Source organism: Nitrincola lacisaponensis, from assembly GCF_000691225.1.
GTDB lineage: Bacteria > Pseudomonadota > Gammaproteobacteria > Pseudomonadales > Balneatricaceae > Nitrincola > Nitrincola lacisaponensis.
Genome location: NZ_JMSZ01000006.1, coordinates 1 through 46,243 on the forward strand (window position 1 = coordinate 1; position 46,243 = coordinate 46,243).

The 46,243-nt window shown below is 51.2% G+C and carries 38 protein-coding genes, 1 tRNA gene and 1 pseudogene; 19 read left to right on the forward strand and 21 right to left on the reverse strand.

The features are described 5' to 3' along the window. On the forward strand, nucleotides 1-1,537 hold a 1,537-nt coding region (locus tag ADINL_RS00795; protein WP_193364952.1), incomplete at its 5' end, for an insulinase family protein. A gap of 36 nt (nucleotides 1,538-1,573) precedes the next feature. On the opposite strand, the gene ADINL_RS00800 is transcribed toward ADINL_RS00795, so the two are convergent. Beyond that, nucleotides 1,574-1,990, reverse strand: a complete 417-nt coding sequence (locus ADINL_RS00800) for a YccF domain-containing protein (RefSeq protein WP_036542665.1) — start codon at nucleotides 1,988-1,990, stop codon at nucleotides 1,574-1,576. Nucleotides 1,991-2,140: 150 nt separating this feature from the next. Here ADINL_RS00800 and ADINL_RS00805 point away from each other — a divergent pair, with 150 nt between their 5' ends. From ADINL_RS00805 to ADINL_RS00820, 4 genes are read left to right on the forward strand one after another with little or no spacing between them, the layout of a single operon-like run. Then, complete coding sequence (locus ADINL_RS00805; RefSeq protein ID WP_036542668.1) at nucleotides 2,141-2,563, forward strand: VOC family protein; 423 nt, start codon at nucleotides 2,141-2,143, stop codon at nucleotides 2,561-2,563. Between the two features lie 24 nt (nucleotides 2,564-2,587). Then, nucleotides 2,588-3,709, forward strand: coding sequence for a hypothetical protein (locus tag ADINL_RS00810; RefSeq protein WP_036542671.1), 1,122 nt, complete (start codon nucleotides 2,588-2,590; stop codon nucleotides 3,707-3,709). Continuing rightward, nucleotides 3,706-4,287 carry an HAD family hydrolase gene (locus ADINL_RS00815; protein ID WP_036542674.1) on the forward strand — a complete coding sequence of 194 codons (582 nt, stop codon included), beginning with the start codon at nucleotides 3,706-3,708 and terminating at the stop codon, nucleotides 4,285-4,287. Before ADINL_RS00810 ends, ADINL_RS00815 begins: the two co-directional genes overlap by 4 nt. A 50-nt stretch (nucleotides 4,288-4,337) precedes the next feature. Then, nucleotides 4,338-4,679, forward strand: coding sequence for an FKBP-type peptidyl-prolyl cis-trans isomerase (locus ADINL_RS00820; protein ID WP_036542677.1), 342 nt, complete (start codon nucleotides 4,338-4,340; stop codon nucleotides 4,677-4,679). A gap of 36 nt (nucleotides 4,680-4,715) precedes the next feature. Here the strand turns inward: ADINL_RS00820 and trxC are convergent, their stop codons facing one another. Both trxC and ppiC read right to left on the reverse strand, forming a co-directional pair. After that, a complete protein-coding gene (trxC, locus tag ADINL_RS00825) occupies nucleotides 4,716-5,147 on the reverse strand; it encodes a thioredoxin TrxC (RefSeq protein WP_036542680.1) in 432 nt (143 codons plus the stop codon). 80 nt (nucleotides 5,148-5,227) lie between these two features. After that, a complete protein-coding gene (gene ppiC / locus ADINL_RS00830) occupies nucleotides 5,228-5,506 on the reverse strand; it encodes a peptidylprolyl isomerase PpiC (protein ID WP_036542683.1) in 279 nt (92 codons plus the stop codon). Nucleotides 5,507-5,585: 79 nt separating this feature from the next. Here ppiC and ADINL_RS00835 point away from each other — a divergent pair. Further along, nucleotides 5,586-6,233 (forward strand): annotated as a pseudogene (locus tag ADINL_RS00835) (plasmid pRiA4b ORF-3 family protein). Between the two features lie 481 nt (nucleotides 6,234-6,714). Here the strand turns inward: ADINL_RS00835 and ADINL_RS00840 are convergent. The 3 genes from ADINL_RS00840 to ADINL_RS00850 form a co-directional block, all read right to left on the reverse strand. Then, a complete protein-coding gene (locus tag ADINL_RS00840) occupies nucleotides 6,715-7,101 on the reverse strand; it encodes a type II toxin-antitoxin system VapC family toxin (RefSeq protein WP_036542688.1) in 387 nt (128 codons plus the stop codon). 1 nt (nucleotide 7,102) lies between these two features. Further along, the gene (locus tag ADINL_RS00845) at nucleotides 7,103-7,342 is read right to left on the reverse strand and encodes a type II toxin-antitoxin system Phd/YefM family antitoxin (protein WP_036542691.1); all 240 of its coding nucleotides are present in this window, start codon (nucleotides 7,340-7,342) and stop codon (nucleotides 7,103-7,105) included. 367 nt (nucleotides 7,343-7,709) lie between these two features. After that, a tRNA-Ser gene (locus ADINL_RS00850) sits at nucleotides 7,710-7,797 on the reverse strand. A gap of 113 nt (nucleotides 7,798-7,910) precedes the next feature. Here ADINL_RS00850 and ADINL_RS00855 point away from each other — a divergent pair. Together ADINL_RS00855 and ADINL_RS00860 are read left to right on the forward strand one after the other, a co-directional pair. Further along, a complete protein-coding gene (locus ADINL_RS00855) occupies nucleotides 7,911-8,255 on the forward strand; it encodes a metalloregulator ArsR/SmtB family transcription factor (RefSeq protein ID WP_036542694.1) in 345 nt (114 codons plus the stop codon). Between the two features lie 38 nt (nucleotides 8,256-8,293). After that, nucleotides 8,294-9,283 (forward strand): calcium/sodium antiporter, encoded by a 990-nt coding sequence (locus tag ADINL_RS00860; RefSeq protein WP_036542698.1) that lies wholly within the window; start codon nucleotides 8,294-8,296, stop codon nucleotides 9,281-9,283. Here ADINL_RS00860 and ADINL_RS15770 read toward each other — a convergent pair whose 3' ends face one another. The 9 genes from ADINL_RS15770 to ADINL_RS00905 form a co-directional block, all read right to left on the reverse strand. Beyond that, on the reverse strand, nucleotides 9,284-12,124 hold the full coding sequence (locus ADINL_RS15770; protein ID WP_051632432.1) for a bifunctional diguanylate cyclase/phosphodiesterase: 2,841 nt from the start codon (nucleotides 12,122-12,124) through the stop codon (nucleotides 9,284-9,286). 233 nt (nucleotides 12,125-12,357) lie between these two features. Then, entirely contained in the window at nucleotides 12,358-14,094 is a 1,737-nt protein-coding gene (locus tag ADINL_RS00870; protein ID WP_051632433.1) for a putative bifunctional diguanylate cyclase/phosphodiesterase, read from the reverse strand. 2 nt (nucleotides 14,095-14,096) lie between these two features. Then, nucleotides 14,097-15,314, reverse strand: a complete 1,218-nt coding sequence (locus ADINL_RS00875) for an EAL and HDOD domain-containing protein (protein WP_161667715.1) — start codon at nucleotides 15,312-15,314, stop codon at nucleotides 14,097-14,099. Between the two features lie 11 nt (nucleotides 15,315-15,325). After that, nucleotides 15,326-17,860, reverse strand: a complete 2,535-nt coding sequence (locus ADINL_RS00880) for a response regulator (protein WP_051632435.1) — start codon at nucleotides 17,858-17,860, stop codon at nucleotides 15,326-15,328. A gap of 7 nt (nucleotides 17,861-17,867) precedes the next feature. Next, nucleotides 17,868-19,022, reverse strand: a complete 1,155-nt coding sequence (locus ADINL_RS00885) for an FIST signal transduction protein (RefSeq protein ID WP_051632442.1) — start codon at nucleotides 19,020-19,022, stop codon at nucleotides 17,868-17,870. A gap of 5 nt (nucleotides 19,023-19,027) precedes the next feature. After that, nucleotides 19,028-21,121: a putative bifunctional diguanylate cyclase/phosphodiesterase gene (locus ADINL_RS00890; RefSeq protein WP_051632436.1), complete on the reverse strand. Its 2,094-nt coding sequence runs from the start codon at nucleotides 21,119-21,121 to the stop codon at nucleotides 19,028-19,030. Next, on the reverse strand, nucleotides 21,118-23,853 hold the full coding sequence (locus tag ADINL_RS15775) for an ATP-binding protein (RefSeq protein WP_051632437.1): 2,736 nt from the start codon (nucleotides 23,851-23,853) through the stop codon (nucleotides 21,118-21,120). The genes ADINL_RS00890 and ADINL_RS15775 overlap by 4 nt, the downstream gene beginning before the upstream one ends. Further along, nucleotides 23,846-24,628 (reverse strand): response regulator, encoded by a 783-nt coding sequence (locus ADINL_RS00900; protein ID WP_036542702.1) that lies wholly within the window; start codon nucleotides 24,626-24,628, stop codon nucleotides 23,846-23,848. Before ADINL_RS00900 ends, ADINL_RS15775 begins: the two co-directional genes overlap by 8 nt. Next, nucleotides 24,621-26,282, reverse strand: a complete 1,662-nt coding sequence (locus tag ADINL_RS00905; protein WP_036542705.1) for a diguanylate cyclase — start codon at nucleotides 26,280-26,282, stop codon at nucleotides 24,621-24,623. Before ADINL_RS00905 ends, ADINL_RS00900 begins: the two co-directional genes overlap by 8 nt. Nucleotides 26,283-26,432: 150 nt before the next feature. Between ADINL_RS00905 and luxS the strand changes: the two genes are divergently transcribed. Beyond that, nucleotides 26,433-26,954 (forward strand): S-ribosylhomocysteine lyase, encoded by a 522-nt coding sequence (luxS, locus tag ADINL_RS00910; protein WP_036542709.1) that lies wholly within the window; start codon nucleotides 26,433-26,435, stop codon nucleotides 26,952-26,954. 134 nt (nucleotides 26,955-27,088) lie between these two features. On the opposite strand, the gene ADINL_RS00915 is transcribed toward luxS, so the two are convergent. After that, nucleotides 27,089-27,568: a GNAT family N-acetyltransferase gene (locus ADINL_RS00915; protein ID WP_036542712.1), complete on the reverse strand. Its 480-nt coding sequence runs from the start codon at nucleotides 27,566-27,568 to the stop codon at nucleotides 27,089-27,091. Between the two features lie 83 nt (nucleotides 27,569-27,651). Between ADINL_RS00915 and radD the strand changes: the two genes are divergently transcribed. From radD to ADINL_RS00930, 3 genes are all read left to right on the forward strand, one after another. Next, nucleotides 27,652-29,385: a DNA repair helicase RadD gene (gene radD, locus ADINL_RS00920; protein WP_036542714.1), complete on the forward strand. Its 1,734-nt coding sequence runs from the start codon at nucleotides 27,652-27,654 to the stop codon at nucleotides 29,383-29,385. Between the two features lie 178 nt (nucleotides 29,386-29,563). After that, on the forward strand, nucleotides 29,564-30,499 hold the full coding sequence (locus tag ADINL_RS00925) for a cytochrome-c peroxidase (RefSeq protein ID WP_036542716.1): 936 nt from the start codon (nucleotides 29,564-29,566) through the stop codon (nucleotides 30,497-30,499). After that, nucleotides 30,499-33,711: an EAL domain-containing protein gene (locus ADINL_RS00930; RefSeq protein WP_036542720.1), complete on the forward strand. Its 3,213-nt coding sequence runs from the start codon at nucleotides 30,499-30,501 to the stop codon at nucleotides 33,709-33,711. The genes ADINL_RS00925 and ADINL_RS00930 overlap by 1 nt, the downstream gene beginning before the upstream one ends. Here the strand turns inward: ADINL_RS00930 and dauA are convergent. Beyond that, entirely contained in the window at nucleotides 33,665-35,419 is a 1,755-nt protein-coding gene (gene dauA / locus ADINL_RS00935; RefSeq protein WP_036542723.1) for a C4-dicarboxylic acid transporter DauA, read from the reverse strand. The two genes, ADINL_RS00930 and dauA, sit on opposite strands and share 47 nt — an antisense overlap. A 228-nt stretch (nucleotides 35,420-35,647) precedes the next feature. On the opposite strand from dauA, the gene ADINL_RS00940 reads away from it, so the two are divergent. The 4 genes from ADINL_RS00940 (at nucleotide 35,648) to ADINL_RS00955 (ending at nucleotide 40,306) form a co-directional block, all read left to right on the forward strand. Then, the gene (locus tag ADINL_RS00940) at nucleotides 35,648-35,848 is read left to right on the forward strand and encodes a DUF2788 domain-containing protein (protein WP_036542726.1); all 201 of its coding nucleotides are present in this window, start codon (nucleotides 35,648-35,650) and stop codon (nucleotides 35,846-35,848) included. Between the two features lie 104 nt (nucleotides 35,849-35,952). Beyond that, the gene (gene kdsA, locus ADINL_RS00945) at nucleotides 35,953-36,801 is read left to right on the forward strand and encodes a 3-deoxy-8-phosphooctulonate synthase (RefSeq protein ID WP_036542773.1); all 849 of its coding nucleotides are present in this window, start codon (nucleotides 35,953-35,955) and stop codon (nucleotides 36,799-36,801) included. Between the two features lie 14 nt (nucleotides 36,802-36,815). After that, a complete protein-coding gene (locus ADINL_RS15780) occupies nucleotides 36,816-38,858 on the forward strand; it encodes an SUMF1/EgtB/PvdO family nonheme iron enzyme (protein WP_051632438.1) in 2,043 nt (680 codons plus the stop codon). A gap of 32 nt (nucleotides 38,859-38,890) precedes the next feature. Next, entirely contained in the window at nucleotides 38,891-40,306 is a 1,416-nt protein-coding gene (locus ADINL_RS00955) for a DUF4139 domain-containing protein (RefSeq protein WP_036542728.1), read from the forward strand. A 7-nt stretch (nucleotides 40,307-40,313) separates the two neighbouring features. Here ADINL_RS00955 and ADINL_RS00960 read toward each other — a convergent pair whose 3' ends face one another. Together ADINL_RS00960 and trpS are read right to left on the reverse strand one after the other, a co-directional pair. Further along, nucleotides 40,314-40,712 (reverse strand): tetratricopeptide repeat protein, encoded by a 399-nt coding sequence (locus ADINL_RS00960; protein ID WP_051632439.1) that lies wholly within the window; start codon nucleotides 40,710-40,712, stop codon nucleotides 40,314-40,316. 4 nt (nucleotides 40,713-40,716) lie between these two features. Beyond that, nucleotides 40,717-41,994 (reverse strand): tryptophan--tRNA ligase, encoded by a 1,278-nt coding sequence (gene trpS / locus ADINL_RS00965; RefSeq protein ID WP_036542731.1) that lies wholly within the window; start codon nucleotides 41,992-41,994, stop codon nucleotides 40,717-40,719. Between the two features lie 142 nt (nucleotides 41,995-42,136). On the opposite strand from trpS, the gene ADINL_RS00970 reads away from it, so the two are divergent. Both ADINL_RS00970 and yaaA read left to right on the forward strand, forming a co-directional pair. Further along, nucleotides 42,137-42,370, forward strand: coding sequence for a DUF2789 domain-containing protein (locus tag ADINL_RS00970; RefSeq protein WP_036542734.1), 234 nt, complete (start codon nucleotides 42,137-42,139; stop codon nucleotides 42,368-42,370). Nucleotides 42,371-42,411: 41 nt separating this feature from the next. Then, nucleotides 42,412-43,188, forward strand: a complete 777-nt coding sequence (gene yaaA / locus ADINL_RS00975) for a peroxide stress protein YaaA (RefSeq protein WP_036542738.1) — start codon at nucleotides 42,412-42,414, stop codon at nucleotides 43,186-43,188. A 5-nt stretch (nucleotides 43,189-43,193) separates the two neighbouring features. Here yaaA and ADINL_RS00980 read toward each other — a convergent pair whose 3' ends face one another. Further along, the gene (locus ADINL_RS00980) at nucleotides 43,194-44,153 is read right to left on the reverse strand and encodes a siderophore ABC transporter substrate-binding protein (protein ID WP_051632440.1); all 960 of its coding nucleotides are present in this window, start codon (nucleotides 44,151-44,153) and stop codon (nucleotides 43,194-43,196) included. 212 nt (nucleotides 44,154-44,365) lie between these two features. After that, on the reverse strand, nucleotides 44,366-45,241 hold the full coding sequence (locus tag ADINL_RS00985) for a Tim44 domain-containing protein (protein WP_036542741.1): 876 nt from the start codon (nucleotides 45,239-45,241) through the stop codon (nucleotides 44,366-44,368). 403 nt (nucleotides 45,242-45,644) lie between these two features. Between ADINL_RS00985 and ADINL_RS00990 the strand changes: the two genes are divergently transcribed. Continuing rightward, the coding region (locus tag ADINL_RS00990; protein ID WP_036542744.1) for an insulinase family protein at nucleotides 45,645-46,243 on the forward strand (599 nt) is incomplete at its 3' end.

Consider the following 46,243-nt stretch of genomic DNA (forward strand, 5'->3'; position numbering starts at 1 on the left):
GCACTACCTGCTACAACTGCATCCGGACAACCTGTTGTTGACAATCCAGCATCCCGACGTGGAACCAGCGTTTACCGAGGCGCGTTACAACGCCGGCTATCGATTCGCCCCACTGGAAGCCGAACGCCTGGCATCCTGGCAGGATCCACAGCCCAATCCGGCGCTGGCAATCCGGGCGCTGAACCCCTTTATTCCAGACTCTCTGGAGCTGACGGAGCGTGTCGACACACCGTCCGAGCTACCCATAGCCTTGCTGGAAGAACCGGGCTTCACCCTCTGGTATCAACAGGATCAGCAATTCCAGCGTCCTCGGGCAGATCTCTATCTGGCCATCATGACTCATCTGGCACTGGCCAGCCCGGAGAATGCAGTCATGGTTGAACTTTACACCCGGATACTCAACGATCAGCTCAACAGTCTGCTGTATGATGCGTCGCTGGCGGGGCTGAATGTCTCTATCAGCTCGAATATGCGAGGAATTGGACTGCAAATCTCTGGCTATAATGACAAACAGTATGACATGTTAAAACAGGTAATTTCGGCGCTCAAATCACCCTCTCCTAGCCAAGCTCGCTTTGATCGAGCTGTTTTACAATTACATGAACAACTTATCAATCAACGTCAAAATGGCCCCCAGCAATTGGCAATGCAGCAGTTATTCACCGGACTCATGTCACGCTGGAGTACAGAAGACCGTCTCAACGCCCTGGCAGAGATCACTCCGGAGCAGTTGCAGCAGTTCCTCAATGAGCTGTTCATGGAAACTGAAGTGCGCATTCTGGCACATGGAAACCTGACACCTGACACCGCACTGAGTATGAGCGAGCAGATTCGATCCACGCTGCTGTCAGGCTCCAACCCGGTCACCGGGATTCGCGTGCCGGTCGTCGACTTGCCTCTGGACCAACGGCTGATCGACACCCTGAGCCTGGAGCACACAGATGCCACGCTGGTGCGTTATCTGCAAGGCAGCGATCGCAGTCTGGAACAGCGTGCTCGCGTAGCCCTGCTGAATGAAGTCATCTCTACGCCGTTTTATTCGCGTCTGCGCACTGAGAAGCAGTTGGGTTATATCGTCTTCGCTATTTACCTGCCAATGAGCGACGTACCCGGCATCGCCCTGATAGTCCAATCTCCGGTGGCCGATCCGCTGAAACTGGCGAATGAGTATGATCTGTTTATATCGCAAATGCTGACGGAACTGGAGTCTCTGACAGATGCACAACTGGAAGAGTTCAGGCAGGGACTGAAATCCCGCCTGTTGCAGCCGGACATGCGCCTGTCGGAGCGCTCTCAGCGTTATTGGCGTGAACTGGATCGTGACGGCAACTTTACCTCGCATCTGCAACTGGCAGAACAGGTGAGCCTGATTCAACGCGAAGACCTGATCGAACAATTGCAGTCCTTGCTGGAGCGTCAATATGACATTCGCAGTTTTGGCGGCTTGCTGCCAGACAGCGATGAGGTCATAGAAATCCCCGATTTCAGTGGCACCGAGACACTACAACTAAGACGCCAGGAAAACCTGTTTCACTGAATTCCCCAATAGATGTTTAGCCATCAACTACCTGGATTAGTTGATGGTTAAACGCTCCGACAACACCACTGTCTGCCCTACCGGAGCCAGGGCAATCAGCGCCAGCTTCAGATGCTGAATACCGAATGGAATCCCTATTATCGTGACGAAACAGGCCAGTGCAGACACTATATGCCCGATTGCCAGCCAGATCCCGGCAACAAAGAACCAAATCACATTCCCCAGCATACCAAGACAACCTGTCCCGATATCTTCATTGCCCGTCACAAAGCGACGATTGACGGCCTGTTTGCCAAAGGGCCAGAACGCAAAGCTACCGATCACAAAGCATGACCGGGCCCACGGAATACCCACAATTGTGATCAGCGCCAAAATCCCTGCCAACCACCAGGCCACGCCCATAATAAAACCACCCAACACAAACCAGATAATATTACCGAGTAACCGCAACATAAGCCCATTCCTGATAAAATCATGCGATAGTATGGCACTTTTTATGATGCGCAATCACCTTTTCTGGCTCTCGCGTCCCGGGATGACCTTTCGCATCGTCTAATAAAACCACTCAAGGTATCACTGATACTAAGTTGATGGAGGTAAGGCATGAGATATTTACATACCATGGTACGCGTGAAAGATCTGCAAGCCTCGATGGCCTTCTACCAGCAGCTGGGACTGGAAGAAATACGCCGCCATGACAGCGAGCAAGGCCGCTTCACTCTGATGTTCATGGCGCCTCCGGGTCAGCCGGAATGCCCGCTTGAACTGACCTATAATTGGGATGGTGATGATGGTTTGCCCTCGGATAGTCGACACTTTGGTCACGTCGCCTATGAAGTGGATGACATCTATGCGACCTGCGATCAGTTGCAAAAAGCCGGAATCATCATCAACCGCCCACCTCGTGACGGCCGCATGGCATTTGTGCGTTCACCCGACAACATTTCCATTGAACTGTTGCAAAAAGGCGAAGCACTTCCACCACAGGAACCATGGGCAAGTATGGGTAATACCGGCCATTGGTAAGTACCAAGCGGACAAGGAATACATATGGAATCCATGGAAGTCAAAGTAGCGACTCTGTCTATACTGGCGCTTTGTATCACAGCCTATCTGAATTTTGAGGCTGTCTGGGTTTGGTTATTCGTATTGCTGATTGTCATCCCGGTACTGGTCAGCCGCTTTCCCTTGACAGGCTATATTCTGGGTGCGGCACTCGTACTGTTTCCGGTTGTATTACTCAGCAAAGGGACATCAAGCTATGTTCTGCTATTCTCTCTCGGAGTCGCCATCTACGGCGGCTTCCTGATCAAAACCGCACGCTCGAAAGCAGATCCAGACAAGGTCACAGCCTCTGACATGCAAAAACACGCTGTGGCGTCATCGGATACACAACAGCAGATACCCTTACTCGATCAGATCAAACAGGCCCGACACGCAACAGGATTTCAACCCCTACAGAAAACACTTCTGCGACTTCTAAAACAGGGAGCAGACGGCCTGACACTTATCGCTACAGGGCTAGTGAGCCTGCCGACTTTTCTGGCTCTCTGGTATTTCGGGCTCAAGTGGCCACTGATACTCGGATTCATGACATTCGCACTCTACCTGTGGCGTATCACGCGTTATCCTGAAACCCTGTCCATCAAAACCCCCCGGGATATACGCTGGCATGGGCTGGTATTATGTATGTGCTGTTTAGTATGGGTATTGATAATAAGCCTTGTGCCTGTAGACAGTTTACTGGCAATCAATATGCATCTACCGGCCATGCTGGCAAGCCCTGCCTGGTTTGAATACGGTGATATGCTGAGTAATTACCTGAATCACATTATCTCACTGATCACAACCGCTGTTCTCCTGGTCATGTTATCCAGACTTCCGACGTTTCTGGCCATTCTGCTCTCAGGCTGGCTGCTGTTCCGTTTCTATCTGTCGCTCCCGGACGATCTCCAGGTTCGCGTTAACATTTTGCGCTGGCCTGTATGCTCATTTCTGTTAATTCTGATCATCATCTGGCCAAATTTGGAAACCCTGCATACACATCTGTTTGACTGGATGGCCAGCTATCAATCTGCAGCCACACGCCTGGTCGAACTCGCTATCATCGGTTTTCTGCCCTGGCGTATCTGGAAGATGGTGTTCAAATCACCTGCTGAGGTTCATTCGTGAAGCATATTAAAGGTATTATTTTTGACCTGGACGGCACCCTGGTCACGTCATCGCTCAACTTTGCCGCTATTCGAGATGAAATCGGCTGTCCGGAACATGAAGATGTACTGGCTTTCCTGGGATCATTACCTGAGGAGCAACAACAAGAAGCAACGGATGTCATTCATCGTCATGAACTGCTTGATGCTCACACCAGTGACTGGATGCCACGTGCACGCGCATTTATAGAAAGATGTGCTGCAGAAAAAATTGCCATGGCGATAGTGACACGCAACTCACTCTTTCCCACCCGCATTAAAGTTGAACGTAATGCCATTCCTATTCAACACATAGTGACCCGCGAAGCCTCCCGGCCCAAACCCGATCCTGCAGCCCTGCTGAATATAGCCGATCACTTTAACCTGCCAACGGACGCCATGTTGATGGTCGGTGACTATAAATACGACCTGCAGGCAGGCCGCAATGCCGGCATGCCAACCTGTCTGATCAACTTCGCCCGTCTACCCGATTATGCTCACTTGGCAGACTATGCCTTTGAACATTTTGGTTTGTTGCATCAGGCGATGTTTCAACACTGAAGCCTCTTTATAATAAAACAACATCAACCTGAATCATTCTGGGGTAACTCATGCAGTCTGAAGTAAAAATTGAAGACATCATTGAAGGCACCGGCAAAGCCGCTGAAAAAGGTGCATTGATCACAGCACACTATCGTGGTTGGCTTGAGGATGGTACGGAATTTGACTCATCCTACACACGTGATGAACCTTTCCAAACAGTACTCAGCCATAAGCGTGTGATTCAAGGCTGGGTAGTCGGGCTTGAAGGCATGAAAACAGGCGGTAAGCGTAAATTGTGGATACCCGCTGAGCTGGCCTATGGTGATCGCAAAGTTGGCAATCGCATTCCGCCTAACAGCAACCTGAGTTTTGAGATTGAGCTACTGGAAGTGCTAACCCGGGATGACTAACACTGAAGCTGCGCTGTTCAGCTAACAGAGATCGTATCAAATCGATTGAAGCACCCACTGCTTAAACTGCGCAGCAGGTAATGCACCTGACAACCTCGCTACTTCTTTACCTTGTTTGAAAACAATCAATGTCGGGATGCTGCGAATACCAAAGCGGGCAGCGAGGTCGGGGTGTGCTTCGGTATCGATTTTGCCCAGATGTACTCTCGGCTCCAGTGTTTTTGCCGCTTCAGAAAACACAGGTGCAAACTGTCGACAGGGTCCGCACCAGGGTGCCCAGAAATCCACGACTAAAGGAAGATCCGCGCTGCTATGGGCATCAAAGTTGGCTGAGGTCAACTCAATGGGCGACTGTGAAAACAGACCCTCTTTGCACGCTCCACACTTACCACCCTGAGTTAATTTTTCCGTAGGGACACGGTTTTTGCGATGACAATTCGGGCAAGTAACAATCAGTGTATCACTCATCGGGCTTCTCAATATTAGACAATCTTGTTATTCAACAATATAAGGACTGATTGCTGAAAAACAAGGGACTAGCTATCAGATCATTTGCGGTACAGAATTTTGATCAAATGATAACCAAACTGGGTTTTGACAGGGCCATGAACCTTATACAGCGGCTTGGTAAACACAACCTGATCGAAGGCCTTAACCATTTCCCCCTTACGAAACTCGCCTAAATCCCCTCCCCGTTTTCCAGATGGGCAAATAGAGTGTTTCTTGGCTAATAGCGAAAAATCTGCGCCTTTCGCCAATTTCTGCTTAAGATGCTCGGCTTCTTCTTCGGTTTTCACCAGGATATGTACTGCACTTGCTATCGCCATCGTGACACCTGTCGGATTGTTTGATCATTTAATCGGCTAGTATACCAGCAACCAGGATGACACTGAGCCTAACGTCCCGATGACCAGCAAAATACAGTCTCGCCAACTCTATCAACTTCACATTGAACTTGAGGGATCATCCCCCGCTATTTGGCGCAGACTGATGGTGCCAAGCAACATTACACTGGACCGCCTGCACCAGGTTATTCAAGTCGTAATGGGTTAGCAGAATACTCACCTTCATCTATTCCAAACCAAAGATAAGTGCAGCTTCACAGATCCGGAGGCATTGGAGCACGGCTTCGATAACTGGTTTGATGAAACTGGCGTATTACTCAGTGATGTATTACATGGCAGAGTAAAAACGCTCTCTTATAAGTATGACTTCGGTGATTCATGGGATCATCTGATTACCCTCGAAAAAACACTGCCACTGATTGGTAATCACGAAGTGGATGTACTTTGCCTCACAGGTGACCGTGCCTGTCCACCCGAAGACTGCGGTGGAATTTCTGGCTATGAAGACCTTCTCGATACTTTAGAAAACCCTGCAGATCCAGAATACTCAGAAACGCTGAACTGGTTAGGTGTGGAATCCTTTGATCCAGCAATATTTGATACTGAATCTTGCAATACTCGTCTGCAGATGCTGCTGCAATACAGTCCGCCGTTAATACACGATGAAATTTACGAACACTTTATCGAAGTCAAGACAGAACTCGATTAGCTACTATCCAGTCTACGCGGACAGGATCAATGGCTAGTTCAGGCTGTGATTGACCAATTTTTGGTAGACTCGCTCGAACAGGAAATGCCCCCCGCAGATCTAACTTATGGAAAGTTTGTGTGGGACGATAACATCCGCACTGAGGAAATGGGGCCAGTGCTTCCATGAACTCATGCAGACAGTCTCCACCCGATTCAACTGGGCCTACATCGATCACTATCCTGACTGATGAAGTACCTGAAAATGCGCGTGGATACTCATCAGTTGACGCCACCGTTATACATGCCATGTCCAATCGCTGGTCGATGTTGCTTGGCTTAACCGGAATCATCAGCTATACCGAAATCCAAAGCACTGAATCTTACAAAGATGAATACTTAATCCGGATCAGTACCTTAGGTCGTGAATATTTGTTCTGGAAAACTGAATAACGCTCGACTGCAGAGCTGATGCGGTCGTGCTCGTAGACTATCAGGGCAGATTATATATGCTGGATAGGTCCAGGATACTGCGCTACCAACGCATCTGCCGTCAGAAGCAAAAAACCTTCTGCTTCTGCCTGTGCCACAAGCAAGCGGTCAAAGGGGTCTTTGTGAATGGGTGGCAGGTGCGCAACACCCAGTGTATGTAATGCGGTGATGGCAAGCTCTTCATAACCATTATCGACGAGCCCCCGGCGCAGCAAGTGCGGATCTACATGAAAACCCTCTCGCTGTAGGCTGTTTTTAATCACCACCTCCCAAATACTGGCTACGCTGAAATAGAGCCGGTTTGCCGGATCATTGATCAAGTCTTTAGCCTGAGCGGATAGTTTTTCAGAGGCAGCCGCAGCCCAAAGCAGAATGTGTGTATCCAGCAGCAGGTTCACATCAACCTCCGAACATATCCGCAATTTCATCCTCACCCATACGATCAAAGTCATCCGGGATCGATAATTGCCCTGCCAGAAAACCGATACGTTTTTGCTGACCAGGTTCTGGACTATCAATCGCGGTGACGCGTACCAGCGGCTTACCTGCTTTGGCGATGATAAAACCCTCGCCTTGCTGAGCACGGGCAACAAGCTGTGACAAACGCGTTTTAGCTTCATGCATATTGACAGATTCCATAACAAACCTCGTATTAGTTTACTTGACTTAGTCTAGTCCGGTTTTAGTAAAAAGCCAACGTAATGCAACGCACTCAGACACGCCTTAAGCATCTCCGTGCGCATAATGCCGATGATAACCACCCCTCCTGCTTTGCTTCCGCATGTAGCTTGGTTTCTTACGAAAATCGAAGATCAGCACCAATGGCTGGAAACTGTTCTAGAAAGGACTTTGGAAAGGCATAACGGAAGTAATAAACACCCGTAGGCTTACGATAGGTATGAGCGATATGTGCTGGCATGACTGTCACCGTCAACTGGCACATTTACATGTACCTAACGATTATCAACAGCTTGATTTGACGCAAATCATTGAATTTAAATAGAAATGGCGGTCAGGGAGGGATTCGAACCCTCGATACGTTGCCGTATACACACTTTCCAGGCGTGCTCCTTCGACCACTCGGACACCTGACCGTTTTGTATTGAGGCGCGAATTTTAGCAGACTATTTGAAAAGCACAAGAGGCAAGCGCCTGAATATCCGTTATAATCTGCGTTTTAAGCCTTTACCAGCCGGATTATTGCGCGATGGAAGCTGTTGTTTTTTTCAAGTGCCTGAGTGATACCACTCGCTTACGGATCATTACACTGCTGCACCACAGGGGAGAACTCTGTGTCTGTGAGCTGATGACTGCACTGCAAGAGTCTCAACCCAAAATTTCTCGCCATTTGGCACAGTTACGTAATTGTGGCTTGCTGAAGGATCAACGGCGTGGCCAATGGGTTTATTATTCAATTAATCCTGAACTGCCACCCTGGACCGCCAATGCGCTAAGTGCTGCCTGCCATGCCTCTGATACACAACTCAAAGCCGATGTTGACAACCTGAACGGCCAGCAAGAAGATCTTTGCACACGAGTCACTGACGCTTAAGTGTTATTATCTAGCCGCTATTACCGGAGCCTGCTTTCATGCTAATTGCGTTTACTGCTGTTTTACTGGGCCTGATTCTGCTGGTCTGGAGTGCGGATCGTTTTATCGATGGCGCAGCCGCGACAGCCAAATATGCAGGGATGCCCCCCCTGTTAATCGGTATGGTGATTATCGGTTTCGGCACTTCGGCACCGGAGCTGTTTATATCTGCCCTCGCAGCCTCTCAGGGCAACCCTGGTCTGGCACTGGGTAATGGCTACGGTTCAAACATTGCCAATATAGGCCTGATTCTCGGTCTGACGGCGTTGCTCAGTCCAATCGTTGTGCATAAGTCTGTCTTGCGAAAAGAACTCCCGATTCTGGCGGGGATTACGCTGTTATCTGGCTTATTGTTGCTCAATGGTCAGATTTCACGTGTGGATGCGGGCATTATGCTGCTGGTCTTTGCACTGATTATGGGCTGGAGCATATACGAGGGTCTTAAAGGACGATCTGACCCCTTGATTGGCACTGCTGATGCAGAAGCAACGGATACAGCTCAGATGACGCTGAAACAAGCCATTATCTGGCTGGTGGTGGGTCTGATCTTGCTGATTATCAGCTCCCGTGCATTGGTATGGGGAGCCGTGGAGATTGCGACATCACTGGGTGTGAGTGATTTGATCATCGGACTGACAGTGGTTGCAATCGGCACCTCCCTGCCAGAACTGGCATCGGCCTTTGCTTCGATTCGCAAAGGCGAACACGATCTGGCACTAGGCAACGTCATAGGTTCCAACCTGTTTAACACCCTTGCGGTGATTGGCCTGGCAGGCATGATACATCCACTCCAGGTCGAGTCGGAATTATTATGGCGTGACTGGCCAGTGATGGCAGCTCTCACTCTGGCCCTGTTCGTGATGGGTTACGGTTTCCGTGGGCGCCTGGGACGGATTAATCGCTTTGAAGGTGCGCTTCTGTTAAGCGTATTCATCGGTTATACAGGTTATCTGCTGTACAGTCTAACCAGTGCTGCCAGCCTGGGTTGATCAGGCCACTTTGAGAATACGCAACTCCTGCTCGGGTACAGGTCGACCGAGCAGGTAGCCTTGCACACTGTCACAGCCATGCGCTTTCAGGAAAGCCTGTTGAGCTTCGGTCTCAACACCTTCGGCCAGCACTTCAATATTCAAACTTTTACCCAGTGCAATCACGGTAATAATGATCGCTTCATCTCGCGGGTTAGTGCCTATATCACGGGTAAAGCTGTAATCGATTTTCAGGCGATCCAGTGGCAGCTGCTTGAGCCGGTTCAGTGAAGAGTAGCCAATACCAAAATCATCTATTGCCAAACGATAGCCCGCGTGGCGTAACAGGTTGAGCTGTTCAATGGCATAATCCGGGTCCTGCATGATCAGGCTTTCGGTAATTTCAAGCTCGATCTGGCTGCGTGCAATGCCGAAACGGTCCAGAATCGAATTGATATGCTCAATAAAATCAGCTTCAAGCAGCTGTTTGGGTGAAATATTGATCGCAACAGGTGGCACCATATAGCCCTGTTCCTGCCAGATCAGTATCTGCTCACACGCCAGCTCTATCACTTGCCAGCCCAGTGGAATAATCAGATTGGTTTCTTCTGCCAGCGCAATAAACTCCCCGGGCGGCATCATGCCTTTCTCTGGATGCTGCCAGCGTACCAGCACCTCCAGTCCGCAAAGCTCTCCCGAACACAACGAGAATTGTGGCTGGAAGTGCAGTAATAACTGTCGCGCATGAATGGCAATACGCAGATCCTGTTCCAGTTGAAAAGACTGCACTGCCTCTTTGGTTAGCTGGCTACTGTAGAGTTCATAACAGTTTTTACCCTGCGCCTTGGCCTTATACATGGCTGTATCGGCATGTTTGATCAGCGTGTCCAGGTCGTGCCCCTGGTCCGGGTAATGACTGATACCGATACTGGCCGTCATTTGCAGCTTGTGCCCCTCAATCTGCAAGGGAATGGTACATAATGCCAAAAAGCGCTCGGCCTCTTCCATTGCCCGCTGCACACAGCCATTCACCAACAGAATAAACTCATCACCACCGGTTCTGAAGAGTTCACAGTCATCACTCAGGCGTCGGGACAGATTATTGGCCATACCCTTGAGTAACTGATCACCTATCTGGTGACCGAGACTGTCATTGATCATTTTAAACCGGTCAAGATCGATGAACAGCAGGCTGAAGCGCTCAGTATCAGGGGCCTGCAGATGTGCCATAACACGCTCCATCAGCATATAGCGGTTTGGCAGCCCCGTCAGTACATCGTGACGCGCCTGATGCGCCAGCGTCTGGGTTTGCTGATTCACCAGATCAGTCAGCAGGCGTTCCCGATCATGCATGCTCAACACCAGCAAGCTGCCCATACAGCCAACCAGAACCAGCAGCGCCTGCATCATCTGTGCATTACTGACCTGATTCATCGCCAGATACGTCGGTCCGGCTTTGGCTTGAACCTCCCAAACCTGCTGCGCAATGCTGACCTGAAAGTGCGCATCCATCACGCTGCGCTCAGTAACACCGGCTTGAGTCCGAAAAAACGCTTTATCCCGCCCGGCTTCAAAGAGTGCAAACTCAATATGACGGATACCAGACTGCGCCAGAGCAACTGAGAACATACGTTCAACAGTGAAGACCCCCACCATGAAACCCGTCAATTGGCGATTACCCATTAACGGATTGCCCTGGTCTGCCAGAACATACACCGGATGTAGAATCAACAACCCGGGCTCATCGGGTGCCTGTGTCAGATTCAGTATCTGTGTCGCAACAGGACGCCCCTGCTGCTGAGACTCAATGACCCAGCGACGGCGGTCTTCTATAGACAACAGATTAAACCCTAACGCGGCACGGTTGGATTCACGTGGCTCAACCAGTTGTACGGGTATTAATGGATCATCAGGATAGAGGGATTCACCATAAACGCGGTAGTCAGGTTCTTGTAGCAATACACGCGTCTGTGCTTCAAAAGCATCGAGCTGATCAGGTGAGACTACAGGATCCCATGAATACGCCAGGACAGATGGGTTAACCCGCTGTATTTCAGCGACCAGATCTCTGAACTGATCAGGATCAGCTTCAACCGGACCTGAAAACTCTTTACCCAAACGGGTCAGATCAGCCAGGTTCTGCTGCACTACCGCCTGGAACTGGGCATCCATCACTTTGACGTCCTGCTCAAAGCTGCGCCTGAGCTGCTGCTGTAAATGGCTCAAAAACAGCTGATTGATCATCAGCACTGCCACTATCACTAACGACAACTGCGCAATCAGTCGCAGATGGCGTTTAGGACGCTGCTTATCTCTCAGCTCAAAGACTGCCAGGAGAAGAGGTGTTACCAGGATTGCCCCGAAGCTGTCACCCATCCACCAGCTGAACCAGTCATTCAGATAACCGGCACTACCCTGACTGTCCGATAGCAGGTGTATTGACGTGGTTCCAATAGAGGCACTGAGCAGGCAGCTCATAAAGCCAGAGAAAAGGACGAACTTAATCAGCCCTCGGCCACTGTGTGGCCGTAAAGGATAAGCTTTATAGCGCTGGATCAAATAGCAGGCCAGCAACGCCTGTAAACTGGCGCCTAGCGCAATGGTCAACGCAGATGGCAGTGCGCTTAGCAGAGGAATTTGGTGTATTGAGTGAGGCAACCAGAGGTTAAACAGCAAGCTGCCAGCAAAAATGCCAGGCCACATGGACCTGCCAAAGCGCAGCAGCACAGCCAGTCCGATGCCTGTTGGAATCCACAAGGGCACTATCTGGTCATGTAATCCGGATTCAGCAACCAGCAGTCCGGTACCTGCGTAGGCAAATGCCAATAAAATCAACGCAGAAATATAAACTGAAACCCGCAAGTAAAGTCCTCGAATACCGGGATAGCTGAAGCCATAAGCTACCCTAAAAACGGCCTGAATGCTAACTGACTTATGCAGGAATTAACAGAATTATTTTGTACAAAAAATAAACAAAGCGTTTTACTCGGATTTTAATGACATAAAAATTCTTTCAAAGAAATTACAAAAAATATCTACATATCAAAACTATAGCCATATTATAAAGCGACAGACCGAATATAATGCTGTAATAATTATTGACCACTTGCGTTTGAACTTGACAACAGACAGATCAATTCCTGAAGATCCATTGGTCGATAATAGAGATAACCCTGAACTGTGTCACAGCCCATTTCCATCAGACGATCCCGTTGTTCGATGGTTTCAACACCTTCAGCGACCAAATGCAGGTTTAAATTCTCGGCCAAACTGATGATTGTTTGCACAATACTGGCTGAAACCTCATCTTCGGTCATATCCACAACAAAAGAGCGATCAATTTTCAGTGTTGAAAGGGGCAGTTTTCTCAAGTAAGACAAACTGGAATAGCCTGTACCAAAATCATCGAGGGCAACACCAAAGCCTTGCTCGCGCAAACGTTGCAGTACATCGATCACGACTTTTTCACGATGAATCAGACTGGTCTCAGTGACTTCAAACTCAAACATACTGGGCTGCAAACCATAGCGCTCGAGGGTATCCGCCAAAAACTCAGCCACACCCAGACGTTCCAGCTCCTGAACGGAGAGATTGATCGCTACACTTGGCAGTGTGATACCTGCTTGTAACAGTTCACTGACCTGTCGACAGGCTTCATTGACCACCCAGGCACCCAGCTCAACCATCAACCCGGATCGCTCGGCAAGGGGAATGAAAATTGCCGGTGAAATAGGTCCCAACACAGGATGGCTCCAGCGTACCAACACCTCTGCACCGCAGATAGCTTGCGTGGCTAAGGTCACCTTTGGCTGAAAGTGCAGACTTAAGCCATCTCCTGCCAGTGCTTCGCGTAGCGCCTGTTCCAGCGCCAGACGATCACGCGCCTGATTACTCATGCTGTGATTGTAAAAACAGAAGGTATTCCGACCCGCAGACTTGGCTTCTTCCAACGCGGCCTTAGCACAGCGTAGTAGCTCATGCTGACTGTCAGCATCTTCAGGAAACAGCGCCACGCCCAAAGAGGGGCTCATAAACAGCGTTTCACCCGACAGGCTGAAACTCTTTTGCAATGCGGCTTTTAAATTAAACAGGATCTGTGCCAAATGGGTACTATCATCACTCAGCGGGATAATCAGACCAAACTCATCTGCACTGATTCTGACCAGACAGTCTTTTGCTGACACCAATGGTTTCAACCGGCTAGCAGCCAGTTGAATCAAACGATCGCCGGCCGCATGTCCCAGGCTGTCATTGATCAGTTGAATTTCACCCAGATCAATTTTAATGAGCGCAAAAGGGATAACGGTTTGGGCTTCACTTAAGTGATAGTCCAGCCAATCCAGCAACTGCCGACGATTACCCAGCCCTGTCAGTGGATCGTGCGTCGCCAGGTATTCTATTTCAGCGTCCCGTGCACGCAACTCGGACAGGTCATGGAATACCGCCACATAGTATTCCACGGTGCCGTCAGGGCCTTTCAGTGCATTGATGGACAGCCATTGCAGATATGCACCACCATCTTTACGGCGGTTCCAGATCTCGCCTTGCCAGCTTCCGCTGGTTTCAATCTGTTCCCACATTCTGCGGTAGAAGGTTTCATCATGATGATTGGAACGCAGTAAACGCGGTGTTTTGCCCAGCGCTTCATCTGCGGTATAGCCAGTGATTTCAGTAAATGCCCGATTTACTTCCAGAATATGACCATAGGGACCCGTAACAAAAATCCCTTCTATGGTGTTATCAAAAACACGCTGAGCCAATCGCTGTTGCATCTCCAGCGCATGAATGAGCTGGCTTTTGTGTTGAAGTTGCTGTGGGTCCTGAATAAACATAATCAGTCATCCGTCAGCGACATCATCTCCTGCGCCCAGGCAACGCTGGAGAGATAGTCTCGGTTAAGGGCTTCAACCAGTTTTACAGAACGCTTTTCCATACGAGCACTTTCAAACGACTCGATCACCTTGATCAGTTTTCCCAACTCTCCCTGTCCAAGTAACAAGGCATCTGTGATTACAGGATCCAGCCCTGACTCTGCCAGAATCTGTGACAACTCGACGCCTTCCAGTTGATCCATCATGGAGAAGAGTCCAGCTGTAAAAGCGACCTCCGGATCGATCTCCTTAACCCGATTGGCCAATTGCCTGGCCATAAAAGCTCTGACCAGTAGTTTGAAGACCAATAAACGCTTGATCGGCTGGTTATTGGCCAGCAGTAAAGTCGTAGTCAACACCCGGATTTTTTCAAAACCCAATAACATAATCGCCTGACTGATACTGCTGATCTTGTTCACTCGCCTCTCTGAAGCCGAATTAACACGCTTGAATAGCAGATGACAAAGATGGGGGTCCTGCGCAATCAGAGATTCAATTTGCCCTACATCAGTATTGGGATCATAGAGAGATCTCAGCAGTTTCAGATCTGCAGAGCGATTACCCTGGCGGGTTTGAGCCTGATACTGGAACTGCTCCGGAAACGCATAAAAATACCCCTGAAGCAGGTCGAATCCGGACTCAAGAGCTCGGCTCAGCGTTTCAGAGCTTTCAATAAAACTTGCAAGCAATGTCAGCCCTTGTGCCCGAAAGCCGTCAAGGATAGCAAAAATACCCTCTTGCCTGACATCCACTTTGGCAATGTGCACCAGTCCGACCAGTAGATCGCCATACTGCAACAACTGTCGATCTGATGCTGCTATCTGATAGCCCTTGGCGACCGCATCACGCAGATGCTGTAACTTTGTGTCATCAAACGTACACTCCGGCAATTCGATAACCACCTGCTCAACCGGCAGGGGCAGTAAATCAGGTTGAGCCAACCAGTCAACAGACACATTAAGATACAACTGCCGGCTACCAACCAGTGCATTAAGACCTATCTCATAAAATGCCGTACTACAGGCACGCGCAGTTGCAATCAGTGGATCAGTGATATCGGCACTGACCGCACCGCCATGCGCCCGATACAGCAATTCATCGGCAACATGCCTGAACTGCCTGTCGCAGATCGGATGCAGTGCGATGCAATAACGCCTGTCATCATCAATATGACTATCCACCAACACCACCATCAGTGCCCTAACCTTTGCTGTAACTGCGGTATCAAGTGTTGCATCTCTGCCTGTAACCGACCCAGTGGCTCAACAAGGCTTTGATTCTGTTTGGCTGACTGCTCCAATGACAGCGCAGCCTGGGTAGCAGGTGTCGCACAAAAGGTTGCCAGCAATCCCTTCAGGGTATGTGCTGTACGTGCCACTTTTTCATAATCTGTGTTCCGGGAGTCTTGCTCCAGACTGTTCATATAGACTGGCACTTCTTCCAAAAACATTTCCAGTACCGAGAGCAGCAACTCCTCTTCGCCTCCGATCATTTCCAGTGATGCGTCCCAGTCGTACAGCGCGGTGTCATTTGTCATAGTTGTACTTACTTCTTGTTGAGTTGCAGTCAAGGGCGCGCGCTCGGCACTCTGTTCCAGCGCTATCATCATCTCATCCAGCGACAAGGCTTCAGCAGCGCGCGGTGCAAGAGATTGACGCCCATATTGCTGAATCATCCGGATCATCTCGGTATAAAGTGCATCCGGACGAACAGGTTTGGAAATATAGCCATCCATTCCTGCGGCCAGACAGCGCTCTTTGTCTCCCTGCATGGCGTTAGCGGTCATGGCAATAATCGGTATATGAGAGTGACCGGACGCTTCACGCGCGCGAATCTGCTGCGTAGCCTCAATACCATCCATTTCCGGCATCATGATATCCATTAATATCAAGTCAAACGGTTGCTCTGCACACAAGGACAGTGTTTCCAGACCGTTCTGTGCCAGAGTGGCTGTAATCTGTTTTTTCTCCAGCAACTTCAGCGCCAGCCGCTGGTTGATCGGATTATCTTCTGCCAGCAGCACATGTAATCCTGACAACAACTGATCTGTATCATTCACTGCTGCTGGCTGACGTTGGTACTCCAACTGACCCAGCTGTTCCTGTAACGCACGGCGCAGCTCTGTCAGCGTCAGTGGTTTGGTCATATAACCCGCAATACCCAGTGCTTTACACCGCTGAGAGTCTCCTGATTCAGCGGATGAGGTGAGAATCAATACACGCGTCTGCAGCACCAACTCAGCTTCCTTAAGCTTTTCGACTACCGTATACCCATTCATACCCGGCATCCAGGCATCCATCAGGATCAGACCGTAGGGTTGCTGAGCACGTAACGCCTGCTGCACTTTATACAGCGCTTCAGGTCCAGAGGCACAGACATCAACCTGAACACCGATTTTTTGCAGCATCGCCAGGATGACACGACGATTAATTGGTTCATCATCTACCAACAATACGCGCTGACGTGCCAGATCTATATCTACACTACCTGCAGGGATTGGTGCTGTCATCAAGACTAAAGGCAAATCAAACTCGATTCGGGTACCCTTGCCCAATTCACTGTCAGCCGTTATCTGCCCACCCATCATTTCAACCAGTTGACGGCTGATGGATAAACCCAGCCCGGTGCCTTCATACTTTCGGTTACTGGCACTCTCTACCTGTTCAAAGGGGTTGAAAATAAACGCCAGGCGCTCTTTCGGAATACCGATTCCTGTGTCTTGAACAACAAAGTGAAAGTGGGGAATCTCCGATGCTGCACGATACTCAACCGATAGAGTCACCTCACCCTGCTCGGTAAACTTGATCGCATTCCCCAGTAAATTGGTAATGATCTGGCGTAAACGGCCGGGATCCACAACGACATATTGAGGCAAGTTTTCTGAAATATCATAATGAATTTGCAGGTTTTTGGCCCAGGCACGAGATGCCAGTGCCTTGACCGAAGTGCCAATTAACTCGATCAGATCAACCGTTTCGTTTTGCAAGTCCAGCTTACCTGCCTCAATTTTGGACAGGTCCAGAATATGATTGATAATCTCAAGCAGATGTGTAGCTGAAAGCCTTGCCAGATCAAGATGTTCGCGTTGCTCACGATGCAAAGGGGTTTCCAGCACCAGGTCCAGCATTCCCATAATACCGTTCATCGGCGTACGGATTTCATGACTCATATTGGCAAGAAACTGGCTCTTGGCGATACTGGCCGCTTTTGCCGCACTGATCTGGCGCTGCAGTTCTTCTTCATAGCGACATGCCAATGCAGCACCGGCCAGTTTACTCATCAACTTTTGCAAGGACGCTAGCAGATCATCGCTTAATGGCATGTTGGATTTTTGCAGCAGAAACACACCGAATCCGGGCAAGGCCAGAAGGTATCGATGAACACCCTGCTCAACGTACACGCGTGGCAAAGATCTCATAAAGCTGGTCAACCCCATACGCTCATCAGGAAAACCAATCCGCTGTATCAGCTCAGCGATATCTGCCTGACTGGCAAAACGCCGGGGTAAACTGACAACACTTTGCCAAGCCAGCGCAACTGAACACGAATCGAGTTCATGGTATTCGGTGGCGAGTGGTTGATCGTAACTGAATACCGCACAGCCATTTGCATTCAATACCCGCATCAGTGTGGTAGTACACTGACGCATCATCTCATCCATCTGCAGACTATTGCCGATCGACAGGGCAATTTCGTACAGCAGTTCAGTCTCGTGTATCTGGCTCAATCCGCACCTACTCAGTGACACTATCTGACGACGTTGACAACAACCCCAATACAGCCGTCTTGTTGTAAAACTCCAGGTAGTCCTGTCCTGAATTGGCAATTTCACCTAATGTCAGTGCACCAAACATCGGGTAATCACCCGATACTGCAGTGAACTCTTCCAGTATACGCGTTTGCATGAACAGCACACGTGAAATACAGTCAATCAGACAGCCGAATTCAGGCGCTGCAGACGAGATTTGAGTATATGCTTTTTCAGCCTGCTGATGTGCTTCTGCCGCTGCACCAATCAATGACTCAGCTGTTCCGTTCAGTATCCGCACAAAACTGCCTTCCGGCACTTCACCAACACAGATCATTCCCTGACCCTCTTTCAGCATGAGTGGGTCACGCACAATCACTTCAGCATCCAGCTTACTGATACCCAGCGGATAGGATTTGGCGATATCAAAGAAGTTATCTTCCGTGAAGGTTTGCCCACTGTGAGCCTCCACCACCTGACGATACACCTCAAAGGCGGGTTTCCAGTCCAGTGTCATCACATGATTCTTGTTTGATTCAGTCACCTTGAATGGCTCACTGATCGGCTGCCAGCCATGTGACACCCCGATACCGCTAAGCATTGGCAAGCGCATCAACAATGCTGCATCCTGAATCAGGCCCCGGGGTGTTATCAGGCAGGGCTTTTGTACAAAACTCAGAGATCCCGCTCCACCACCCAGATAATTCTGCTCAAGACCCAGGTTCATAAAGATAGCTTCAATGAAGGTCGCTATACAGGTGGATAACCCATCAACAAAAACCATATGTGTTGCGGGTCCCGGTAACCTGTCCCATTGATCTGCCAAACCTGCCAGGGGTGTATCAAAGTCAGCCGCAGCGTCACTCAATCCGGGAATAACAGACCAGTCCAACACATAGGGCAAGGGTAATAACACTGTTCCCTGAGTGTAATTCTGCCCTTCATGGATAATCTGAGGAAAAATTCCACCCAGTATTTGTATATCCGAGGATTGCAGCAACGGGTCCAGCTGCTCTGCAGTCCAGCCATTCTCATCTGCTGCAAACACCAGTATCGAGTGCACTTCTCCTGATTCAGAAAGTGCCTCTATGACCTGCTGTAAACCAACCACAGAAATTTCAGTCAGTAATTGTGGTTTCATGATCATCACTCCTGGCAAGCCTTGGATAAAGTGGGTGCATGCGTAGCATAATTGTCTATCAGCTGAATCAGTGCCGCGGGTTCAAGCGGAGGTGAAATCAGGTAGCCCTGAATCTCGGTCGCGCCCAATGCATCAATATAATCACGCTGTCGCTGCGTCTCGACCCCCTCAGCAATCGTTGTCAGACCCAACCCCTGACACAAGGATGTCAACGCACGTACGATCGCCCGGTCACTGCGCCCACGCGTAATATCCTTAACAAAAGCACGGTCAATTTTAAGTGTATCCAACGGAAAACGCAGCAGATACTCCAGTGAAGAGAAACCAATGCCAAAATCATCAATCGCGATCTTAAAGCCCATATGGCGCAAGCGATGCAGTGTCTCAATGGTCGCTTCCGGGTTATGCATCGCCAGACTTTCAGTAATTTCCAACTCCAGCTGCCCCGGATCAACCTCTGCCGCCTGAACAATCGACTGAATTTTTGCAGGCAGATCCAGCTGCTCGAACTGAGCGGGTGACAGATTGACGGCCATGCGTAAGGTATAACCCTGTAACTGCCACGCGCGTTGTTGACGGCAGGCTTCTGCCAGTATCCAGTCACCCAGTGGACTGATCAGCCCCATCTCTTCCAGAATCGGAATAAAACGAAACGGCGGAACGGATTCTCCCTGAGGATGTCGCCAGCGCAGTAAAGCTTCCACGCCGACGACACGATCACTGCTCAGATCAATCTGCGGCTGGTATACCAGATAAAATTGCTGCTGCTCTACAGCGGTACGCAATTCTGCCTCCAGCTTGAGACGGGACTGCAAACCATCATCAAGGTCGTCACTGTAGAAGCCCAGCGTTATATTAGCAGTCGGTTTTTGCAGGCGTTGTGCACGATGCGCCATACGCAACAGTACATTGGCATCCTGAGTATTATCAGGAGCCATGCTGGTACCTGCTGTATAGGTGAGATACGTCTCACGGTCTCCCAGCATCCAGGGACGATCCAGTTGCTCCAGCCAGGCATGTAGCTGAATGCCTATCGAATCCATACAGCGGTCCAGTTCCACCTGAAGCCGAAGGGCGAAGGTCCCTCCATCTAGACGCGCCAGCATGGCATCTGCCGGAAGATCACTGCGCAACTGGTTTGCCATCAGCCCCAATAGCTGATCTGCCAGTTCAATACCATAGGTTTCGCTGATCTGCTGAAAACGCAATACCTCCAGCACCACAACCACCAAACGGGCCGGGTGCTGCTGCTGTGCCTCCAGACATTCTTCCAGATCGCGCTGAAACAATCGCCGGTTGGGTAACCCGGTGACAGAGTCATGAAACATCAGGTAGTTTGCCTGCTGCTCCAGACGCCGCTGTGAGGTGATATCCTGTATTGCACCGATTAACAACTGCTGTTCGGGCATCAACTGACCAACAATTTTTAGCAGGTAATCCTGTCGACGCCCCGGTGATCTGACCTCAAAATCAAATTTCAGCCCGGTTTTAATCGCATCATCAAGCACTGTCGCCATACGCTGGCGATCATCCGGATGAATGATCTGCATCACCGTATCAAAGGTAACCGGTAACTCATCCAGCCAGTGTAACAGCTCATCCGCATCTTCTGACCAATGCATTTCCTGCCGCTGCAGGTCCAGTTCCCAGAAGGCCAGACCAGCCAGCATACGCGCCGTTTCCTGAAGACCTGTGACACGCCGCAGATCCCGTTCACGTGAGGCATCACGCAGCGCATAACGAATGCGCTGATGCAGCAACGGAAAGTTGATCGGTTTAGGAAAGAAGTCGTTGGCACCCACATCAAAGGCCTGCTCAATTGACTCCAGATCATCATCTGCCGTCAGCATCAGAATGGGCGTCACCATGTGGCGTTCGTGGGCACGAATCTGGCGTATCGCCTCATAGCCATTGAGCTGCGGCATATGTACATCCATCAACACCAGATCCGGTGCGTGCCGGATAAACTGTTGTACCCCTTCTGCACCATCAGCCGCTTCCAGGATCTCATAGCCACGCTTGCCCAGATAACCTTTTACCTTCATGCGCTCGATGGCCGCATCATCCACAACCAGAATGCGGGTTGTTTTTGTCATCATGTCACTGCAAACCTCTTGACGGTTTCAAGTACAGCGTCCAGTTCCGTCAACTTGACCGGTTTTCCCAAATGACCATTCATACCTGCTTTCAGGCAGGCTTCTTTATCTGCCGGTAATACATTTGCTGTCATGGCGTAGATGGGCATCACTGCCCGACCCTGCCGGGCCTCCAGCTCGCGTATTTTGGTTGTCGCTTCGACTCCACCCATCACAGGCATTTGCATATCCATCAACACCAGATCAAAGCTGCGCTGTTGACACAGTTCTATTGCCTGCTTGCCATGTTCAGCCAGCGTCACCTGATGATGGCGCTTTTGTAACAGAGTACTGATCAGGCGTTGATTCACTTTATTATCTTCAACCAGCAAAATCTGCAAGCCTGACTGTTCCATATGACAGGCCCGTTCAGCCGCAGTAGCAGGCTGTTTTTGTAACATCTGCTGAATTTCGACAGGCGCTGGCGGGTGCGTCAGCAATCTGTCGATCTGCAGAGATTGCAGTTGCTGCTGCAACACACTGCTGGAGGCATCACTGATCAGCATACAATTTTCTGGCAACACGCCATATTCAAGTAGCTGTTCTATCACCTGAATACCTGTATATTCGGCATTCAGATGATGCTGTATCAGATATGACCGCGGCTCACTGAAAGCTGATTTGCTCTGGCTCAATAGAACATCAGGGTCGGTAAAGCATTCGCAGGTATAACCCAGGCGTCTCAAAAAGCCACTCAATGTCCTCATGTTTTCCGCAACAGTATCCAGAAGCCACAGGGTTTTCTCTTGATCAGGATACAACGTTTGATCAAACCGGCCCTGCTCACAGGGCAGCTCCACCCAAAAATGACTACCCTGCCCTACACTACTCTCCAGGCCGATACGTCCTTGCATCAGCTCAACCAGTCGGGACGTAATGGCAAGCCCTAATCCGGTACCACCAAACTGACGGGTAGTTGAACTGTCTGCCTGTGAAAAGGCATCAAAAATATGCGCCTGTTGAGATTCGGGAATACCGATTCCCTGATCATAAACATGCAGACACAAGATCCCCTTGCCGTCACCAGTGCCTGTCTGCCAGCCGATGGAGACCTTAACCCGGCCTTCAGCTGTAAACTTGATCGCGTTGTCACATATATTTACCAATACCTGCCGTAAGCGCACAGGATCTACACAGGCATAATCCGGAACACTTTCAGGTAATTCCAGAACCAGGCTGACACCTTTCTTGCGTGCCAATACAGCCGCAGGTTTCAGACACTGCGTCAGCAGTGCTTTAAGATCTGTTTCCACAGGCGAAATCGCCAACTTTCCCGCGTCAATCTTAGAGAAATCCAGAATATCATTCAGAATAGACAAGAGCGCATCAGCAGACGACTTGACCACCCCCAGATAGCCGCGCTGAGTGGCTGTCAGCTCAGTATCCAACGCCAGTTCTGTCATGCCGATAATACCGGTCATCGGTGTGCGGATCTCATGACTCATATTGGCCAGGAAAGCGCTTTTGGCCTCACTAGCAGCCTCAGCCGCCTGGCGTGCTTCATCGAGCGTCGCGTTCAGGGCATAAAGTTCTTCGTTACTGCTTTTAAGGTCCTGTTCCAACTGCTTTTGCTGGGTAATATCGGTGCGAATCGAGATAAACCGGTCAATCTGACCTGCCGCATCATAGAGCGGCATAATGGTGGCTTTTACCCAGTAGTCATCACCCGCTTTATTGATGTTTTTGATTTCACCATGCCAAACCCCGCCTGAAGTAATCGTTTGCCAAAGCTGTTCAAACATCTCGGGCGGATGAAAACCACTATTGATAATACGATGATTACGTCCGATAAGCTCAGCATCAGAGTAGCCGGAAATAGAGCGAAAATGTTGATTGGTATAGGTAATATTACCGTCAGTATCCGTCATACTGACGATAGCATGCTGATCCAGAGCATTTTGCTGCTGTTTTAGCTCCTTGGTAGCGGCTTCCAGTTCCCGATTACGCTCAAACAGCAAATCAACAATATTGCGTACCCGTGTGTCCATAAAAAACAGCGCCAATAAGGCAGCCACAAAAGTCAGGAAAACAAATACGATCAGATACAAAAAACGATCGCTCTTTGCTAATACACTCTGGCTGACCGGTAAAGTCACTACCTGTATACCGCGAACATCACCAACCTGCCAGTCACGCCTAGGTGAGTCAGGATGATTGTTATGACACGCTGTACAGGTGGGCTGCATGCGAATAGGGGTCGCAAATATCAATGCCTTACCCCCAGCCTGCATCTCGAAACGATAATATTCGTCCCTGCCTGCTTCTCGCATCATGGCAAGAGCCTGTTGATCAAATTCAGTCAACAGTCGATCTGCCCGCTGGGGAAAGGGAAAATCACTCAGCAAGCGAGTATCAATGGTTTCATCACGCTGGCTCATAAACTCAGCCAGATCCAGCGTCATGGTCGCCGGGATTGGAATCGAACCCGGTTGATCGCGGTAATGCTCTGTCACCTCGACCCAGGGATGCCCCACCAGCGGTGTGACAATCACATCAGTATAGAAGGCACGGAAAGAGTCGATGGCTTTGGCATAGGTACGTGCGGAGCGCAAGAGCTGATCATCCTCGGCACCTCTGACCACCCAGGTACCCAAAGCCAGGAAAATCACTGCAAAAAAGCATGCAGCCAATGACATGAACCAGCGAAAGCGCCTTTGTTGACCTGCCAGTTGGTGAGCCTGATGATAATTAGGCAAGCGAATCTCCCTTGGAAGACAGTAACAGCAGTTTTTCCAGCTCAGCGGCCAATGCCTCGGTCAGGGCAGGTGTTCGAGGAAGCAAGCGCACAGGCTCAAGGTGCTCAGCTAAAGGCTGCTTATCACTGCTGATCATCAAGACAGGAATATGACAGTTGATTCCTTCGGCTTCACGCAGGGCGGATATAACAGCAGCACCATTCAATGTCTTCAGCTGTCGCCCGATAATCAGGCAGTCATAACGGCTGTTCAGCAACTCACGCAGTGCTTCCAGACCATCATCTACCAGATCCACCTGCAGTCTGAACGCAGCTGACACCTGCTGGCACAATTGCCGCATCAGTCGCGAAGATTCGACAACCAACACCCGGCGCGCCTGCTGGCCAGAGTTCAGTCTGAGATTTTCCAACTGCTGTTTCAGGTGGCTGATATCATCACCGGACAGGAGCACCTGTGCCGCTTGCCGCAGTAAATCGATAAAGCCAAAAAAGACCACCAGTGGCTCCCGGGATGGCGACAACTGCCATTCAGCCAAGACAGATTCAAACTGATGACAGATGCTGGTCACCACCGGAAAGCCATGTGTCCCGCCGGAACCTTTAATACTGTGCACCAAGCCAAACAGACGATTAAACACCGCCTGGTCATAAGACCTCTCTAATATTAACAGATCCTGCTCAGCTCGGTCACACTGTTCCGGCAGCTCCAGGAGAAAAGCTTCGCTGAGCTGTCGCAGAAGCCGGTCAACCTGATCTGCACTGTGCACATCAGTCATTGGTATTTCCCTCCGGGATAAAACGCTGCACTCGGCTGCGCCCCGCAGATTTGGCCTGATAAAGCGCTTTATCGGCCATGTTCAATAAGGATGCAGGCAGGATCTGATCCGCAGTCGATGCGACACCGGCACTGAAAGTGACCTGAAACTCGCCTGGATCGGCTGTAAAACGTAATGCTTTGAAGCGTTCGAGTGTCTCTTCAATCACCCTGGTAGCCACCTGTGCGGTTGTATCCGGCAAAATAATAATAAACTCCTCTCCGCCATAACGACCGATCAGATCGGATTTGCGCAAACGCTGACGCAGCATGTGTGCCATGGCTCGAATTACCTGATCACCGGCAGCATGACCATAGGTATCATTCACCTGCTTGAAATGATCCAGATCGAGCATCACCACGGAAAGTGGTATCGCATTACGTTCGGCACGCGCTATTTCCACTTCCAGCGCTTCTTTGATACGCGAATGTTTGAGCAACCCGGTCAAACCATCGCGTGCCATTAACGAATCCAGTTTACGAAAACGTGCCGCACGCACCCTGACAGATGCCACCAGTCGGGTATCCGAAATAGGCTTGGTAATAAAATCATCACCTCCCCGCCCCATGGCCATGAGCTGCTGGTCCAGATCTGTTTCAGCTGACAGATAAATAACCGGCAGACTCAGCCACTCGTCATAGGTACGGATCAGTCCAGCCAAGTCTGCACCGGAGCACTCCGGCATATGAATATCCATCAATACCAGGTCCGGCCTGAAGTCTGACAGACGATCCATGATCTGGGTGGGTTCATTCAAAGTTTCCACAACCATACCGGATGCAGACAGTACCGCAGCATAGTGCTGCCCCTGAAGCAGGTCATCCTCTACGATCAGTACACGATAAGCCACCGGACGATCCTGCTCCAGGACAGCTTCGAGACGGTCAACCAGGCGTGGTATGTCCAGTGGCTTGAGCATATACCCCAGAGCCCCCATACGCACAGCCGTCAGACGTGCCTGAAAAGAGTCGGTTGCTGATATAAAAATAACGGGTACACCCAGGCGGACCAAAGGAGAGTGGCGCGTCAGGCGTTCTGCCGCATTGATGCGTTCACGGGTAAAGACCAGATCCAGAATCAGGCCATCAGGACGCTCATCAGCAGCCGCGGCTTGCTCAGCGTCTGTAAAGGCTTCAAACCAGCGTATCACGTAGCCAAACTGCTCCAGGACACCAATGATTTCAGCGGCCTGCAATGCATCATCTTCAACCAGCCACAGCAGCGGCTGGCGCGCATGATAACGTGGGACATCAGCTACCAGAGAGTCAGTCGCCATGTCAGCAAACGCAGCCTGTTTTAACTGCTCGATCAACTGCAGCAGGCTCTGCACCAGAACTTGGGTAGCGTCAGTTGGATGACCGGCTTTAATCAGCGCCCTGACTTGCTGCTCGACAGTCCGCGTCTGGTCAGTAATTTCCTGAAAACCAAATGTACCCGCCGATCCGGCAATACCATGCAATTGATGCCGCAGGGTTTCCAGCTGCGCCAATTCTGGACCGGAGTCGATCAACTCCTGAGTCAGACGTTCCAGCAAGCGGGTTTCTTCCGGCAGACGTTGTACATACAGTTTCGCCAGGTTTTGTAACAGCTCGGCGATCGCTGGATCAGACAGCATTCACTCGTCCTTAACCAATACACTCTATACGGTTTAATTCATTGGAACTATAGAACAAAAGCCTTCCTTATCGCCAGCAGATTACATCCGAATACCGCCAAAACTGCGTAATGTGCTACAGTAGCAACAGATCTATTCAGGAGTTTGATTATGCCATTGCTCGACAGTTTTCGTGTGGATCACACCCGCATGCACGCACCTGCGGTACGCACCGCCAAAACCATGCGCACCCCATCAGGGGACCCGATTACCGTGTTTGATCTGCGCTTCTGTATTCCAAACCATGAAATCCTGTCTGAAAAAGGAATTCACACGCTGGAGCACCTGTTTGCGGGCTTCATGCGCAGCCACCTGAACAGTGACCAGGTCGAAATCATCGATATTTCACCAATGGGATGTCGTACCGGTTTCTACATGAGCCTGATCGGTACACCGACTGAGCAGCAGGTCGCTGATGCCTGGACGGCCTCCATGCAGGACGTTGTGAACGTTGCTTCAATGAAAGATATTCCTGAGCTGAATGAGTATCAGTGTGGAACCTATACCATGCATTCACTGGAAGAGGCGCAACAGATTGCCAGGGATATTTTGCAACGCGGTGTGGGAATCAACAGCAATGAAACACTGTATCTGAGTGAAGAGTTCCTGCAGGAAAAAGAAACGCAGAGCTAAGCTCTGCGTTACCAGAGAGTGCTCGTTTCATCCTGATACGGCACTCAGATCTCCTGTTGAATCGCGCTGAAGCGCTGAGGTGATTCATTATTCAGAATTTTAACAAATCATAAACAGAAAAAACAGAACTATTTCTAAATTTTCTTTTCCCAGAATTGCGCAACACCGGCTTCAGGATCCAACTGATAGGGTTTAAAGCCTAAACGGGTATAACTGGCCCTGGCTGGCTGGTTTCCTTCCAACACCTCCAAAGTCATCTTGCAGCACCCCAGGGAGCGGGCAAACGCTTCTGCTGCGTCAAATAATTGAGCAGCAATACCGCGTCCCCGATAGTCCCGGTTCACCATCACATCATGAATATTCAGTAACGGCTTAGCAGAAAAAGTGGAAAAGCCTTCTACCGTATTCATCAAACCGACCGGACGCTCGGCATCATACGCAATAAAGCTGTGCAAATGAGGTCGGCTACTCATGGCTCCGATCAGACTTTTCTGCACCTGCTCCGACAAGGGAACGCCCCCTCCCATTGGATCACAGGCGTACTCATTCAACAGCTGCACCAGCGCTTGCGCATGTTCCGTGCGGGTGAGATCTGCTTTTACAATTGCTATCATTGTCTTTCCTTTGCAATATATGAAGAAGCGCCTTCTATCCAGGCCGAATATCCCAGGATAATACCCCGACCTCCAGGCCCTGAATGTCAACGATCAGACTCCGAAACTATCAGCAGCAAGCCGTTGCTGCAACACTGAATCACTTTCGCCACTCAAACGAGTCCGCACTGATCGTGCTGCCGACGGGAGCCGGGAAAAGCCTGGTGATTGCAGAACTGGCACGCTTGGCACGGCATCGCCTGTTAGTACTGACCCATGTACAGGAGCTGGTAGAACAAAACCATGCCAAATACACTGCGCTGGGTATGCAGGCCGGGCTCTTCTCTACCGGACTGGGCAAGCATCAGACAGACTACGCCGTCACCTTTGCCAGCATTCAATCACTGGCCAGTCAGACAGAGCGTTTCACCCAGCCGTTCTCACTGGTCATTATTGATGAATGTCATCGCGTCAGCCTGGATGAAAACAGCCAATACCAACAGGTGCTGCAACACCTCAGGCATTATAACCCCTCGCTGAAGTTGCTCGGCTTGACTGCAACACCCTATCGTCTCGGACAGGGTTGGATTTACCGCCGCGACTATCGTGGTTTTGTCCGCGAAACTGACCAGGCCATCTTTGAACACTGTATCTATGAGCTGCCCCTGAGTCATTTGATTCGGGAGGGGTATCTGACACCGCCCGTCTGCCAGGATGCAGCGGTGCATCATTATGATTTCAGCAGGCTGGAACATCCTGATGATAGCAGCCAGGCAGCTGCCGTTAATCAGTTGCTGCGCAAATACCCTCGCGTTACTCAGGCAATCTGTGAAGAGGTAATGACGCTCGCTCAGACACGTCGTGGCATCATGCTGTTTGCAGCCAGCGTCGAGCATGCCGAAGAAATACTCGGCTATCTACCCGGCACAGAAGCAGGCCTGATTACCGGGAAAACAGAATCCCAACTGCGTGCTGACACGATTCAGGCATTCAAACAACAAAAACTGCGCTACCTGGTAAATGTCTCTGTGTTGACGACCGGCTTTGATGCTCCACATGTCGACCTCATTGCCATTCTGCGTCCCACCCGCTCTATCAGCCTGTACCAGCAAATGGCTGGACGCGGACTACGTCTCTACCCCGGCAAACAGGACTGCCTGATCATCGACTATGCGGCTAACGGCTTTAACCTGTTCACTCCTGAAGTCGGCAGCCCAAAACCGGCTGCGGACACAGAGCCTGTACAGGTATTTTGTCCCGACTGCGGGTTTGCCAATACCTTTTGGGGACGTACTGATGATCAGGGACAGGTTACAGAGCACTTTGGTCGCCGATGCCAGGGATTAGTCGAACAGGCAACACAAACAGAACAGTGCCGTTATCGCTTTCGCTTCAAGGAATGTCCTGCCTGCCAGCATGAAAATGACATAGCCGCACGACGTTGCGAACACTGTAACAAGACCCTGATAGATCCGGATGATCTGTTAAAACGGGCACTGTCCCTGAAAGATGCGCGAATTCTGCGCTGTGCAGGAGTGACCTGTGAAGTCGATGCACACAAGCTGACACTCATCTATCATGATGAAGAGGGTGACACCCTCAAAGAGTCTTTTGATTTCACCCGACCTGGACAACGCCAGCGCTTCAATCAGGATTTTGGCAGACGCTTGAGCCCGACACCCAGGTGTTTCACACATGCACAAGAGGTTCTCCTCTATGCCGGGCATCTGCGGCATCCAGACTTTGTCATCGCCAGGCGGCAGAAACACTACTGGAGAATTGAAGAGAAACTGTTTGATTATCAGGGCCGATACCGCAAAGCCTATGAACTACACTGAAGTACAGCTGTTTTATTGATGCATCGCAGTAGATTGACCGAAGATGAGTTGAATTCCAAGGCAACACGCGGGATCATTAGCCTTATTATAAAAATTGATAAGCGATCGGTTCGCGGAGATCCATTTGTTCCGATATATGTATTCTTTGCTGCTGTGCCCTCACAGGATAGCTACTCTATTGCTATCCTGGTTGTGCTGCTCTGTTGTCTGGGCCAACCAGGCAATTCTCCCGGTACCTGCAGCTGAACCTCAACCTCAAACACTGGTTCGCCTGGGAGATCAGCTGTTTCATGACACTCGCCTGTCTGCTGATAACACCATTAGCTGCGCCAGCTGCCATGACCTGTCCCTTAATGGAGCCGATCGCAGGCCCTTCTCGGTGGGTGTCGGGGGTGCATTGGGACATATACGTGCTCCCAGCGTCTATAACAGTGTATTGAACCACGCACAATTCTGGGACGGCAGTGCCGCCGACCTGGAAAGCCAGGTGGATGGCCCCATTCATAATCCGGTTGAAATGGCAACGAACTGGGAGAGTGTTATCCTGAAACTGTCTCAAGATCCACTCATCACCCAAAAATTTAATGCCCATTTTCGCGATGGCATTACTGCAGACAATATTCGCCAAGCCCTGGCGGCCTTCCAGCGTACCCTGGTATTGACAGACTCACCCTTTGATCGCTGGCTGGCGGGTGACAGTGATGCCCTGACTGCTGAACAACAGCGAGGCTATCAGCAATTTCGCAATTATGGTTGTATCAGCTGCCATCAGGGAGCCAATGTTGGCGGTAATATGTTCGCTCGCATGGGCTCACTGGAAAACTATTTTATCTTGAAAGGCGATGCCATTACTGAGGCTGATCTGGGACGCTTTAACGTCACTGGCCAGGCACACCACCGCTATGTATTCAAAGTGCCCGGATTACGCACAGCTGCGCTGAACAGCTTTTTCTTTCATGATTCCAGTGCCAGCTCACTGGAAGAAGCGATCGAGATAATGGCCCGTTTTCAATTAGGGCGTGAGATGCCGACAGAACATACCCGTGAGATTGCCGCATTTATTCGCTCCCTGACCGGTCAGCATCCACGACTGACACACCAGGAGCAGCAATAATGCAATCCCTGGCACGCCCCTTCTCTATTCTGCTGGCGCTGACCGTCGTCTTGCTGATTGCATTGTTTTTTCAGACACGCTCTATCAGCACCCTCGAACACACACAACGCCTCGACAGTTTCCTGCAGCTGAGAGAGCTGGATGCACAACTGGATGAGCAGACCTTACTGATCTCAACCGGCGTTCAAAACCAGTATGACACTCAGGTTCAATACCGCCGGGCGCTGGATAGACTATTGGAAAATCTGCTGGATGATCAAAGTCGCTTTCACCAGGGGCTGGATTCAGAATCACTGGCACTTCTGCGCCAATATCAACAGGCGCAACAGGACAAAGCAACATTCACGGAGGAGATCAAGCACTATGCCGCGCTGATCCGCAATGCGCTGCTGTATATGCCGCAGCTGGTCCAGGAACTGCGCCAGGAGGAACACCCGCAGCGAGATGACAGCGCCCGGGTCATGAGTCAGCTTTTTCGTTACCACCTGTTTCCGGATCAACGTGCTCTGGAACAGCTTTACGAAACTGTTGCAGAGTTTCAAAACACACTGGAAGATGAACATCCGGCCCTGCTGGCCTTTGCCCATCAGGCCAGCAGCAACCTGCGTCACCTGGATAGCCTGCACCGCTACCGTGATGGTTTCAATCAAATTGATACCCGCAGTCTGTTACGATCACTGGAAACCAGCTACCAGCGTCACTATCACAAACGTTCGCGCCATGCTGAAGCCTTCACCCTGACGTTACTGCTATTGAGCAGTCTTCTGATGCTATTGCTGGGCGGTATGTTCCAGCGACTGCATCAGCTGAATCATCGTTCTGAACAGGCCCGAACCCGACTGCAGGATGCCGTCAACAGTCTTTCTGAAGCCTTTGCCCTGTTTGATCGTCATGGGCAGCTGGTACTCTATAACAAACGCTGGCTTGAATTTTATCCCTGGCTCAAAGACGCAGAAACGCTGGACTGGAGTCACCAACAAGCACTGAACGAGGCTGCAGGCATCACCACCTCCGTCAGTATTCAGACGCCGCTTGATACAACACAAAACTATCTGGAACACACCCCGGATGGCCGCTGGTATCAGGCCAGCAACAACCCGACAGCAGAGGGCGGTATTGCCAGTGTCCGAACCAATATCACCGAAACTCAACAGACACACCTGCGCTTGCGTCAATTAGGCCGAGCACTGGAACAAAGCCCCAGTGCAGTGATGATTACCGACACCCAGGGCATCATTGAGTATATCAATCCGAAGCTGTCAGAAATGACAGGCTATGATTCAAAAGAGCTACTTGGACAAAATAACAGCATTCTCAAGTCTGGTGAGATGCCAGCAGGCCTGTTCGCTGAGATGTGGCAGCAACTGCGTGACGGACAAACCTGGTCCGGACAGCTGCTGAACCGTAAGAAAGATGGTTCACTCTTCTGGGATTCCACCTCCATTTCACCCTTACGTGATGACAGTGGAGTGATCAGCCACTTTATTGCGGTGAAAGAAGATATTACTGAACGACTCCGTGCAGAAGAACAGCTTCGCATGGTCGCTGCAGTCTTCGAAACCAGCAACGAAGCCATCATGATTGCAGACCAGCAAGGACGCATCAAAGTCGTCAATGCGGCCTTTGAACGTATTACCGGCTATGCTGCTCATGAAGTCCAGGGACACAACCCAAGCCTGCTCAGTTCCGGACGCCATGACCGGATTTTTTATGAGCAGATGTGGGATAGCCTGATCAGACAAGGAAACTGGTCCGGTGAGATCTGGAACCGGCGCAAGGATGGCAGTGTCTATCCGGAGTGGCTCTCCATTTCAGCACTGCATGATGAAGAGGGTCAGATTACCGAGTTTGTCTCAGTCTTCTCCGACATCACCAGTCGCAAGGAGGCTGAAGCGCATATCCGCCATCAGGCCTATTACGACGCACTGACCCAATTACCTAACCGCAGCTTGCTGCTGGACCGACTGGCAGTGGCTATCCATACCGCTGAGCGGGACCAGCAGACCCTTTCGGTCCTGTTTATCGACCTGGACCGCTTCAAGTATGTCAATGATACCCTGGGGCATGAATACGGTGATGAATTACTGGTTCAGGTCGCCCGACGCCTCGGCAACTGTGTCCGTGAAAGTGATACGGTCGCACGCTTCGGCGGTGACGAGTTTGTGATTCTGCTGCATAACATCCATTCTGACCGGGATGCCGCATTGGTGGCAGAAAAAATCATCCGGCGTTTGTCTGATCCCTTTACGCTGGCGGGGCGCGAAATTGTCATCGGTGCCAGCATCGGCCTGGCGATGTTCCCCGGCGAGTCAGATGACCCGGATACCCTGTTGCGCAATGCCGACCTGGCCATGTACCGGGCCAAACAGACCGGACGCAACCGCTTTCAGTTTTTCACCAACAGTCTGCAGGAACATGCCAACAATCTGATGGAGATGGAACAGGATCTGCGGCTGGCCTTGGAACAGAATCAGCTGGAAATTTACTATCAGCCGTTGGTACGTGCACAATCCGGCCGGGTCACAGGTGTCGAGGCATTGTTACGCTGGCATCACCCTACCCAGGGCATGATTCCCCCCGATCAGTTTATCCCCCTGGCTGAAGACACAGGATTAATTGGCCCTATTGGACAGTGGATACTGGAAACTGCCTGTCGTCAGGTCAGTCAGTGGCACCAGCAAGGTCTGAAATTCTACCTGTCAGTCAACATCTCCGGCCGCCAACGTGATCTCGGACTGGATGCCGAGTTGCTCAGCAGCATTCTGGAACGTACAGAACTGGCCGCAGGCCAGTTGGTACTGGAGATTACGGAAGGTATGCTGCTGGATAACAGCGACGAGACAATCGCCTGGCTACAATCCTTTTGCGATCTGGGCATACATCTGGCAATTGACGACTTTGGAACCGGCTACTCGTCACTCAGCTATCTGAAGCGCTTCCCGATCGACACTTTGAAAATCGACCGCGAGTTCATTCGGGAGCTGACGCTGGATAATGAAGACGCCCTGCTGGTTGAAGCAATCATTTCCATGGCACGCAGTCTGAAACTGCGATTGATTGCTGAAGGCGTGGAAACAGCGGAACAGCGCAGCGCACTGTTCCGGCTGGGATGTGAATACCTGCAAGGCTACCATTTCAGCAGGCCTTTACCCGCAGATCAACTGGTCAACTGGATACAGGCATATCAGCCTGAACGCCTGACTTTGCGTTAAGGCTGTTGAGTGCTTCTTCCAGGGTAGCAGTAAAGCTCAGGCAATCGGTTGGCTGAATACCGGCGCGGGCCATTGCCCGTAGCGGCTGGAACTGCAAATCGGCCACCACCAGTTGCAACTGCTGTTCAGCACAGAAACGACTGAAACGATCAAACCCGTTGATCCCTCCAGCATCGAGCAGCGGCACACCGTCCATATACAACACTACACCACGACGCCCTGCGACCTGCTCGGCCAACTCATCAAATACCCGCTCAGCCGCCGCAAAAAACAGTGGGCCGGAGAGCTTCAGAACCACCCAGCCTTCGGGTAAACCTTGCGGTACATGTTTACGCTGCGCAGAAACATCCTGAAAACGCGTCATGCCCGCCAGATCACGCATAAACAACAAAGAGGCCATGACGATACCGACTGAAATCGCCAACACCATATCGAACAGCACAGTTAACGACATGCAGGTCAGGAGTACCAGTATGTCACCGACGGGAGCGCGCTTCAGCAACGCAACCACCTTATGAGCTTCACTCATATTCCAGGCCACCATGACCAACAAGGCTGCCATACTGGCCATAGGCAGCCAGGACAACCAGGGCGCCAGTACCAGCAACCCGGCCAAGACCACCAGAGCATGAATCATTGATGACAGAGGCGAACGAGCACCTGCTTTGTAATTGGTGGCTGAGCGTGCTATCGCTGCGGTCGCTGTAATGCCGCCAAAAAATGGCGCCGCCAGATTGCCAATCCCCTGCCCCAGCAATTCACCATTGGCATGGTGACGCCGACCACTCATGCCATCCAGAACTACAGCGCAAAGCAGTGACTCGATAGCCCCAAGCATCGCAATTGAAAATGCAGCCGGCAACAACTCACGCATCATTGCCCAGGACCATTCCAGAGGCATACCATCCGGCCCGGGCTGACGCCAGGGCCATTCAAAACTGGGCAAGAAAGGCGGAATGCCCTTTCCTTGAGTACCATCCGGCAGTTCATAGCTGAAACGACTGCCAATCGTATCCACATCCAGCCCCATCTGAATCAGCAGCCAGGCCAGAAAGGTACCACCAAGCAAAGCGGGCAAATGCCCGGGTACTGGCAATTTTAATCGTGGCCAGAAAATCAGTACCAGGAGTGTCAGCAATGCCACTGCCGTATTTGCCCAATTCAGCTGTGGCAAGGCGGCTATCAGCATCCACAAACGCTCAATAAAGCTTTCCGGGATAGATGCCAGCTGCAAACCAAAGAAATCGCGCAACTGCAGCACTGCAATCACGATAGCAATGCCGGAGGTAAAGCCCAGCGTGACCGACTCCGGAATATATTCAATCAGACGCCCCAGCCGGGCAAGGGCCAGCGCCACCAGAATCACTCCTGACATCAGCGTTGCCACCAACAACCCACCGAGGCCAAAGGATTGAGTCACCGGATAGAGGATTACCACGAAGGCAGCGGTTGGTCCGGAAATGCTATAACGAGAACCACCCGTCAACGCGATCAGGAAACCGGCAATAATGGCGGTATACAAGCCATACTCCGGCTTGACACCACTGGCTATCGCCAGCGCCATGGCCAGTGGAATGGCAATAATCCCAACCGTGACACCGGCTGTCAGATCGCCAGCAAAATCCCGACGACTATAGCCTTCGCGAAAGGTTTCCCGCAACGCACTGGCAACACCCAGCGAATGCAGGCGCGCACGTGATGAGCTCATGAGCCTACCTTATCTATAACCAAATATTATTTATTGTTCGCTTTAATTATAAGAAATGACTATAACGCCGAGTCGACATCTGTACAATGGTCAACCAATTAAACCTTGGTGTGAGAGATGAGCTTTTTCGTTCACTTTGGGGAACTCAACACGCTGAGCGGTTTCCAAATGACCAACAAATCCTTACACTTTACACCCTTCACGACTGGATCTATCCGAGGTGCTTGCATGCGTCTAGCCGAAATTGAAATGATTATGCTGAATGTGGGCCTGGCAGGCTTCGCTGCGTTTATTTTCTTCATCATCTATGACCTGGCCAAAAAATCCAAAGCGGGCAAGTTTGGTACGTTCATTCTGTTCTTTGCTCTGGGTATGGGCCTGGCCGTTTTTCTCCTGAAAAATCTGATCGTTTACCTGCTGGATATTTGATCAACAACAGACAGTTTTCAGCCGATTATATTCGTCATCACAGGAAGACTTGTCGCTCATAGCTTCCTATAATGTATCCATTCTTTCGTTCACAGGATCTTGATATGGAACAAAAAACGATTCAGGTCGGTGCGCTGTCCATCAGCAACGATAACCCCATGGTACTGCTGGGGGGCATGAATGTACTGGAGTCCCGTGATCTGGCCATGCGTATTGCCGAGCACTATGTTGATGTCACGGGTCGCCTGGGCATTCCCTATGTATTCAAAGCCTCGTTCGACAAAGCCAATCGCTCGTCCCTGCACTCTTACCGTGGCCCGGGCCTGGAAGCCGGCCTGAAAATTCTGCAGGAGATCAAGCAGACGTTTAATGTACCGGTCATTACTGATGTACATGAACCACATCAGGCGGCACCTGCGGCAGAAGTCTGCGATATTATCCAGTTGCCGGCTTTTCTGTCGCGTCAGACAGATCTGGTTCAGGCGATGGCGCAGACCGGTGCAGTCATCAACATCAAGAAAGCACAATTTCTGGCCCCCCAGGAGATGCAGCACATACTGCACAAATGTGAAGAAGCCGGTAATCATCAGTTGATGCTCTGTGAGCGCGGTACCAGCTTTGGGTATAACAATCTGGTAGTCGACATGCTCGGCTTTACCATCATGAAAGCCTTTGGTTACCCGGTCATTTTTGATGCAACGCATGCCCTGCAGATGCCCGGTGGACGCGCTGACTCTGCCGATGGCCGACGTGCCATGGCCGCACAGCTTGCCAGAGCCGGATTATCCCAGGGCATAGCCGGGTTGTTTCTGGAAGCCCATCCCGATCCCAACCAGGCAAAATGTGACGGACCCTGCGCTCTGCCTCTAAGCAAGCTGGAAGCCTATCTGCAACAGATGAAAGCGGTAGATGACTTAATCAAATCCCTGCCTGAGCTGGATACAGGCAGCTAAAACGGACGCTGCACATGGACGATATCCGTACAACACTTCAGGTGGGTGCTGTGGTCGGACCGGAGCGACATCGCTTCCGCTTGCAGTCAGAGCTGAGATCACACCCTTACGGCATGCTATGGAAAGCAGAAGACCTGGCGTCCTCCGGGCGCCCTGAAGTCACACTGCTGTTTTTACCCGAAGTACTCTGCCGTCAGCCGGAATTTGTCGAACGGTTACGCAAATGGGTCATTCTCAGCCGTAAATGCAAACATCCCCATGCCCTGGATTGCTACGGCCTGTTTTCCTTCAAAGGTAGTGCCTTCCTTGCATTTGAACCACTGGATGGCCTGACCCTGGCAGATATGCTGCAACAGGGTCAGACCAGCAAGCTGAAACCGGAGCAGAAACAGGGATTGCTGATCCAGTCAGGTAAAGCCATTGATGCCTTTCACCGGGAAACCCGAAAAGATCATGCCAGTCTGTCCCCCGAACTGATTTTTATCAGCACCGGACGCGGCGTCAGAGTCATGATGATCGGCTGGCGTCACCTGGTCGAAGACTATCTGGATTTAATGCAGGACCCACCTGGATACCCTCAGTACCAAGCCCCGGAAGGGTTTGACCCGCAGCCAACCAGCATCCGCTCCGATGTCTATGCATTTGCTGCCATCATCTATCACCTTTATGCCGGAAAACCGGCGTTCAGTCCCCAGGATGATGAAAAAGCACGCTATCAGCGCGAACTGAAAGCGCCGGCAGGGCTGGATGCTCGCCAATGGCAACACTTGCAACAGGCACTCAGCCCGGATCAGCAAGCACGTCCCTCCAGCGTACTGGAATTACTCAAACAACTCTATCTGGAACAGGCGGCAGAAGCTGAAAACGAACTGGCCACCCCATCAGAGGTCCAGCTGAGCTCTATCAGCCAGAGCCCTCTTGGCAGGTCAATTGCTGCATTCCAGCAACGCCTGGCACCCTGGCTGGCATCACCTAAATTACACTGGCTGCACCGTATTCCGTTTCGTCGGCTGATACTGCCTGGAGTGTTTTTTTTCGGTTTACTGACAGGTTTGTTGCTCAGCATTCCCTTGCGTCCGGATATCTCGGCCTATGAAACAGAACGGCTACGCCTGCTGGCCGAAATTGAAGCCCTGAACAGTCCTGTGACGAGTCAGACATTGACTCACACTGACCCGGCTGAAGACGTGCTGGTCGACCCTTTCAGTGAACATACCACTGAGGAGTCTCCAGAATCCCCCTCTACGGATGAACAACCGGCCATAACAGCTGCACAGCACACCGAGCGCGAAACGCTTGAGGGTGGCAACAGTCTGATGCGATTCAGAGATCACTTTGGCGATTCAGGCTTTGCACCCTTGATGCAGGCACTGCCCCCCGGTGAGTTTTTGATGGGCGACCTCAATCGTATGGGTGATGATAATGAACGCCCGGTACGCACCATCACCTTTGACTATGCCTTTGCGCTCGGTGTTCATGAAGTCACTTTTGCAGAATATGATCAGTTTGCCACCGCTACCGGCCGCCCCTTGCCTGATGATGCAGGCTGGGGTCGAGGACAACGCCCGGTAATCAATGTCAGTTGGGAAGATGCCCGCGACTATACACGCTGGCTGGCTGATGTCACAGGAGAACCCTATCGCTTGCCTACCGAAGCAGAATGGGAGTACACCGCACGTGCAGGAACCATTTCAGCCTGGTGGTGGGGCAATGAACTTATCCCTGCCATGGCGGTCTGTGATGGGTGCGGTACACAATGGGATGGACAGCAAACAGCCCCTGTCGGACAACTGCCTGCCAACCCCTGGGGATTTATGGATATGCACGGCAATGTCGATGAATGGGTGCAGGACTGCTACAGTGATCACTATGGTCAGGCACCGGAAGATGGCTCAGCCGTTCTGTCGGGTGACTGTCAACTGAGAGTCATGCGTGGTGGTTCCTGGTTTGATATACCCCGCGTCATACGTTCATCCAGTCGCTACCGTCACACAATCGATTCTCGCCGTAACACCTGGGGCTTTCGTGTTGCAGTTGATCTGCCAGATGGCCACTGATATGGATACCTAACACTCACAGGAGCCTTGTGATGCGCCACTTTTTCAAATTGACCACGCTGGCACTCAGCGTTGGTCTGATGAGCGTTCAGTTACATGCCGCCGTCATTCCGGCCAGTGATCAGACTCACCTGGGTCTGACGCTCTATCCACAGGACCTGGCCATGGTTCAGGATCATCGTCGCTTACCCGCCTTGTCCCCCGGACAGCAGGTGCATGTGGAAAAAATCAGCCCACAGATGCTGCCTGAAACGCTGCGTATTCAGGGTGCAGGGCAGATTCTGGAACAAAGCCTGCTGCAACCGCCACTCAGCTACCAGGCCATGCTCGATGCGCATCTGGGCCGGTTTCTGCAACTGGCACGCTTGAACCCGGCGACCGGACAGGAAACACTCAGCACAGTGGAACTGCTGAGCGTTGAGCATCATCAGGCACTGGTTCGACGCGATGGACGCATTGAATCCATCCCGATGCAATCCCAGGAATGGCGTTTCATCTTCCCGTCGGAACTGCCAGCCAATCTGCAGGGACGCCGAGGCCTGCACTTTATCAGCGCTGGAACCGAAGCTGAAAGTACCGCACAGCTGAACTACCTGACACGCGGCATGGGATGGCAGATGGATTACGTACTGACGCTGAACCCGAAAAGTAACACCCTGTCGGTGGAAGGACTGGCTTCTGTATACAATCACAGTGGTAATGATTATCTGGATGCGGAAATGCGTCTGATGGCTGGTGATATTCAGGCTCCGGCTGCACGTCAACCGGAAATGATGCGCGCCATGGCCATGAGTGACATGCTGGGCAGCGCCTCCAACCACACCCCTGAAACAGTTCAGGATTTCTATCTCTATCGCCTTCCCTACCCGGTGTCCTTGCGTCATGATGAAACCAAACAGTTGCCTTTGATTCAGGCTGATGCGCTGCCGGTTACACTCAGCTATCACTATGCATTCCCGGTTTGGCCCGCACTTGATCAGCAGCGCCACCAGGCACAACCCGAGATCCGTTTGAGCTTTGAAGCCCCTGCACTGGAAGACCAAAAAGCGCCCCTGCCCGCCGGACAGGCACGGGTATTCCGTCCAGACCGTCAGGGTGAAATGCAGTTTATTGGTGCAGCCAATCTGGGTAATCTGGCTTCAGGCGAAACAGCTGAACTGGTTTTGGGACGTGCATTTGACCTGAACATCACCCGTCGTCAAGTCCTGTTCACAGATGGATTTGACAGTGTCACGGTACAACAGGAAATTACGGTAACCAACGCTGGGAATGAAGGGCGTGAAGTTGATCTGAGTGCTAGCTTTCAGCAGGAGTGGACCCTACGTGATGCCACCCACACCATGCAGGAAGATGGCGCAGGTCAGTTGACTGCCAAAATGCATCTACCCGCAGGTGGCAGCGAAACCCTGCGCTTTACCGTTGAGTTGAAAAAACGCATCAACCGCTAGGCTGTTGCTACACACCTTCCTCAAGACGCGTCAGAGCCAACGGATGGCCCTGACGCGCTGCCAGAGAATAATAGTGCCTCGCCTTCAGTAAATCCTGCTGAAAAAAACCTTCGTAGCCCTGTTCAAACAGCTTACCCATCTGATATTGAGCTTTCATATCACCCAGATCAGCTGCCTGTTGCAAATACAGAGCCCCCTGAATACGGTTCTGCATGCCATCACCGCGAAAGTGCAGCAGGTGTCCGTAGACAGACAAGGCTCGGCGGCTACGATGATCTGCAGCATAACGGAACAGTTTCATGACAAAATCATGACGTGCCTTGTGACTTCGGGCAAAGGGCGACCGAAACAACCCATAGGCGATCCAGAAAATCAGAGGTGCCAACAGTCGCCCGAGCGTACGCATGGTGTTATAACCACTCAGCCAGTTCCTGCGTCAGCAGGTCCAGTTCATTTTGCGCTTTCTGGCGTGCTTTTTTCTTCAGCTGTTCCACTTCTGCCTGCTTTTCAGCCACCAGCTTTTTGGCTGCCTGCGGCTTGTCGTCAGCATTAGCCACCTGATCCAGCAAGGGCTTCAGCTGCAACAAAATAGCACGCTGACGTCCTGCCTCGATGCGCTCCAGCTCCTCTGCAGATTTTTCCTTTTTCTCGGCTTCAGCCTGCGCCCTGGGTGCCACATAGGTCAGAGGGCGAATGCCGGCAGCAATGCGAATTGCGCTCAAGCGGCGAGCGGCTTCTGTTCGCGCTTTTTCTGCCCCCTTATGCAGAATCTGCTCAACATAACCCAGATCATTCATCAGTGCTTTATACTGCTGACGTGGGCCAGTGAGGGTTGCATCCAGATACTCAAATAACTGTTTCTTGGCATCCCCCCAGGAAATCCCTTCCAGGAAAGCCTTGCGCATTTGTTCAGTTTCAGTAGGGCTGGCAAAGCAGCGATACAGCTGAAACAAGGTGCTGTCGTCAGGATCTTTCGGCTCACCCGATCCACGTGAATCTGTTTTGATCAGTTTGATCAGACGGTAGAGCTCATCAGACTCCACAAATAGCGGAATGGTATTGTCATAGCTTTTGGACATCTTGCGGCCATCCAATCCAGGAATCAGCTGCGTCTCTTCATTGACCTGAGCTTCAGGCAAGGTCAGCAGTGATTCAAACTGGTGATTGAAGCGTCCGGCAATGTCACGTGCCATCTCGATATGCTGCACCTGATCCTTGCCAACGGGGATAATATCGGCATTGAACATCAGAATATCCGCTGCCATCAGAATCGGATAACTGAACAGCCCCATGGTCACGCCGTCATCCAGATCTTCACGGCCCGCTTCGCGGTTGGCATCGACTGCCGCTTTATAGGCATGTGCACGATTCATCAAACCTTTAGAGGTCTGACAGGTCAAGATCCAGGCCAGCTCAGGAATTTCCGGAATATCTGTTTGACGATAGAACGTAGCCTTGTCGGTATCCAGGCCCAGCGCCAGCCAGGTCGCAGCAATCGCACGGGTAGACTCGGCCACTCGCTCCGGATCATGACATTTGATCAGGGCATGGTAGTCTGCCAGAAAGAAATAACTGTTGTATGCCGGATTTTCACTGGCATCGATCGCCGGTTTGATGGCTCCCAGATAATTGCCGATATGCGGAATACCTGTAGTGGTAATACCAGTAAGTATGGTTTTTTTGCTCATTGCTGACCTGTAACACTTGATCCATAAGGGGCATCTAGCATACACCAAAGGATTGAAGGGGTTAACCCGTGCTTTGACAAAGTCATACCCGTGACCAAGACTTACACACAAATAGAACGCCTAACGGCGATTGGAGGTGAATATGGACACGTCTCGGCATACAATGAACACCTTATTTGAACAGCTTGGACTCGCATCAGCAGATGCGCAGATTGATCAATTCATCAACACCCACAAGCTTTTCTCTGACAAGGTGAAGCTGGAAGATGCAACCTTCTGGACAGATGCTCAGTCAGAGTTTCTCAGAGAGGCCATTCGCAGCGATTCGGACTGGTCAGAAGTGGTAGATGAACTCAATACGCGTTTGCGGGGCTGATCTGGGTACCAGCTCATGGATACAGGACACTCACAGCCACTATGTTGATACTGATCTCTCCAGCCAAAACCCTGGATTTTGATTCCACACCGGTGACCTCCGAGCACTCCATGCCGGAGTTCACTAAGGACGCAGCCCGCCTGATTGAGAAACTTCGTGAGTTTGCCGTTCAGGATATCGCCGAACTGATGAAGTTGAGTGACAAGCTGGCCAGCCTCAATGTTGCTCGCTACGCCAGTTGGACACCGGAGCATACATCAGATAATGCCCGGCAAGCCTTGCTGGCTTTCAGAGGCGATGTCTACACCGGGCTGGATGCTGACAGCTTTTCCGCAGCTGACTTCAGTTATGCACAGCAGCACCTGCGCATTCTGTCCGGCCTCTACGGTGTGCTAAAGCCACTCGACCTGATGCAGCCTTACCGTCTGGAAATGGGCACCAAGCTGAACACTCCGGCGGGTAATACACTGTATCAGTTCTGGGGAGACAGCCTGACCGAGCGTCTGAATCAGGACCCGGCTCAACAGCATAACCCGCTGACGATCAACCTGGCGTCCAACGAGTACTTCGGCGCGATCAACCCCAAAAAACTGCAAGGCACACTCATTTCGCCGGTATTCAAAGACTTTAAGAATGGTCAGTACAAAATCATCAGCTTCTATGCCAAGAAAGCACGAGGGTTGATGAGCCGCTATCTGATCCAAAACCGGATAGAGACTCTGGACGACTTACTGAAGTTTGATCTGGAAGGCTATTACTACAGTCCGGAGCACTCAAAACCTGAGGCCCCGGTGTTCTTGCGAGACAGTGCCGAGTAATGCGCTCAGGGCGCAAAGCGTAACTGCAGCTGTTCCAGGGTATCCATTGTACCGAGATACCCGCCTGTAGCCACGTACCAGGTGGGCGGGTCAAGATAAAAGACACGCCCCGCCTGCCAAGCTGCAGAAGCGGCCACCGCCGGATGCTCTGCCAGCGTCTGCTCAGCCTGTCCCTCACCACCTGTCGCAGCTCCACGATCCAGGATAAACAACCATTCAGGCTCTGCGGCCAGCGCCACCTGCAAACGCGCTTCACGCTGCTCAGCCAAAGCCAGGGCTTCAGGTGATCCGGGCTCCGGACGTACAGCCACTTCAGACTCAGCCGGAGGTGCAACAGAAGGCAGGCCGGTTAACTCATGCAACATACCATAGCGATCACTTTGGGCGTTGATAATGATATTGTTGTTCACGGTAAACAGCGTCAGGGCTGACCCATCAGCCTGACTCTGCAGCTGCGCCAGGGCATCAACGAATGCAGCATCCAGAGCCTCGGCTTTACTCTGCACGGCAAAAGCCTCCCCCAGCAGCGCCAGATTTCGCCGGAAACCGGTAACAAAATCACCATTCTCCAGTGTCAGATCAAGGGTCGGTGCGATATCACTCAGTGCCTCATACGCAGGCTGCGTCCGGCGACCAATAATAATCAGGTCAGGTTCCAGCTCTGCCAATGCATCGAAATCCGGCTCAAATAATGTACCCACAGATACCAACCCGGTATCGCTGTAGTGTTCCAGATAGTCAGGCCAGGAAGCACCAGCTACGCCAGCAACCTCAATCTCCAGCGCCATTAAAAAATCCAGCGCTGCCAAATCGAACACGGCTACTCTGGCAGGCTGACTGTTCAGCGTTGTTTCGCCCTGTGCATGTTCCAGGATCACCGGGAACGCCTGAGCAAATGACCAGACACCCAACAATAAGGACCCGGTTAACAGCTGGGCAGCACGTTTACTCCATGATTTTTTCATACACCTTCACCCTCAGTACACTGATGACCCGAATTAATTAAAAGTATCAATATGCTAAAGAATAATGATTATTGCTACAACCAAGATTTAATAGAGCCCGGTAATGAAAAATATATAGACACGCGAGGAAAAAGTAAGAAATGATATGAAAATAGAGAGAAAATCAGGCAGCAGAGCTGATCAGGTTATACCTGACCAGCTCACAAGAGCAATCAGGCAGACTGCTCAATACCGACAATGATCCAGTTACCGGGCTGCTCGCCCATATCGCGACGCAGATGCCAGATTTCACTGAATTCGGTTGTTTCACCGGTTTCGTCTTCCCGCAACCAGCCATAAAAGTTAATACTGGCAATTACATGACTCTGGTTATCGATAAAATTTACCACTTCGGCCATTACCGATACGACTTCAGTATGCTGTTCATGTGCCAGTCCGGCACGCTGCTGCTTAAGCAGCTCCAGCATTTCGGCTGAGGTATAGGTGGCAATTTCATCCCAGTCCTGCCGGTCCCAGACATGCTGCAGATGGGTGAAGTGCTCACCCGCCGCTGCCAGAAAAGCATCTTTATCAAACCACTCAGGGAATGACAGAGGTTGAGCCATATAGCCTGATGCCAAACCTGATACAGGTGGTTGAGGCATGAAACCACTGCGCGACAGATCAGCATGCTGGGTTTTAAAGGCACCTGATTCCCCTGAACCAGCATAGGCCGCGCGAGCGTTTGCAGGCTGACTGCGAAACCCTTTGATTAACTTGAAAATCAGAAACCCGAACAAGGCAAATAGCAGAATATCCATCAGCTGGATGCCTTCAAATGCACCGCCCATAAACAGCGCAGCCAATAGGCCACCAGCCAGCAGGCCACCCATCAGCCCGCCCATCCCGGGCCGTGCGGCCTGATTTGCCTGAGCACCATCCTGACGCTGTTGTTGCCGCTGCTGAGCAGGTGCAGGAGCCTGACGTTGAGGCGTCGCATAGGACTGCCCTCCACTCATACCGCCACCAAAACGACGCGCTTCTGCTTCCAGGGGCAGCAAAAACAATCCGATCAGAAGAGTTATAACAGGCAGTGTAAAACGTCTCATCAGCACCTCACTTCTTACGCACTTGCACGTATGGATTCTAATAATATGATCGCGGTCAAATATAAGCGGATTTTAGACTAATTGATAGCCCTCTAATGCAATCCAGCCAAACAGATTGTCGACAATCGTTCTTCCGGATGACCTTCTGTTCAAAACTGCCGCTTTTTTCAACCATGACAGGTATACTATGTCGCCCAAACTGGTGCTGTTTCATTCAGCCACTCTGACACAGGAAGCTTTCCTCAGGGAACTCTGATCTGCAGCTCCGGTCCTATCGGATATCCATTCAGGCTTTCAGAATTTATACAGGTAATCTATGCCAAGGGTGAGCGGATTCAGATCCATTCCGTACATTATCATTGTTCTTTTGACACTTTGGATACCCGCCGGGGTCTCTGCCGAGGTGCTGAAAAGCCCCTTTGACAACCGCGAATTCGACGCCTTCGTCCTGCCCAACCAGCTGAAAGTGTTGCTCATTTCCGATCCGGAAGCCGAAAAAGCCGCCGCATCCATGGATGTCGCCGTCGGCTCAGGGGCTAATCCTGAAGCCATTCCCGGTCTGGCACATTTCCTTGAACACATGCTGTTCCTCGGTACCGGGAAATATCCCGAAGCCGATAGCTATCAGTCTTTCATCAGTGCCAATGGCGGCTCTCACAATGCATTTACCGCCTATGAGAACACCAACTACTTCTTTGATATCCGCCCCCAGGCACTCCCCGGGGCATTGGATCGTTTTTCACGCTTTTTCATCGACCCGCTCTTTTCGCCTGAGTATGTCGAACGTGAGCGTCATGCCGTGGAGTCCGAGTTTCAGGCACGACGTCGTGATGATCGACGCCGGGCACATGAAGTCACCAAGCAAGTGATGAATCCGGCCCATGGCTGGAGTCGCTTTGCGGTGGGGGATCTGCGCTCGCTGTCGGATCAGGAAGACCTGGCGATACGTGATGCCCTGATCGACTTCTACCATCAGTACTACTCTGCCAACCTGATGAGTCT

Excerpts from the sequence above, each read along its gene's own strand:
- ADINL_RS00800 (WP_036542665.1), bottom strand. The coding sequence starts at position 1,990 with ATGTTGCGGTTACTCGGTAATATTATCTGGTTTGTGTTGGGTGGTTTT.
- ADINL_RS00805 (WP_036542668.1), top strand. The coding sequence starts at position 2,141 with ATGAGATATTTACATACCATGGTACGCGTGAAAGATCTGCAAGCCTCG.
- ADINL_RS00810 (WP_036542671.1), top strand. The coding sequence starts at position 2,588 with ATGGAATCCATGGAAGTCAAAGTAGCGACTCTGTCTATACTGGCGCTT.
- ADINL_RS00820 (WP_036542677.1), top strand. The coding sequence starts at position 4,338 with ATGCAGTCTGAAGTAAAAATTGAAGACATCATTGAAGGCACCGGCAAA.
- trxC (WP_036542680.1), bottom strand. The coding sequence starts at position 5,147 with ATGAGTGATACACTGATTGTTACTTGCCCGAATTGTCATCGCAAAAAC.
- ppiC (WP_036542683.1), bottom strand. The coding sequence starts at position 5,506 with ATGGCGATAGCAAGTGCAGTACATATCCTGGTGAAAACCGAAGAAGAA.
- ADINL_RS00845 (WP_036542691.1), bottom strand. The coding sequence starts at position 7,342 with ATGGAATCTGTCAATATGCATGAAGCTAAAACGCGTTTGTCACAGCTT.
- ADINL_RS00855 (WP_036542694.1), top strand. The coding sequence starts at position 7,911 with ATGGAAGCTGTTGTTTTTTTCAAGTGCCTGAGTGATACCACTCGCTTA.
- ADINL_RS00860 (WP_036542698.1), top strand. The coding sequence starts at position 8,294 with ATGCTAATTGCGTTTACTGCTGTTTTACTGGGCCTGATTCTGCTGGTC.
- ADINL_RS00870 (WP_051632433.1), bottom strand. The coding sequence starts at position 14,094 with ATGTTTATTCAGGACCCACAGCAACTTCAACACAAAAGCCAGCTCATT.
- ADINL_RS00885 (WP_051632442.1), bottom strand. The coding sequence starts at position 19,022 with ATGAAACCACAATTACTGACTGAAATTTCTGTGGTTGGTTTACAGCAG.
- ADINL_RS00890 (WP_051632436.1), bottom strand. The coding sequence starts at position 21,121 with ATGATGACAAAAACAACCCGCATTCTGGTTGTGGATGATGCGGCCATC.
- ADINL_RS00900 (WP_036542702.1), bottom strand. The coding sequence starts at position 24,628 with ATGACTGATGTGCACAGTGCAGATCAGGTTGACCGGCTTCTGCGACAG.
- ADINL_RS00905 (WP_036542705.1), bottom strand. The coding sequence starts at position 26,282 with ATGCTGTCTGATCCAGCGATCGCCGAGCTGTTACAAAACCTGGCGAAA.
- luxS (WP_036542709.1), top strand. The coding sequence starts at position 26,433 with ATGCCATTGCTCGACAGTTTTCGTGTGGATCACACCCGCATGCACGCA.
- ADINL_RS00915 (WP_036542712.1), bottom strand. The coding sequence starts at position 27,568 with ATGATAGCAATTGTAAAAGCAGATCTCACCCGCACGGAACATGCGCAA.
- radD (WP_036542714.1), top strand. The coding sequence starts at position 27,652 with ATGTCAACGATCAGACTCCGAAACTATCAGCAGCAAGCCGTTGCTGCA.
- ADINL_RS00930 (WP_036542720.1), top strand. The coding sequence starts at position 30,499 with ATGCAATCCCTGGCACGCCCCTTCTCTATTCTGCTGGCGCTGACCGTC.
- dauA (WP_036542723.1), bottom strand. The coding sequence starts at position 35,419 with ATGAGCTCATCACGTGCGCGCCTGCATTCGCTGGGTGTTGCCAGTGCG.
- ADINL_RS00940 (WP_036542726.1), top strand. The coding sequence starts at position 35,648 with ATGCGTCTAGCCGAAATTGAAATGATTATGCTGAATGTGGGCCTGGCA.
- kdsA (WP_036542773.1), top strand. The coding sequence starts at position 35,953 with ATGGAACAAAAAACGATTCAGGTCGGTGCGCTGTCCATCAGCAACGAT.
- ADINL_RS15780 (WP_051632438.1), top strand. The coding sequence starts at position 36,816 with ATGGACGATATCCGTACAACACTTCAGGTGGGTGCTGTGGTCGGACCG.
- ADINL_RS00955 (WP_036542728.1), top strand. The coding sequence starts at position 38,891 with ATGCGCCACTTTTTCAAATTGACCACGCTGGCACTCAGCGTTGGTCTG.
- ADINL_RS00960 (WP_051632439.1), bottom strand. The coding sequence starts at position 40,712 with ATGCGTACGCTCGGGCGACTGTTGGCACCTCTGATTTTCTGGATCGCC.
- trpS (WP_036542731.1), bottom strand. The coding sequence starts at position 41,994 with ATGAGCAAAAAAACCATACTTACTGGTATTACCACTACAGGTATTCCG.
- ADINL_RS00970 (WP_036542734.1), top strand. The coding sequence starts at position 42,137 with ATGGACACGTCTCGGCATACAATGAACACCTTATTTGAACAGCTTGGA.
- yaaA (WP_036542738.1), top strand. The coding sequence starts at position 42,412 with ATGTTGATACTGATCTCTCCAGCCAAAACCCTGGATTTTGATTCCACA.
- ADINL_RS00980 (WP_051632440.1), bottom strand. The coding sequence starts at position 44,153 with ATGAAAAAATCATGGAGTAAACGTGCTGCCCAGCTGTTAACCGGGTCC.
- ADINL_RS00985 (WP_036542741.1), bottom strand. The coding sequence starts at position 45,241 with ATGAGACGTTTTACACTGCCTGTTATAACTCTTCTGATCGGATTGTTT.